The organism is Hymenobacter amundsenii, from assembly GCF_002204745.1.
Lineage (GTDB): Bacteria > Bacteroidota > Bacteroidia > Cytophagales > Hymenobacteraceae > Hymenobacter > Hymenobacter amundsenii.
On record NZ_NIRR01000012.1, the window covers coordinates 1 to 57,548 of the forward strand.

The 57,548-nt window shown below is 57.2% G+C and carries 53 protein-coding genes, 2 tRNA genes and 2 pseudogenes (1 of these 57 running past the window's edge); 35 read left to right on the forward strand and 22 right to left on the reverse strand.

Going from position 1 to position 57,548, the window contains the following annotated elements; genetic code table 11:
- From CDA63_RS20815 to CDA63_RS09095, 9 genes are all read left to right on the forward strand, one after another.
- Positions 1-286: hypothetical protein (locus CDA63_RS20815; RefSeq protein WP_165768248.1), on the forward strand; the 286-nt coding region annotated here is incomplete at its 5' end.
- A gap of 45 nt (positions 287-331) precedes the next feature.
- A complete protein-coding gene (gene xseB, locus CDA63_RS09060; protein ID WP_088464136.1) occupies positions 332-568 on the forward strand; it encodes an exodeoxyribonuclease VII small subunit in 237 nt (78 codons plus the stop codon).
- Between the two features lie 96 nt (positions 569-664).
- A complete protein-coding gene (locus tag CDA63_RS09065) occupies positions 665-1,027 on the forward strand; it encodes a hypothetical protein (RefSeq protein WP_088464137.1) in 363 nt (120 codons plus the stop codon).
- Positions 1,028-1,075: 48 nt separating this feature from the next.
- Positions 1,076-1,729, forward strand: a complete 654-nt coding sequence (locus CDA63_RS09070; RefSeq protein WP_126546792.1) for a hypothetical protein — start codon at positions 1,076-1,078, stop codon at positions 1,727-1,729.
- Between the two features lie 41 nt (positions 1,730-1,770).
- Positions 1,771-2,178 carry a hypothetical protein gene (locus CDA63_RS09075; protein WP_088464139.1) on the forward strand — a complete coding sequence of 136 codons (408 nt, stop codon included), beginning with the start codon at positions 1,771-1,773 and terminating at the stop codon, positions 2,176-2,178.
- Positions 2,179-2,193: 15 nt separating this feature from the next.
- Positions 2,194-2,982 carry a hypothetical protein gene (locus tag CDA63_RS20395; protein WP_126546793.1) on the forward strand — a complete coding sequence of 263 codons (789 nt, stop codon included), beginning with the start codon at positions 2,194-2,196 and terminating at the stop codon, positions 2,980-2,982.
- A gap of 58 nt (positions 2,983-3,040) precedes the next feature.
- A complete protein-coding gene (locus tag CDA63_RS09085; RefSeq protein ID WP_088464141.1) occupies positions 3,041-3,853 on the forward strand; it encodes a sensor histidine kinase in 813 nt (270 codons plus the stop codon).
- Positions 3,850-4,278 carry a response regulator gene (locus CDA63_RS09090; protein WP_088464142.1) on the forward strand — a complete coding sequence of 143 codons (429 nt, stop codon included), beginning with the start codon at positions 3,850-3,852 and terminating at the stop codon, positions 4,276-4,278. The genes CDA63_RS09085 and CDA63_RS09090 overlap by 4 nt, the downstream gene beginning before the upstream one ends.
- Before the next feature lie 69 nt (positions 4,279-4,347).
- Positions 4,348-5,751, forward strand: a complete 1,404-nt coding sequence (locus CDA63_RS09095) for a hypothetical protein (RefSeq protein WP_088464143.1) — start codon at positions 4,348-4,350, stop codon at positions 5,749-5,751.
- An 11-nt stretch (positions 5,752-5,762) separates the two neighbouring features.
- Here CDA63_RS09095 and CDA63_RS09100 read toward each other — a convergent pair whose 3' ends face one another.
- Positions 5,763-6,116, reverse strand: coding sequence for an MGMT family protein (locus CDA63_RS09100; protein WP_088464144.1), 354 nt, complete (start codon positions 6,114-6,116; stop codon positions 5,763-5,765).
- 211 nt (positions 6,117-6,327) lie between these two features.
- Between CDA63_RS09100 and CDA63_RS09105 the strand changes: the two genes are divergently transcribed.
- From CDA63_RS09105 to CDA63_RS20820, 4 genes are all read left to right on the forward strand, one after another.
- Entirely contained in the window at positions 6,328-7,464 is a 1,137-nt protein-coding gene (locus CDA63_RS09105; protein WP_088464145.1) for an efflux RND transporter periplasmic adaptor subunit, read from the forward strand.
- Between the two features lie 100 nt (positions 7,465-7,564).
- Positions 7,565-10,636, forward strand: a complete 3,072-nt coding sequence (locus CDA63_RS09110) for an efflux RND transporter permease subunit (RefSeq protein ID WP_088464146.1) — start codon at positions 7,565-7,567, stop codon at positions 10,634-10,636.
- Positions 10,637-10,821: 185 nt separating this feature from the next.
- Entirely contained in the window at positions 10,822-12,234 is a 1,413-nt protein-coding gene (locus CDA63_RS09115; RefSeq protein WP_206780454.1) for a TolC family protein, read from the forward strand.
- 259 nt (positions 12,235-12,493) lie between these two features.
- Positions 12,494-12,670 (forward strand): hypothetical protein, encoded by a 177-nt coding sequence (locus CDA63_RS20820; protein WP_165768249.1) that lies wholly within the window; start codon positions 12,494-12,496, stop codon positions 12,668-12,670.
- Between the two features lie 77 nt (positions 12,671-12,747).
- Here the strand turns inward: CDA63_RS20820 and CDA63_RS09120 are convergent, their stop codons facing one another.
- The 8 genes from CDA63_RS09120 to mltG form a co-directional block, all read right to left on the reverse strand.
- Positions 12,748-14,043, reverse strand: a complete 1,296-nt coding sequence (locus CDA63_RS09120) for a zinc dependent phospholipase C family protein (protein WP_088464148.1) — start codon at positions 14,041-14,043, stop codon at positions 12,748-12,750.
- A 475-nt stretch (positions 14,044-14,518) separates the two neighbouring features.
- The gene (locus tag CDA63_RS09125) at positions 14,519-15,769 is read right to left on the reverse strand and encodes a PAS domain-containing protein (RefSeq protein WP_088464149.1); all 1,251 of its coding nucleotides are present in this window, start codon (positions 15,767-15,769) and stop codon (positions 14,519-14,521) included.
- A 31-nt stretch (positions 15,770-15,800) separates the two neighbouring features.
- Entirely contained in the window at positions 15,801-16,160 is a 360-nt protein-coding gene (locus tag CDA63_RS09130; RefSeq protein ID WP_088464150.1) for a hypothetical protein, read from the reverse strand.
- Positions 16,161-16,370: 210 nt separating this feature from the next.
- Positions 16,371-16,455: transfer RNA gene (locus CDA63_RS09135), tRNA-Ser, on the reverse strand.
- 99 nt (positions 16,456-16,554) lie between these two features.
- Positions 16,555-16,641 (reverse strand) — tRNA-Ser (locus tag CDA63_RS09140).
- Positions 16,642-16,748: 107 nt separating this feature from the next.
- Entirely contained in the window at positions 16,749-17,750 is a 1,002-nt protein-coding gene (locus tag CDA63_RS09145) for a YihY/virulence factor BrkB family protein (RefSeq protein WP_088464151.1), read from the reverse strand.
- A gap of 181 nt (positions 17,751-17,931) precedes the next feature.
- Positions 17,932-18,417: an acyl-CoA thioesterase gene (locus CDA63_RS09150; RefSeq protein WP_088464152.1), complete on the reverse strand. Its 486-nt coding sequence runs from the start codon at positions 18,415-18,417 to the stop codon at positions 17,932-17,934.
- Between the two features lie 87 nt (positions 18,418-18,504).
- A complete protein-coding gene (gene mltG, locus CDA63_RS09155; RefSeq protein ID WP_088464153.1) occupies positions 18,505-19,584 on the reverse strand; it encodes an endolytic transglycosylase MltG in 1,080 nt (359 codons plus the stop codon).
- 441 nt (positions 19,585-20,025) lie between these two features.
- Here mltG and CDA63_RS09160 point away from each other — a divergent pair, with 441 nt between their 5' ends.
- Positions 20,026-20,658: an L-threonylcarbamoyladenylate synthase gene (locus CDA63_RS09160; RefSeq protein ID WP_088464154.1), complete on the forward strand. Its 633-nt coding sequence runs from the start codon at positions 20,026-20,028 to the stop codon at positions 20,656-20,658.
- An 83-nt stretch (positions 20,659-20,741) separates the two neighbouring features.
- Here CDA63_RS09160 and CDA63_RS09165 read toward each other — a convergent pair whose 3' ends face one another.
- Positions 20,742-21,653, reverse strand: coding sequence for a lysophospholipid acyltransferase family protein (locus tag CDA63_RS09165; RefSeq protein WP_088464155.1), 912 nt, complete (start codon positions 21,651-21,653; stop codon positions 20,742-20,744).
- Positions 21,653-22,528, reverse strand: coding sequence for a hypothetical protein (locus CDA63_RS09170; RefSeq protein ID WP_088464156.1), 876 nt, complete (start codon positions 22,526-22,528; stop codon positions 21,653-21,655). The genes CDA63_RS09165 and CDA63_RS09170 overlap by 1 nt, the downstream gene beginning before the upstream one ends.
- A 212-nt stretch (positions 22,529-22,740) precedes the next feature.
- On the opposite strand from CDA63_RS09170, the gene CDA63_RS09175 reads away from it, so the two are divergent.
- Positions 22,741-23,397 carry a WbqC family protein gene (locus CDA63_RS09175; protein ID WP_088464157.1) on the forward strand — a complete coding sequence of 219 codons (657 nt, stop codon included), beginning with the start codon at positions 22,741-22,743 and terminating at the stop codon, positions 23,395-23,397.
- Between the two features lie 120 nt (positions 23,398-23,517).
- Complete coding sequence (locus tag CDA63_RS09180; protein WP_088464158.1) at positions 23,518-26,142, forward strand: ATP-dependent Clp protease ATP-binding subunit; 2,625 nt, start codon at positions 23,518-23,520, stop codon at positions 26,140-26,142.
- 146 nt (positions 26,143-26,288) lie between these two features.
- On the opposite strand, the gene CDA63_RS09185 is transcribed toward CDA63_RS09180, so the two are convergent.
- Positions 26,289-26,717 carry a hypothetical protein gene (locus tag CDA63_RS09185; RefSeq protein ID WP_126546794.1) on the reverse strand — a complete coding sequence of 143 codons (429 nt, stop codon included), beginning with the start codon at positions 26,715-26,717 and terminating at the stop codon, positions 26,289-26,291.
- Positions 26,718-26,927: 210 nt separating this feature from the next.
- Between CDA63_RS09185 and CDA63_RS09190 the strand changes: the two genes are divergently transcribed.
- The 3 genes from CDA63_RS09190 (at position 26,928) to CDA63_RS09205 (ending at position 30,885) form a co-directional block, all read left to right on the forward strand.
- Positions 26,928-28,496 carry an acyl-CoA carboxylase subunit beta gene (locus tag CDA63_RS09190; RefSeq protein ID WP_088464160.1) on the forward strand — a complete coding sequence of 523 codons (1,569 nt, stop codon included), beginning with the start codon at positions 26,928-26,930 and terminating at the stop codon, positions 28,494-28,496.
- A 360-nt stretch (positions 28,497-28,856) separates the two neighbouring features.
- Complete coding sequence (locus tag CDA63_RS09200; RefSeq protein ID WP_088464162.1) at positions 28,857-29,927, forward strand: M42 family metallopeptidase; 1,071 nt, start codon at positions 28,857-28,859, stop codon at positions 29,925-29,927.
- 148 nt (positions 29,928-30,075) lie between these two features.
- Positions 30,076-30,885 (forward strand): ABC transporter substrate-binding protein, encoded by an 810-nt coding sequence (locus CDA63_RS09205; RefSeq protein ID WP_088464163.1) that lies wholly within the window; start codon positions 30,076-30,078, stop codon positions 30,883-30,885.
- Positions 30,886-30,982: 97 nt separating this feature from the next.
- On the opposite strand, the gene CDA63_RS09210 is transcribed toward CDA63_RS09205, so the two are convergent.
- Positions 30,983-32,194, reverse strand: a complete 1,212-nt coding sequence (locus tag CDA63_RS09210; protein ID WP_317044044.1) for a 3-phosphoshikimate 1-carboxyvinyltransferase — start codon at positions 32,192-32,194, stop codon at positions 30,983-30,985.
- Positions 32,195-32,357: 163 nt separating this feature from the next.
- Positions 32,358-33,404, reverse strand: a complete 1,047-nt coding sequence (gene aroB / locus CDA63_RS09215) for a 3-dehydroquinate synthase (RefSeq protein WP_088464165.1) — start codon at positions 33,402-33,404, stop codon at positions 32,358-32,360.
- A 206-nt stretch (positions 33,405-33,610) separates the two neighbouring features.
- Between aroB and CDA63_RS09220 the strand changes: the two genes are divergently transcribed.
- The 7 genes from CDA63_RS09220 (at position 33,611) to lysS (ending at position 42,301) form a co-directional block, all read left to right on the forward strand.
- Complete coding sequence (locus CDA63_RS09220; RefSeq protein ID WP_126546795.1) at positions 33,611-34,012, forward strand: hypothetical protein; 402 nt, start codon at positions 33,611-33,613, stop codon at positions 34,010-34,012.
- A gap of 238 nt (positions 34,013-34,250) precedes the next feature.
- Positions 34,251-35,438 (forward strand): proline dehydrogenase family protein, encoded by a 1,188-nt coding sequence (locus CDA63_RS09225; RefSeq protein WP_088464167.1) that lies wholly within the window; start codon positions 34,251-34,253, stop codon positions 35,436-35,438.
- A gap of 142 nt (positions 35,439-35,580) precedes the next feature.
- Complete coding sequence (locus tag CDA63_RS09230) at positions 35,581-35,949, forward strand: hypothetical protein (protein ID WP_088464168.1); 369 nt, start codon at positions 35,581-35,583, stop codon at positions 35,947-35,949.
- Positions 35,950-36,249: 300 nt separating this feature from the next.
- Entirely contained in the window at positions 36,250-36,801 is a 552-nt protein-coding gene (locus CDA63_RS09235; protein ID WP_088464218.1) for a hypothetical protein, read from the forward strand.
- Positions 36,802-37,119: 318 nt separating this feature from the next.
- Positions 37,120-39,267 (forward strand): carboxy terminal-processing peptidase, encoded by a 2,148-nt coding sequence (locus CDA63_RS09240; RefSeq protein ID WP_088464169.1) that lies wholly within the window; start codon positions 37,120-37,122, stop codon positions 39,265-39,267.
- Positions 39,268-39,503: 236 nt separating this feature from the next.
- Positions 39,504-40,544 (forward strand): hypothetical protein, encoded by a 1,041-nt coding sequence (locus tag CDA63_RS09245; RefSeq protein WP_242434619.1) that lies wholly within the window; start codon positions 39,504-39,506, stop codon positions 40,542-40,544.
- Positions 40,545-40,744: 200 nt separating this feature from the next.
- Complete coding sequence (lysS, locus tag CDA63_RS09250; RefSeq protein ID WP_088464171.1) at positions 40,745-42,301, forward strand: lysine--tRNA ligase; 1,557 nt, start codon at positions 40,745-40,747, stop codon at positions 42,299-42,301.
- A gap of 311 nt (positions 42,302-42,612) precedes the next feature.
- Here the strand turns inward: lysS and CDA63_RS09255 are convergent, their stop codons facing one another.
- Both CDA63_RS09255 and CDA63_RS21735 read right to left on the reverse strand, forming a co-directional pair.
- Entirely contained in the window at positions 42,613-42,993 is a 381-nt protein-coding gene (locus CDA63_RS09255) for a YtxH domain-containing protein (RefSeq protein WP_088464172.1), read from the reverse strand.
- 148 nt (positions 42,994-43,141) lie between these two features.
- Positions 43,142-43,576, reverse strand: a complete 435-nt coding sequence (locus CDA63_RS21735; RefSeq protein ID WP_088464173.1) for a CsbD family protein — start codon at positions 43,574-43,576, stop codon at positions 43,142-43,144.
- A 268-nt stretch (positions 43,577-43,844) separates the two neighbouring features.
- Between CDA63_RS21735 and CDA63_RS09265 the strand changes: the two genes are divergently transcribed.
- The 7 genes and pseudogenes from CDA63_RS09265 (at position 43,845) to CDA63_RS09295 (ending at position 52,905) form a co-directional block, all read left to right on the forward strand.
- Positions 43,845-44,030: a Kazal-type serine protease inhibitor domain-containing protein gene (locus CDA63_RS09265; RefSeq protein ID WP_242434624.1), complete on the forward strand. Its 186-nt coding sequence runs from the start codon at positions 43,845-43,847 to the stop codon at positions 44,028-44,030.
- A gap of 15 nt (positions 44,031-44,045) precedes the next feature.
- Positions 44,046-44,417, forward strand: coding sequence for a cupin domain-containing protein (locus tag CDA63_RS09270; protein WP_088464175.1), 372 nt, complete (start codon positions 44,046-44,048; stop codon positions 44,415-44,417).
- Positions 44,418-44,683: 266 nt separating this feature from the next.
- Positions 44,684-45,547, forward strand: coding sequence for a dienelactone hydrolase family protein (locus CDA63_RS09275; protein ID WP_088464176.1), 864 nt, complete (start codon positions 44,684-44,686; stop codon positions 45,545-45,547).
- A gap of 788 nt (positions 45,548-46,335) precedes the next feature.
- Positions 46,336-49,446: a SusC/RagA family TonB-linked outer membrane protein gene (locus CDA63_RS09280; RefSeq protein WP_242434620.1), complete on the forward strand. Its 3,111-nt coding sequence runs from the start codon at positions 46,336-46,338 to the stop codon at positions 49,444-49,446.
- Positions 49,447-49,478: 32 nt separating this feature from the next.
- Positions 49,479-51,026: a SusD/RagB family nutrient-binding outer membrane lipoprotein gene (locus tag CDA63_RS09285; RefSeq protein ID WP_088464178.1), complete on the forward strand. Its 1,548-nt coding sequence runs from the start codon at positions 49,479-49,481 to the stop codon at positions 51,024-51,026.
- Between the two features lie 87 nt (positions 51,027-51,113).
- A complete protein-coding gene (locus tag CDA63_RS09290) occupies positions 51,114-51,638 on the forward strand; it encodes a hypothetical protein (RefSeq protein ID WP_088464179.1) in 525 nt (174 codons plus the stop codon).
- Between the two features lie 460 nt (positions 51,639-52,098).
- Positions 52,099-52,905: pseudogene (locus CDA63_RS09295) on the forward strand (IS5 family transposase).
- Positions 52,906-52,917: 12 nt separating this feature from the next.
- Here CDA63_RS09295 and CDA63_RS21855 read toward each other — a convergent pair.
- The 3 genes and pseudogenes from CDA63_RS21855 to CDA63_RS21120 all read right to left on the reverse strand — a co-directional run.
- Positions 52,918-53,010 (reverse strand): annotated as a pseudogene (locus tag CDA63_RS21855) (transposase); the annotation flags it as partial.
- A gap of 32 nt (positions 53,011-53,042) precedes the next feature.
- A complete protein-coding gene (locus CDA63_RS20400) occupies positions 53,043-53,327 on the reverse strand; it encodes a hypothetical protein (RefSeq protein WP_126546796.1) in 285 nt (94 codons plus the stop codon).
- Between the two features lie 57 nt (positions 53,328-53,384).
- Positions 53,385-53,528, reverse strand: coding sequence for a hypothetical protein (locus CDA63_RS21120; protein ID WP_206780455.1), 144 nt, complete (start codon positions 53,526-53,528; stop codon positions 53,385-53,387).
- Positions 53,529-53,588: 60 nt separating this feature from the next.
- Here CDA63_RS21120 and CDA63_RS21125 point away from each other — a divergent pair, with 60 nt between their 5' ends.
- Positions 53,589-53,876, forward strand: a complete 288-nt coding sequence (locus CDA63_RS21125) for a transposase (RefSeq protein ID WP_126546797.1) — start codon at positions 53,589-53,591, stop codon at positions 53,874-53,876.
- A 65-nt stretch (positions 53,877-53,941) separates the two neighbouring features.
- Positions 53,942-54,265: a hypothetical protein gene (locus CDA63_RS21860; protein WP_088464182.1), complete on the forward strand. Its 324-nt coding sequence runs from the start codon at positions 53,942-53,944 to the stop codon at positions 54,263-54,265.
- A 167-nt stretch (positions 54,266-54,432) separates the two neighbouring features.
- On the opposite strand, the gene CDA63_RS09315 is transcribed toward CDA63_RS21860, so the two are convergent.
- The 3 genes from CDA63_RS09315 to porQ all read right to left on the reverse strand — a co-directional run.
- On the reverse strand, positions 54,433-55,161 hold the full coding sequence (locus tag CDA63_RS09315) for an SDR family NAD(P)-dependent oxidoreductase (protein ID WP_088464183.1): 729 nt from the start codon (positions 55,159-55,161) through the stop codon (positions 54,433-54,435).
- Between the two features lie 133 nt (positions 55,162-55,294).
- Positions 55,295-56,710 carry an ATP-dependent protease ATPase subunit HslU gene (gene hslU, locus CDA63_RS09320; protein ID WP_088464184.1) on the reverse strand — a complete coding sequence of 472 codons (1,416 nt, stop codon included), beginning with the start codon at positions 56,708-56,710 and terminating at the stop codon, positions 55,295-55,297.
- 126 nt (positions 56,711-56,836) lie between these two features.
- Positions 56,837-57,548, reverse strand: partial view of a type IX secretion system protein PorQ gene (porQ, locus tag CDA63_RS09325; protein ID WP_088464185.1) — the 3' portion only. 341 nt of this gene lie beyond the right edge of the window; the window shows 712 of its 1,053 coding nt (coding positions 342-1,053); its start codon lies off the right edge, out of view; the stop codon is at positions 56,837-56,839.

Below are 57,548 nucleotides of genomic sequence, written 5' to 3' on the forward strand. Positions count from 1 at the left end.
CGGCCGCACCCTGGCCCTGCGGTTCCGGCGCCTGCACCGCCGCCGCCGCGAGCAGCTGCTACGGCGGCGCCACGCCCTGCAACTGGCCGCGTTACGCCTGCTCCACTGCCAGCAACTACGGTTGGCCCAGTTGCCGGCCCCGCCCGCGCCCGGAACCGTGCGCCTGCTCACGCCCAAAGGCCAAGTGCTGACCGGCCCGCTCAAACCGGGCCAGGAGATACTGTTGCGCCTACCCGACGCGCTGGTGCCCGCCCGCGTGGGCGGCCAGCTGCCGTTGCTTCTGTAGGCTAAAGCGCCGCTTCGCTCCCTCCCTTTCTTCTGACTTACTGCCATGCCCCCCAAATCAACTGCCATTACGTACCGCCAGGCCATCGAGGAGCTCGAAACCATCCTGCGCGCCCTTGAGGCCGACACCGTTGACGTGGATGACCTCACGACCCGCGTGCAGCGCTCAGCCGAGCTTATTCGCCTCTGCAAACTCAAGCTCCGGTCGGCCGAACAGGCCATCGATCAGGTGTTTGAAAATCTCGACGACGACGACGATTCGGAGGACGACCTGGACGAGTAATAATTCCGGGCAGTTCTTCGGCCGGGGCTGGTTTTGGGTATAGCATTTGGCTTATATTTGGCTAAATTCTCTGCTTTCCCTACCCTAACCACACCTATGACCAACGACGACCTGCAACAAGCCAGCACCTGGACCCGCAACTACCGCAACCAGAACACCAGCGGCGTTAATGCCCACTGCCTGCCCGCCGAAACCCTGCAAAACCTACTTGGCCAGAGCGGCTGCGTGGGCGTGCGGGCTTACTACGGGCTCGATGACGCCGGCCAGCCCCAACTGGTGCTGGTAGGCTACGACGCCCAGGACAACGACCTGTTGGCCGGCCCGCCAGTAGCCGCCCGGAGCGCTATGATACAGGACGTAGAGCCGCAGGATGCCGCCTTGGAAACAACGCAACAGCTGGCCACCAATCTACCCATTTGCCCGCCTTGCTGCAGCGTAACCAACGCCCTCAATAGCTGATTCTTTAAGGCCCGCCCGATGCAATCCTGGTTTATCATGCTTTGTAAGATGATGGACTGGCTGGCGTACGGCAGCATGGTGGTTCCGTTCCTTATTGCCCACCGCCGTCGTCATAACCTTACGGGCGGGCTCCAGACGCTACGCTTCGTACCGCTATTTTTGCTCGGCATGTATGGCCTGATGCATATCGCCATCCGGCTCTGGCAGTATAGCCTGCCGGTGAACCATCTCAATACGGTGGGCGAAACGCTGCTTTATCTGAAAGTATACCACGACGAATTCGTTACCCGCCGCGTTAAGCGGTACATCCGGATTACCGCAGCATTTTTTCTGGCATTTGCCGCCTTAGATTCATTTTGGCTGGAGGGTTTTCGCCAGATAAATGCTTACACCAGCCTGTTGGAGAGCATTGTCATACTAGGTCTGGGGTTGTTGTTTTTTGAGCGGGTGCTGATCCGCAAACGTCAGACGTCATTTTTCGACATTCCCATGTTTGCGGCTACCATTGGCATCATGCTTTACCTATCCGGAACAATAGTGCTGTATCTGATATCGAATGATTTGATTGCCAAAAATGATGAGTACAGCAGCCGAATGTTATATTTAACCAGCTCCTGCCTGCTCCTGCTCATGAGTTTGCTGTTCTGCCGGGCCTTCCTGCTGGTACAGCCCGACGATGAACACAAACCAACCACTTCCTGAGAGCCGCTTCTCTTTCGCCTTCCTTTCCCTAACTTACCCTAATGCAACTCAACGACCCCGTTCCCGGCTTCAACCCCAACGCCGGTGCCCCCATCCCGCTCCCGGAAGCTAGGCAGTGGACGGCCAACTACCGCGACGAGCCGCTGACCGACGCCGAAAAAGGCGGCCGCAAACGCATTAACGCTTACTATTTCGGCAACGAGCTGCTGGACCGGATTCAGAGCCAACCGGGCTGCGTGGGGCTGCGGTTTTACATGGGAATCAGCAAATCAAAAGATGCGGATAGTAAAGACGAATCGCAGCTGCTGGTGGTAGGCGTGGACAAGGACGGGCGCGACATCGTGGCCCGCCTAGATATTGATGGCGCTTCGCTCTACGAGGATGGCATCGTGGGCGACGAATCTGCGAAATGCCCAGCCATGTGCGACGTATCAAGTCCGTTGTCTTAGTTGTCGTAGCGTAGTATGGCTGACTGGCAAAGTACTATGCATCTACTTCTCAGAGTAGGTGAAAGTGCCAGCCTTCTGTTATTAGCAATCATGTGGGGCCGAAGGACGAACCTGGGTTCGATCTTTCGGCCCTTATTTAGTTATCTGATAAGCGATGCTGCAATTTATATTATCGGTGCTTTTGCCAGAAAAGTACTACATAATAATATTTTTTGTTTTCATCTATCTACTCTTTGTGACGTTACGTGGCTGACGCTGGTATTTGTTCATTTAGCGTCTGACAAAACGAAAATCTGGTTGAAATTAGGCTGGCTGCTATTCCTCTTTAGTACAGTTGTCAGTGCACTATGGGTTGATGGGCTAACCGTCAACATGAATGTGCTTAGCCGAACGATGGGCAATAGTTTTCTGGTTTTTATGGCTTTCCGTCAGTTAGCTCAGATGGTCCACCGGGAATACTTACTCCCTCCAACCCAAAGCCCGGCCTTTATTTTCTGCGTCACCGTAACCATTTATTATTCTTCCTCGCTATTAGTATTTATTGGGCAGGATTTACCTCGTTATGGCTGGCTTAGCACTTCGGGAATTAATTTTAGTGAGAATTATATTACGAACATGGTTATCGGGTTCTATCCCTTTTTGCGGGCTATTCAATTCGGGCTGCTGCTCCATCTCATCACGCTGTTCCCGCTGGGCGTAGCGCCGCGCCGGGCGTTGCCGCGGTGGCTGCGGTTTCAACTGGGGTGGCGGCCGCCGAGCAAAACATGGCGCTACCGGGTGCTGCCGCCGCACTTGGTCGGTTAAATCCTTATTATCTTGACCCACTGAATTCGATTGGCCTAGTGCCGGCCCGTTATTTTTTATGCCCGACGCGCTACTTCCGCTTGTCCTCGTTACGCCCATCCTGCTCCTGTTGGCCCTGGGCATTGTGGGGTTCGTGGTCCGCTACCAGCGCCGCCTGATTCAGCAGCAGCAGCAAATGCAGGAGTTGCACGTGCAGAGTCAGCAGCAGGCCCTGGAGGCCGCCCTGCTGGCCCAGGAGGAGGAGCGCCGCCGCATTGCCGGCGACCTGCACGACGGCGTGGGCACCACCCTGGCCATTGTCAAGCTCCACCTCAACACTCTCAACCAGCCCGAGCTCACCCAGGAAGCCAGCCTGCTACTCGACCAGGCCATTAACGAGGTCCGGCGCATTTCGCGCAACCTGCTGCCGGCCGCCCTCCAAAAATTCGGGCTGCCCTTTGCCCTCGAAGCCCTGGCCCGCACCATTCCCGCCGACAGCCCCACCCAGGTCAGCATCGAGCAGCTCGGCACGCCCCGCCGCCTCGACCCCCAGTACGAACTGACCGTGTACCGGGTGGTGCAGGAGTTAATGGGCAACGGCCTGCGCCACGCCCACGCCAGCCAGATTATGCTCACCGTTTCCTTCAACCATGAAGACCTGGCCCTGCGCTACGTCGACAACGGCATCGGCTTCGACCCCACCCTGCCCGACCAGCCTCCGCTGCCGGGCGCCCGCACCGGCCTGGGCCTGACCAACCTGCGCAGCCGGGTGGGGGTGTTGCGCGGTACGTTCCAGCACGAGTCGGCCCCGGGCCAGGGCACCAAGGTGTGGATTTCGCTGCCGCTGCCCTATCTTGTTCCTATCCAGCCTTTCGTTTCCCCCTTGGCATGACCATACCTTCCATTCGCTTGGCCGTTGTTGATGACCATATCCTGTTTCGCAAGGGCTTGCGGGCCCTGATTAGTGGATTTCCCGGCATGGAAGTGCTGTTTGAGGCCGGCGACGGCCAGGAACTGCTCGAACACCTCGATAAAGGCATTATCCCCGACGTGATTCTGATGGACCTGCAGATGCCCGTGCTCGATGGGTTGCAAACCGTGCGCCTGCTCCGCACCCAGTACCCGCAGGTGCGCTCCATCATCATTTCTATGCACGATGAGCCCGAGCTGATTGATTCGTTGCGGGCCGAGGGCGCCCACGGCTACCTGCTCAAAAATGCCAGCCCCGAAGAAGTCCTCGGCGCTATCCGCCACGTCATCACCACTGGCCCCGCCGGCAACGTGGCCCCACCGCCGGTAACCTCCGGCTGGCTGTAACGAAGGCAGCCTTAGATAAGGTAGCCGGATGGTTTGTGCCTCGGCTTACCGTTTTAGCTTTATCAGCTTATGCGTTTTCTATACCTGTTTTGCGGTCTGACGTGGCTGCTAACCACGCCGGGCCACGGCCAGACCGTGACGTTCGGGTTGCCGCCCCTCACTGCGCCGCTGCCCAGCACGGCCTTTCACTTCGACCGGCTGGTAGATGCCCGTCCCGACCGTACCCGCCTGGGTAGCGTGCATCGGGGCGTGGGCAACAAGCTGGTATCGGCCGATTTCGGCCAGCCTTTGGAAGCGGAGCTGACGCCCTGGCTGCAACAGGCCTTGCCGGCAACAGCGGCCACCCGCCCGGTGGTGGTGCGCGTGCATACGCTGAGCGTGGGCGAAATCATCACGCCCACCTCGGAAACTGCCGCCGCCGAGCTGGTGATTGATTTTCTGGAGCCCGTTGGGGCCGATGCGTACCGGCTGGTGCTGAGCACGGGCGAGCTGGTAGAAAGCAACGGCATCGACGTTACCAAGCACCACCCGAAAAACCTACGCATCGCCCTCGAACAGAGCCTGCGGAAGCTGGCGGCCCAGCCGGCCGCTTCCGACGCGGCCCCTACGCTTAGCTGGACGCAGGTACTGGCCGGAGTTGATGGCGTGGCCCCCGAGCGTTATCCGGTGCAGCAGCAGCCGCTACGCCCGGGCGTGTACAAGTCGTTTGAGGAGTTTCGGGCCAACGCACCCACGTTGCAGGAAGGGCCGCTGGAAATCGTGAAAACGCCCCGCAAAGGCCGCGAGTGGGCCGGCACCAACAATGTGGAAGCCTACTACCTGTACCTCGACCCCAACCATCAGCGCCGACCGGTGCGCGATGCCTGGGGGCTGAGTGATGGCCAGACGGCTTACATCCGCTACCGTAACCGCTACTTCCCCCTGACGCCCGCTGGCCCCGACTACACGTTCACGGGCTTCCGAATTCCCGACCCCAACGAGCAGTTGGCCGGGGTAGCCCTGGGCGCGATGTTTGGGCTGGCCGGCGCGCTAGTGGCCGCCGCCACCTTGCCCAGCGGCACCCAGCCCCAGCGCTACGACCTGCACCTCACCTCCGGCCGGGTAGTAGCTACCGAGCGTCCCAACACCACTCCCGATGGCTTCGTGCGGGCCGATACCGCCGCCATTTACCTTTACCGTCGCCCCGACGCCCAATCCGGGCAGCCGGTGCGAGTGCAGCTAAACGGCCGGGAAGTGGGCCAGCTGACCGCCGGCAGCTACCTGGCGCTAAGCTGGACCGACCGGCAGCAGCAACTGCGCATCTGTGTTGGTTCGGAGCAGGAAACCTGCCGGGCTTTCGTACCCGATTTTACCACGGCTACTTACCTGGAATGCAGCCTGCCCAGTGCCATCAGTCCAGTCCCGAGCCTGACTCCGGTGGCAGAAAAGGAAGGCGTTTTCTACGTAAAGAAGTACCGTTCGCGCCTGCGGTAGGCCCCCTCCTGCTATTCCAGCTCGGTGGTGGGGTCCCAGAACCGGGTTTTAAAGTCCTGCACTTCATCTTCCACCACCACCACGCCCTCGGCTTCCAGCGCCTGCTGCATGGCCGTGGGCGTGGCGAAGTGCTGCCGGCCCGTGAGCTGCCCGTTGCGGTTGATGACGCGGTGGGCGGGCACGTACGCGGTGGCCGTGTGGGCGGCCATCATGGCCCAGCCCACCATGCGGGCACCGCGCCGCGAGCCCAGGTAATGGGCAATCGCCCCGTACGTCGTGACCCGGCCCGGCGGCACCAACCGCACGACTTCGTGCACTTCCTGGAAGAAATTTCGGTGGGCTTCGGTGGGGTTACGCGGTATCATATGGCAGGAAAGCGAGGTGGTGGAGTGGGTAATAGTAAAGGAACGTTATTCAAAGGATTCCATCCGGCGCAACCTGGGCCTTTTTTTAGTGTCTTACCCCCAATATCCCTTCCGGGGCGCGGCAACTATAAACCCGCAGCCAAGGTGGCGCGTTGTGTAGTTGCGACGGGCCGCCCCAGGCAAAGCCGCCCCGGTAACGCAACCGCTTTCCATGCAGACTCAGGAATACATTGAACCCGAAGTGGCCACTTCCCGCTCGGGTGGGGCAGGCCGTCGCATTTTGTGGCTGGTACTGGCTTTGGCCGTTATCGGCGGCTTGGTCTTCGCCAAAATGAAGTACTTCCCCTCTCCCGAAGCCAAAGGTGGCAAGGGCGGCGGCAAAAGCAAGGCTGGGGGTCCGCCCAAAGCCGGGCCAGCCTTACCGGTGGAAGTGTACGTGGTGGAGGCCACCAACCTTTCCGATGCTGTGGCCGCCACTGGCTCGATACTGGCCGAGGAGTCGGTGATTATTAAAAGCGAAGTAGCGGGCAAAATCACGAGCCTGAACCTGCGCGAGGGCCAGCCGGTGCGCAAGGGGCAGGTGCTGGTTAGCATCAACGCCGCCGACATCCAGGCCGCCCTGCGCAAGCAGGAATACAACATCCGCCTCTTCCGCGACGCGGAAAAGCGCCAGCGCACGTTGCTGGACAAGGAGTACATCAGCGCTCAGGAGTATGAGCAGGCCAACAACCAGCTGCTCACGGCCCAGGCCGACTTGGGCGCGCTACGGGCCACATTAGCCAAGTCTACCATCCGGGCCCCGTTCGATGGCGTGCTGGGCCTGAATACGGCCACCGTGGGCACCTACGTAAGTCCGGGTACCGAGATTACCACCCTCTCCAAGGTGCGGCCGGTGAAGATTGAGTTTACCGTGCCTGGCCGTTTCGCGCGCCTCGTAAACGTGCAGGACCCCATCACGATTACCGACGAATCGTCCAACAACAAGTACAAGGCGAAGGTCTATGCCCTCGACCCGCAGATTGACCCGGTGAGCCGCACCCAAACCGTGCGGGCCCGCTACCCCAACACCAACAATGAGCTGCGCCCAGGCGCTTTCGTGAAAGTGAACCTCGAACTCGGCCAGACGGAAGGGGCGCTGCAAGTGCCTACCGAAGCTGTGGTACCCGAAGCGGCCGGTTACAGCGTGTACCTCATCAAAAATGGTAAAATGGAGCCCCGCAAAATCAAAATCGGAATCCGCTCCAATAAGCTGATCCAGGTAACCGACGGCCTGGCCGTAGGCGACTCCGTGATTCGCACCGGCATTTTGCAGGTAAAACCGGGCGATGCCGTGCGCGTGACCAAATAATTTTCACGCAGTGTCTCGCGTGATAACGCAGTGTTCCGCAGCAAACGACCACCCCGAAACACTGCGTTATCCACCGCGAGACACTGCGTGAAATTCAGCCATGAGCCTTTCTAGCACTAGTATCAACCGCCCCGTGCTTGCCCTCGTGATGAGCTTGGTGATTGTCATTTTTGGCGTTATCGGGTTTCGCTACCTGAGTGTGCGCGAGTACCCCAGCGTTGATCCACCCATCATTAGCGTGTCGGCGTCCTATACCGGGGCTTCAGCCGACGTGATCCAGAGCCAGGTGACGGAGGTGCTCGAAGCGGCCATGAATGGCGTACCGGGCATCAAGAATCTCACCTCCAACTCCCGCGACGGCCGGGCCAGCATCCGGGCGGAGTTCGACCTCGATGCCGACCTGGAAACGGCCGCTAACGACGTGCGCGACAAGGTATCGGGGGTGCAGGGCCGCCTGCCGCGCGACATGGACCCGCCTACCGTGAGCAAGGCCAACGCCGACTCGCAGCCCGTGGTGCTGAGCTACCTGACTTCCGACCGCCGCAGCCTGCTCGAACTCACCGACTACGCCATTAACACGTTGCGCGAGCGACTCCAGACCATTCCGGGCGTATCGGAAATCCGGGTGTACGGGGAGCGGCGCTATTCCATGCGCCTCTGGCTTGATCCGGTGAAGCTGACGGCCCTGGGCGTGAGCCCGGTGGAAATTCAGCAGGCCCTGGCCCGCGAAAACGTGGAGCTTCCCAGCGGCACGGTGCAGGGCCAGGCCACCCAGCTCACGCTGCGCACCATGGGCCGCCTCACGACCGCCGAGGAGTTCAACAACCTCGTTATCCGGCGCGACGAATCCTCGCTGGTCCGCATGTCGGACGTGGGGTATGCCGAGCTGTACCCTGAGAACGACCAGACGATTTTCCGGGTAAATGGGGTGCCGGGCGTGGCGTTGGCCGTTATTCCGCAGCCCGGCTCGAACCAGATTGACATTGCCGACGAATTCAACAAGCGCGTGGCCCAGTTCGGCAAGGACCTGCCCGACGACCTCAAGATAGAGCCCGCCATCGACTACTCCATCTTCATCCGGCAGTCGATTGACGAAGTGGAGCACACCCTGATTGAGGCCTTCGTGCTGGTGGTGGTCATCATCTTCCTATTCCTGCGCGACTGGCGCTCCACGCTCATTCCTATCGTGGCTATTCCAGTGTCGCTGATCGGGATTTTCTTCGTGATGTATCTGCTAGATTTTTCCATCAACGTGCTCACGTTGCTGGGCGTGGTGCTGGCCATTGGCTTGGTGGTAGATGACGCTATTGTGGTGCTCGAAAACATTTATTCGCGCATCGAAGAAGGTGAAGAACCCCGGGAGGCCGCCATCAAAGGCTCCGAAGAAATTCTGCTGGCCGTCGTGAGTACCACGGTGGTGCTGGCGGCCGTATTCCTTCCGGTGGTGTTTCTGACGGGCATCACCGGGCGGCTGTTCCGCGAGTTTGGTATCGTAGTGGCCGGTTCGGTGCTGATTTCGGCCTTCGTTTCGCTCACGCTTACCCCCATGATGTGCTCCCAGCTGCTCCGGCGCGAGGAAACGCACAACTGGTTTTACCGCAAAACAGAGCCGTTTTTTGAACGCCTGATCAATGGCTACAAAAGCAGCCTCGAAAGCTTTCTGCGCAACCGCTGGCTGGCGTGGCTGGTAGTAGCCGGCACGGGCGTGGGCATTTGGTATTTCATGGGTGCCATTCCGGCCGAACTGGCCCCGGTAGAAGACCGCAGCCGTGTGAACGTAAATGCCACCGGCCCCGAGGGTGCTTCCTACGAGTTTATGGACCGGTACATGGACCAGCTAGCCACACGGTTGGTTGATTCGGCGGGCGCCGATATGAGCAGTATGTTCACGGTTACCTCGCCGGGCTGGTCGGGCGGAGCTAACTCGGGCATTGCCCGGGTGCTGCTGAAAGACCCCGAGAACCGCCCCCGCACCCAAGGGCAGGTGGCCGATGCGCTAAGCGCGGGCGTGAAAAACCTCACGGCGGCCCGCACCTCCGTTAGCCAAGACCAGAGTATTGGTTCGGGCGGGGGGGGCGGCCTGCCGGTGCAGTTCGTCATCCAGACTCAGAACTTTGAGAAGCTACGCACGGCCGTACCCAAGTTTCTGGAAGCTGCCCGTCTCGACCCCACCTTCCAGGTTGTGGATGTAGACCTCAAGTTCAACAAGCCCGAGCTTCGCGTGAACATCAACCGCGACAAGGCCCAGAGCTTAGGCGTATCGGTGCAGGATATTTCGCAGACCCTGCAGGCCGGCCTGAGCGGGCAGCGCTATGGCTACTTCATCAAGGATGGCAAGCAGTACCAGATTATCGGTCAGGTGGCCCGCGAAGACCGCAGCCAGCCCCTCGACGTGCGCTTGCTGTCGGTGAAGAGCCGCACCGGCGAGTTGGTGCAGCTCGACAACGTGATTACGCTCACCGAAAGCAGCACCCCACCCCAGCTCTTCCGCTTCAACCGTTATAATGCGGCCACCTTCTCGGCCGCTCTGGCCCCCGGCCAGACGTTGGGCGACGGCATTGCCGCCATGCGGGCCATTGCCGACAAAACCCTGGACGACACTTACTCCACTGAGCTGGCCGGCGCTTCCCGCGACTTCGAGGAGAGCTCCTCGTCGCTGCTGTTCGCTTTCGGCTTAGCCCTGGTGCTGATTTACCTGGTGCTGGCTGCGCAGTTCGAGAGCTTCCGCGACCCGTTTATCATCATGATAACCGTACCGCTAGCCCTGAGTGGAGCGCTACTGAGTCTGTGGTATTTCAACCAGACCTTGAACCTGTTCTCCCAGATTGGTATCATCATGCTCATTGGGCTGGTCACGAAGAACGGTATTCTCATCGTGGAGTTTGCCAACCAAAAAGTGGAGCAGGGCATGGACTATCACCGTGGCCTGATAGAAGGGGCCACAGCTCGCTTCCGCCCGATCCTGATGACGTCGCTATGCGCCATTCTGGGCATTCTGCCCATTGCCATTGCCACCGGCGCCGGCGCCCTGAGCCGCCGCGCCATGGGTATCGGCGTGGTGGGAGGGCTGTTTTTCGCCACCATCCTAACGCTGTACGTGGTACCGGTAATGTATTCTTACTTCGCCACCGCCAAGAAACACCAGTCGGCTGCCGAGCCGGTAGCAGCGTAAGCTGGCGGGCCGTTGCACATACTTCAGTGCGTAGCCCGGCTCTCAGGCCGGCTGGCTGCCAGTTCGTTCAGACCTGCAGACTACGTACCGAAGTCTGAGCCACGGCCAGTCCGCTGGCCCTCGCCTCCCTATTCTTTCGCCTTTTGCTTCCGCATAGTCTCTCCTGAATGTCACTCCGTCACTTTTTGCTTCTGCTGTTTCTGGCCGCGGCTTTTCCGGCACTAGCCCAGCAGCCGGTGTTGCCTTCGCGGCGCGAAACCACCGAAAAGCCCCAGAGCAAGCCCCAAATCGAGCGACCCGAAACCGTGGCTCCGGCTCCGCCCCTCACGCTGGCCGAAGCATTGCGGCTGGGCCTGGAAAACAACTATGCCATTCGGGTTTCGCGCCAGGATGAGCGGGTGGCCGAAAACAATGTGACCCGGGGCAACGCCGGGCAGTTGCCGGTAGTAAACGGCAATGTCGTGCGCAACTTCAACGTCAACAACGTGCGCCAGGAGTCGGCCGCCCGGCCCGAACCCAGCCTGGCCAGCGGGGCCAAATCGAACCAGTTCCAAAGCAACATAGCCGCCACCTGGACCATTTTCGACGGATTGGGCATGTTCATCGCCTACGACCGACTAGCAGCCCTGGAGCAAGGCCAGCGCCAGCTCACGCGAGCTACTATCGAGGAAACGGCAGCTTCCATCATGGATGCGTACTTCGTGGTAGTGCGCGAGTCGGGCAAGATCAACTCACTTGAGGAAGCCCTTAAAATTGGCCAGGCCCGCATCGACCTGACCCAGGCACGGGTGGATGTGGGCGTGAGTGCCAAAGTAGAAGTGCTCACGGCCCGGGTAGACTACAACGCCGACCGCTCGGCCCTAATTCAGCAGCAGGAAGCCCTGCAAACGGCCAAAATCAACCTCAACCGCCTGTTGGGACGCACCCCCGGCACCGACTTCCAACCCCAGGACTCGATTGTTGTGGCCCGCAACTTAGGCCGCAACGAGGTTATCGAGGCCATTGGCCGCCAGAACCCGCGTTTGCTGCTGGCCCGCACCAATACCGAAGTGGCCGACTACGACCGGCGGCTGGTGCGCGCTTCGCGCTACCCGCGGGTGGGCCTCACCAGCGGCTACGGCTACAACCGTAACATCAACAACGCGGCCTTCTTCGGCAGCCAGCTCGTGACTACCACCGGCCGCACGTTCGGCTTCAATTACGGCGTAGTAGCCAGCATCCCGATTTTCGACGGCTTTAACAGGAACCGTTTGGAGCAGAATGCCCGCATTGTGCAGGAGCAACGGCAACTGCAACTCGACCAGACCCGCCTGCAGCTCGATGCCGAGGCGGAGCAGGCTTACGCTCAGTACCAAAACCGGCTGGCCCTGCTGGAACTAGAGGAGTCTAATATTCTGCTGGCCCGCGAAAACGTGGCTATTGCCCTGGAGCGTTACCGCTTGGGGCTGCTTACGCCGCTGGTACTACGCGAGGCCCAACGCACTCAGCTGCAAGCCGAAAACCGTCTGCTAGACATTCGTTACCAAGCCAAACAGGCCGAAATCATCCTGCGTCGCCTGAGCAGCGGACTGGTGCAAGAGCCCACGAGCCAGCAGTAAACGTCTCTGAGACCACCGTTTTCCACGGCTGAACTTTGCCCGTGGAATGGCTAGCCCAAGTTGATCAGCCGACAACTACCTATCCAAGCAGGCAGCTCATCCAGACCGGGTAGCCGGAACCATGCAGGTGCTATTCGTCCGAGAAAACAAACGGTTCGAGGGGATTTGAGCAGGGTCAGGCGAAGAGTATGGCGGAAACAGGAGCCGTCCGCTAATTTCGTTGCGTTATCACCCCTGTGCCACACCTAACGCCCCTGGCATGCGTCCGCTCCTGCTCCTGACTTTGATTATTTTTGTGCTGCTGAACAGCCTGCCCATCAGCATGGAGGCCCGGCCCTTCAGCCAGACCCGGCCCACTATGCGGGCCAAGTCGAAGGGCCAGCACCGGCTGCACCGGCCCAATTACCGTACCTACCGGGCCTACCATTACTACTAATTCGCCTGATCCTTGGCTTAACCAAGCTTACCCGGCCCGCCCCTTAGCAGCTAGCTTGGGAGGCGGGTAGGTTGGTTTCAGGGCCTTTCGGCAACGGGGGCCGTGGCTTTCAGCGCCTGCAGGGCCTCGCGGGTTTTGCGGCGCTTGTCCTTTTCCTTCTCCTCCTCATCGAGCGGCGTTTTCTCAGGACCCTGGAAAAAAGCTAATAGATTCTGTTTTTGCGCTGCGGAAAGATTTTCGAATTTCTTATCGGCCAGCGTGCGCAGCCACTCGCCGTAGGTGGCGTCGGTGAGAGGATACTCGCCGGCGCGGGTGGGCTTGCCGGTGTCGAAGTCGGCGTTGGGTAGCGCGGGTGGAGCGGCTATTGTATCGCGGGGCTGGTCTTTCAGCAGCCGGCAATAATCCTTCATCACTTGGCGAAAACTGCTTTTAAATAGCGCCTGCGCCTCGGGCGTGGGCAGCTTGAAGGCAAAGGGCTTGAGCGGTCCAATTTTGGGCAAAATGCGGATGAAATACGACACAATGCGGGCCCCAAAACCGGGGTGTTCGTACTCGGTGCCGTACTTCTCCTCGTATTCGTGTTGGCTGTCCTTATATACGTATTCGCGGCGGCGGGCCTGAGGCACCTCCTTCCGGATTTCGCTTTTCTTGGATTGCCAAGCGGCGCGGCTGGCAATCGGAATCAGGTTGCGCACTGCGAACCGGAACGAGCCCACGGCCAGATCCACGTTCAGAATTACCTGTCCCAGTTCCAGGCCGTAGGTTTTCAAGAAGGCCCGCTCCAGCACCGGCTTGTTTACTTTGAAGCCGATGGAACGCTGGTAATCGGCGCTACGGTAGCGGCCCGAGGCAACCTGTACCACATCAAACGCAAATTCAAGCTGAGTGTGCTGCACCGGGGCCTCTTCGTAAGTGATACTGTTACCGAACTTGGCCTTCAGCTCGGGATACACGCTGGGCATGGCCTTGTTGGTACCGGCCGGGTGGCCGTTGATATCGGCCGCGTAGTGGGCCAGGGCCCCGAGGGCGAAGGCATACTCGTTGCGACTGTGCGCCTCGGCCAGCAGGTTACGCACGAAGTCGCCGCTGCGCACGTAGTGGGTGAGGTTGGTGAATAGCTCCGAGCCAAACGGGTAGTAGCCCATGTCCTGCAGAATGGAGCCCCCATAAGCATAGCTTTTAGCTTCAATAAACTCCTCCGCGGTAGCACCCGGATAGCGTGCTTTCAGCAGCGGCAGCATACACGGCTCCCAGGTAGAGTCGATGTTGGCCTGGTGAGTAAGCACGGAGTAGGCGGCCGCCGGGCGGCCGCTCAGCAGCCCCAAGAGCAGGGCCGCGCAGAAATACCATTTCAGCATAGGGCGAGAAAGCATGATCGGGCAGGATACTCGACCGTAGCTGCCTGCACTACGCGGCCACGGGAGCCGTGGTTGCCAGCTCGGTCTCGCCCCCACGGCCGGCAAAGTACGCCCGAATTTCAGGTCCGCCAACGGCTGTCGGTAATTCCTTGTTTATCAGAAGCTCAACAAATCATAACCGGAAATAAATGCCCAAAAATACCGGGCAAATGATACCCAAGCTAACTTATGCTGCCAGGGTTATTGACCGCATAGCGTCCGATTGATGCAGGGACAAGCCTTGCTTCCTACTTATCATTTAATCGCCTCAGACAAAACCTGGTGTTACCGTGCAACGCTAAGCGAGGATAGGCTCTGCTCCTACATCGGTGGTGTGTTCCATTGACTTCCAATGCTGAAATAAGCCTTCCTTTAGCTGCCCATTTCCTCGATGCTGAGCTGAAGAGGAGCTAGGAATCGGAGTGTTCGACAGATGGGGCTAAGGAAAACCCTAAGCTCCCTTTTCCCGCCGCAGCTCCTGCACTTCCCGCTCCAAGTCTAGCGTCCGAAACATCACCTTGGCTTCGAGGTCGGTGTAAGCACGTTCCAACTGCTCCTGCAAGAGCTTTTGTTCCGTAACATCGGTGTTGGTGCCGCACCAGCGCACCACTTGGCCGTCTTCATTGCGCACGGGTAAAGCACGGCTCAGAAACCAGCGATATTCACCGTCGTAGCGCCGAAGCGGAAATGTAGCCTCCCAGTCGCGGCCTTCCGCAACGGCTTGCTTGAACCCCTTAGTAATGGGCTCCACGTAATCAGAATGATGCACGGCCTGCCATCCCCAGCCCTGCATTTGTTCGAGTTGGGTCCCGGTGAAATCGAACCAGCGCTGGTTGTACCAGAAGATGGACCCTGTTTCGTCGGCCATCCAGGCCAGCTGCGGAATGACGTTGGCCAGGGTCACAAAATCTTGTTCCCGCTTGCGTAGGGCCAGCTCCTGCATTTTCTGATCGTGGATGTCAGTGCAGGTGCCGAACCATTTCACGATTTCGCCGGCTTCATCGCGCACTGGTAAGGCCTGGCCCAGGAACCAACGGTAACCATCCTCGTGGTCTTTAAAACGGTATTCTATTTCGTAGAAATCACCGGTTTCCAGTGAGTGGCCCCACCGCTGCCGGGCTCGCTGCCGGTCGTCGGGGTGGAGCAGGTTGTTCCACATGTCTGCGCCGACACTATCGGCCAGGGTGTAGCCCGTAAAATCGATCCAGCGCTGGTTGAAGTAAGTATGATAGCCGGTAGAGTCGGTGGTCCAGACCAATTGCGGAATCAGTTCGGACAGAACGTTAAAATCGGTGGCTGGGTCCAGGTCGGTGCTCTTTCCAGCGCGTAACGCCTCCAGGTCGAACACACTCACAATCCACTGTTGTACGCCGTAGTCATCGTACTGGGGGTAGCCCAGGCAGCGCATCAGGCGGTAGTCGCCATCGTGGCGGCGGAAGCGAAATTCAAGCTGGTAGGGCTGCTCCAGTTCCAAGGCCCGCCCCCACTGCTCGGCGGTGCGGGCATAGTCGTCGGGGTGAGTCAGGGCAAGCCACTGGGCACTGAGTTGGCTTATGGAGAGGCCACTGAATTCGAGCAATTGTGGACTGGCGAAAGCAATACTGCCCTGCGCGTCGGTAATCGTTACCATGCCGAACGGTGCATCGGCGGTAGGCAGAACGGAGTGTTGGGCAGCTGAATCGGAGGAATTGACGGAGGCCATGAGCAAACGAACAAAAGAGCGGAACGAAGGACTACGGCTGGGTAAGCTGCATTTCCATACCCGATTGGAAGTACAGGTTTAGTTGGCTTTCAGAACCAGTACGCGAACGACGCAACCGCGTTACGAGGGCCCGGGTTTGCCCTTGGCCTAACGCCAATTCAAGGTAAGGGCGGTTAAGCAGCGTATCACGCTGCACCAGCCACTGCCCCTGGTCCTGCAGATCGGGTCCCTGTACCTGTACCCGGCCGGGCTCCAGGGCCAAGCGCTCAGCGAGAGCCAGCACGCTACCCGGGTCGGTCTGGTTAAGCACCCGGCTCGCTACCTGCCACACCCCCGTCAGAAACTCGTCGGGGAGCTGCTGCAGATTCACGTCGAATAAAGCGTCGGACATAAAGGTGGAAAAAAGTATAGGCGCCGCCCTAGCAAATCTAAGACCGCTAAGGCCTCAAAGACAATTAAAAATAAAAATAATTCAGCGCCGGATATCCAACCAACCTGAATCACAGAGGAAAGCCTTAATAGCAGAAAAGCTCCCTAGCTTGTGCTGGGGAGCTTCTTAAGCAATTTACCGCCAAGCATGACGGAGCTAAAATAATTACTGCAGAGGAGGAGGGATTCGAACCCCCGGAGGTTTAACCCTCAACGGTTTTCAAGACCGTCGCAATCGACCACTCTGCCACTCCTCTGTAAGGCAATCAGAAGTTAAGCACTAAAAGTTAAAAACGTCGACAAAGCCCCTAAACGGGAGTCTTTAGCGGCATTTTCAACTTTTAATTCAAAAACAGTAGAGAAGGGGGGATTCGAACCCCCGATACCGTTGCCGGTATAACGGTTTTCGAAACCGTCGCATTCGACCACTCTGCCACCTCTCTATAAGGTCCCAACGGTGTGCTTTGGGATGGCAAAAGTAAAGACGATTTGGAAATGAACAAGGTGTCGGACGAAAAAAAACTCACACCCGTTGTTTATCGCCTCACAATCAGGCACTAACTATTTTGGTGGGTTTGTCGGTAGCCGGCCGGCGCGTGCGGCTTAAGAAGCCTAGGCGCTTGAAGCCCCCTGTCACGGCGTCGATGCTCACATTCACTTCAAAGCCCAGAATCAGGGTCATACATACGAAATCGAGCCAGACCATGAAGCCCACCAGCGTGCCCACCGAGCCGTAAAAATGGTTGTAGCTGTCGAATATCTTGACGTAGAGTATGAACAGAAACGACACCAGGAAAATGAGCAGCGTGGCCACAACAGCTCCCACCGACACGAAGGGCCATTTATCGTGCACGGGCGGCACGTAGTAGTAAATCAGGCTGGTGGTGAGCAGGAACAGAAATACCACCGAGCCGTAGCGCAGGATGGCCGTTAGCTGGTCGGTCATGCCTTCGGGCACTATCTCCTGGTACACTAATGCATCAATAATATAGGTGCCAAAGAAAATACCCGTTACGGCAATCAGCAGCACTGAAGAGAGCACCACGGTGAGCAGCGTGGCAATAACGCGCTTACGGATATAAGTGCGCTTTTTGAAGTTTGGGTACTTCTTCTCAAAGGCGTCGAGCAGGGCCATGATGCCGTTGGAGCTGAGCACCAGGGCCGTAGCAAAACCAAACGAGAGCAGTCCGCCGTGCTGGATGGTCACCACGTCTTCAATGGTACCCGAAATGGCCCGGTACATTTCCCGCGGAATCAGGTCGGAGAGAAACTGCAGAATGTCTACGTCGAGGTTGGGTACCGGAATCCAGGGGATGAGGGTGAACAGGAAGATGATAGTAGGAAAAATGGCGATGGTGAAGTTGAAGGCCATGTAGCTGGCCCGTTTGGCAATACCATCGAGCTTGATTTCCTGCAGCAACTGCACCACCACATCATACACCGAGGCGCGGCCGTGGGCAAAGCGCAGCCGCTTCAGCCACACAATGAACCGCCGGTACGAGCGGCGGCGGCGCACATCGGGTAAATGATACCGGCGGACGGGGAATTTCACCTTTTAGCGTTTATAAGTGGAGACGTGTATAAGTTAGAAAGTTACGGATTGGTTGGGAACCATCCAGCCGTCCTGACGAAGAAAGGACCCGGTAAAAAGCCAGCCAGTGCCCTCCTACCAAGTCCTTTCTTCGTCACGACAGCCAATAATTACCCGCCCTGACCTCCAAACCCGGCTTTTTTTAACTCAGAAACGCGGCCGGGGCCGGGGCATCGGTGGGGGAGTTGGGCGGGGTGAGCGGGCCAGCGGTTTCGTCGTCGCTAAAATAAGGGGCCAGCCGGGCAGCAATATCGGCCGGGATGGGCACAGGGCGGCCGGTTTTCATGCTCACGAATACCATCAGGGTGTGGCCCTCGGTGAGTAGCACCTGGTCCTCATTGTAGATTTCGTACTCGAACAGAATCCGGCTCCCTTCGGCGGGTTGGCGCAACAGCAGGCGCACGGTCAGCAGGTCGTCGTAGCGGGCGGGGCGGCGGAAGCGGGTCCGGATTTCGCCCACCGGCATACCTACGCCCTCGGCCTCCAGGGCCTTGTAGCTAATGCCTAACTGCCGGAATGCCTCGGTGCGGCTCACCTCAAAATAAGCCGCGTAATTGCCGTGGTACACGTAGCCCATCTGGTCGGTTTCGGCGTACCGAACGCGGATTTTGGTGTCGGAAGAGTACATATTCTGGTTTTTGGTGGGTGGTTTCTGGTTTTAGGATTCTGTTCAAATTCACGGGTAGCCAAAAACCACCCACTAAAAACCAAGAATCTACTTCATGATTCCGGCCCGGCTCAGGGCAGCTTGGTAGCGACGGGCGTTTACAAGGTGCTCTTGCTCGTTGCGGGCGAAGGCGTGGTAGCCGCTGAAATCGTCCTTGGCGCAGAAGTAGAGGTACTGGTGGCTTTCGGGGTTAAGCACAGCGTCGATGCTGGCGATGCTAGGCAGGTTGATGGGGCCAGGCGGCAGGCCGCCGTACTTATAGGTGTTGTAGGGCGAGTCCTTGGCCAAGTGTACGTTAAGTACCCGCTTGATGGTAAAATCATGGTTGGCATACACCACCGTGGGGTCGGCTTGGAGCTTCATACCACGCTGGAGGCGGTTTAGATACACGCCCGCCACCCGGGGCCGCTCGTCGGCGTGCTGCTGCTGCTCGGCCTCCACAATGCTGGCCAGCGTGCTTACTTCGGCCCGGCTCAGGCCCAACTCCTTGCGCTTAGCATCGCGGGCGGGCGTCCAGAATTTGTCGTACTCCTTCTTCATGCGCTGCATGAGGTTCTCGGCCGACGTGTTCCAAGCCAGCTCGTAGGTGTTCGGGATGAACATCGTCAGGATGCTGGTCGTGTCGAAACCAAGGCTTTTGGTATACTGGGGCGACGTCAGCAGGCTGTCGAACTGGCCGGGACGGGCGTCGACGGTAGCGGCCAGCTTGCGGGCCAGATCTTCGCGCAGCCGGATGTTCTGGAACGTCAGGCGTAGCGGCAACCGGTTGCTGCCGGTGCGCAGGTCGTTGATGAGCTGGCGGTTGGTGTAACCATCCTTGAGCTCGTAGCGGCCGGGCTTTACCAGCTGTTCGTACTTCAGCAGGCGGGCCACGAAGTGCAGGCTGAGCTTGTCCACAACCACGCCACTGGCGTCAATCGAGTCGAGCACGGCTTTGGCCGACTCGCCCCGGCGCACCGTCACGTAGGTGGCCCGGCCCTTGGTTTCGATGTTGGGCGTGAAGAAAACCTGGTAGAAGTAATAGGAGAACGTGATGAGCACGAGCCCGAAAATGCTGGTCATGTAAGCGAAGCGCTTACGGCTGCGGTCAGCTTTGGCCTTGTACTCTTCGATGCGGGATGTAGCCATTTGATAGGATGGATGAACACAACGGAAACCTGGGTACCCCAGGAGCAGGCAGCCTGCCCCACTAAATTGGGCCCTTCGGGGCCGACAAAAGTACGTGGTTTCCGCGGCCGGGCCTACGCTTTGGCTTTTGACGGACGCGCGGGCGTTACGGGTTGGTCATCAGGCATTTCTTCCGCCATTCGGACACTGCTCCTCGACCTTGCGGGCGGCTATGGCCGGCTTTCAGGGTGGCGGCCAGCATCGGGAGCAACGCCTCCTCCCCTATCCCCCATGGCCATTAAGCCTTTCAGGGCAGTGCACCCTCAGTAATTAGTGAGTTTGGCAACCCCAACGGAGTTTTTACCGAAAACAGTAGCACCTTGTACGCCGTGCGTGTACCTTGACGCCTCCCGGCCCAGCTGGTGCCGGGCCTGTTTTGCTCACTCAACCCTATTTCTGCCTATGTCTGCCACCCTGCTCCGCATCCACCCCGATAATCCACCTCTCAACCGCATTCAGCAGGCCGTGGAAATCATCCGTAAAGGCGGCGTTATCATCTACCCCACCGATACAGTATATGGCATTGGGTGCGACATTCACAATGCCAAAGCGGTGGAGCGGGTATGCCGCATTAAAGGCCTCAACCCCGAGAAAGCCAACCTTAGCTTTATCTGTCACGATTTGTCGCATATCAGCGACTATGCCCACGGCATCACTACGCCCATCTATAAAGTGCTGAAGCGGGCCTTGCCTGGGCCGTTTACGTTTCTGTTTGAAGCCAGCTCGAAAGCTCCCCGCCAAGGCGGCAAGCAGCGCAAAACCGTGGGCATTCGCATCCCCGACAGCCCTATTATTCTGCAGTTAGTGCGGGAGTTGGGTAACCCCATTATGAGTACCTCGGTCCGTGAAGACGAAAACACGCTGGACGAATACGTGACAGATCCCGACTTAATTTTCGAGAAATACCGCGCTATGGTCGACCTAGTCATCGACGGCGGTTTCGGCAACAACGTCCCCAGCACCATCATCGACTGCACTAACGATGACTTCGAGTTGATTCGCCAGGGTGCCGGCGACATCGAGCAGTATCTGTAGCGTTGAGACGTGAGTACAAAGAAGTGAGAGGTGAGATTTCGTGCCGATGTCCTGAATTGGGTAACGGCAGGAAGTCTCACCTCTCACTTCTTTGTACTCACGTCTCTTTTATGTTTCCAGCGGCGGTGGCTCCAGAGGTAGTCGGTGGGGCTAGCCTGGATGTCGCGCTCTAACTGGCGGGCAAATAATTCGGTGAGTTGATGCTCTTCGGGCGGAAGACGGGTCTGGCCGTCGTGGAGTTCGGTGAACGTAATGTGGTAGTGCCCCCGCCGGACCCGCTTAATGCCCACGTACACGGCTGCACACTGCAACTGGGCGGCTAGCTTATCGGCGCCGGTATAGAAGGGCGTATCCTGGTGCATGAAATCGGTCCAGTAAGGATAATCTTCGGGGCCGGCCGCCTGGTCGGAAAGCAAACTCAGGGTGCGGCCCTGCCCGCGGTGGCGCAGCAAGTCGCGCAACGTGCTGAGCATGGGCACTAGGTGGGCCCCCAGCCGATTGCGCAGCCGCAGCATAAACTCCTCGAAAAACGGATTGGTGAGGGGTTTATACACGCCCCCGGCCCGGCCCGGATACTCCAGCGCCGCCGCCGACAGAATCCATTCCCAGTTGCCAGCGTGCGAACCCAGGGTGAGCACCTGTTTATTCAGCGGAAAGAAGCGACCCAGCACTTCGGGGTTGGTAAATGTCACCCGCCGCCTTAGCTCGGCGGCTGAAATCGTGCGCAGCTTCAGAATCTCCACAATCACCTGCGCGAAATGCCAGTAGAAGCCAAGCGCAATCCGCCGAATGTCGGCCGCCGATTTATTAGGGAAGGAGTTGCGCAGATTTTCCAGCACCACCCGCCGCCGGTAGCGTACCACGTAAGCCATGAGCACGAATAGCTGGAAAGCCAGCACATAAAGCAAGGTCAGTGGTAGCTTGGCAATGACCGTTAGTAGCCAGCCCAAGGGGCGGTAATACCACGAGTAGGTGGCGGAGCGAGGCTGGCTCATTAGCGGGGCATCACGGCCCCGGCGGGCGCGTAGTTGGCAGGGTCGCGGCGCACGGCAGCCGTTTGGGAAATCAGGAGGCGGTTTTTTACGTCGCGCACCTCCACCGTCAGTTGGTAGTCGCCGGCTGGCACTTTGCTTACATCCAGCTCGCCAGTGAGTACCGTTGGGCGGCCTTCGGCACCCTGGACCAGGCCTTTGCCGCTAGCCGCGTTGGATTTGCTGGTTGTGGGCGTCAGCCGATACGTTACCGTCAGGGGCTGGCCCACGGTGGCATTGTACAGTTCGGCATAGAAAAATAGCTTGTCCTGGCCCCGGGCATACAGTCCGCCGGGGGTGCGGGTTAGGCTAAGGCCCTGGCGCATGAAGTTGTTGCCCTCAATGGCCGAGCGGCTGGCGGGCCGGCTCAGCACCACCACATCACTGGCCGCTACCTGCTTGGTTTGGTTGGCCACTACCAGCGGCTTTTCGACAATAAGCGTAGAGGCGGCCCGGTACTGGTCGCGCAACTGGCCCCGGAGCACATACTGGCCGTCGGGCAGGTTCAGGCGTTTCTGGAAGCTGATGGGGTTTTTGATGGCCGCCGTGGTATCGCGCAACACTGGCGGACGGAGCGTAATGGTTTCCTGGTAGGCAGCCGTGCCATCGGGCCGGATAGCTTCCAGCGTTACGACTGCCCCAGCCTGAAACATTTTGGGTCCCCGCCGTTGGTAGGTCAGGCGCTGGGTGGAGGCCGTGACGTACACCTCCACAATGCCGCCCTCAATGGCCACATCCTCGTTGCGGAAGCGAGCTACGTCGAGCAGCAACTGCGCTGAAGCCGAGAAGCCAGCCAGTAGCAGCAGAAATAGGAGAATTAGTCGGGAGCGTCCGTGCATTATGTCAGTTTGGCGGTATAAAGTACCGGTTGGCAGTTTATTTGAAAGGGCCATTGCCCAAGCCGGCCGCAAAATTGCGACTTTTCCGGGAGCCCGCTTTTAAGCTGATAGCTATTACGCTTCGTTTTAGGTTACAGCCCGATAGTAGTATACGTTCCACCTCACATCAGAAAGCTAACAGCCAGTAATTGGTAGTCAACAGCCCAAAAGTAGTGTCCGACCTCCTATTTGAAACCCAGTACCACCCCCCCATTGCCTTCTTCGCCGAGCTGGCCCACGCCGACGCGCTCTGGCTCGAAACCCACGACCACTACCGCAAGCAAACTTACCGCAACCGCTGCCTCATTCTCACGGCCCAGGGCATTAAACCGCTCACGGTGCCCGTAATTGATGGCAACCGCAGCGAGAAGGTCCTCAGCTCACTTATCGAAATCGACTACCGCCAAAACTGGCGCCACCAGCACTGGCGCACATTGCAAACCGCCTATGGCGGCACGCCGTATTTCGAGTATTACGCCGATTACCTACACGATATCTACCAGCAGAAGCCCGCGCTCCTCTTCGAGCTGAACTTGGCGCTGTTGCGCTTCTACTGCCGCTGCCTGCGCCTGCGGCAGCCGATTCACCTTACCAGCGGCTACCACACCGGCGAAGAAGTTGGAAGCGGCGCACCGGGACAACCAGCTACTCCAGCACCGCTCGACCGGCGCGACTGGCTGACGCCCAAGGCAACGACCGATGAGCCCGGACCTGACAGGACGTCGGTGCCGGCTTATGGGCAGCGGTTTGGTAAAGATTTTGTATCCGGACTCAGCATCTTAGACCTGCTGTTCATGCAGGGTCCGGCCGCCGGCAGTTTTCTCACGTAGTGCATACTAGCCGCCCCGAACCAACGCCCGACTCAAGCTGTTTCAGTTTATATCGGCCAAACCCGTTCCGTTAGCCCTTTTTGCGGTCGGGGTTTCCTTTTTCTTTTCTACCTTATCTGCATGGAAGCTAAATTCTCAAACAGAGTCAAGGAGGTCATCTCCCTGAGCCGGGAAGAGGCCATCCGGCTGGGGCACGACTATATCGGTACCGAACACCTCTTGCTGGGCATGATCCGCGAGGGCGAGGGTACGGCGGTTGGTCTGCTCAAAAAGCTGGGGGTTTCCGTCGAGGAGCTCAAATATGCGCTGGAACAGGCCACCCGTAACACGGCCACCCAGGGTACCAGCATCACCGGCTCTATCCCCCTGACCAAACAGACCGAAAAAGTCCTCAAGATCACGTATCTGGAGGCCAAAATCTTCAAAAGCGAAATTATCGGCACCGAGCACCTGCTCCTCTCGATTTTGCGCGATGAAGACAACATTTCGTCCCAAATTCTGAGCAAATTCAACGTGAACTACGAATCTGTGCGCGATTCGCTCGATTACCACGGTAACACGGCGAACAACCCAACCAACGGCCCCGAGGCTGACGACGACGACAACGACCGCCTCTTCGGAGGTGGCGGTGCCGGCCGCGGCAGCGCGGGTGCCACGCCTAAAAAGGGCAACGATAAATCGCGCACCCCAGTGCTCGACAACTTCGGCCGCGACCTCACCAAAATGGCCGAGGACGACAAACTCGACCCCATCGTGGGCCGCGAGAAGGAAATTGAGCGCGTAGCTCAGATTCTGAGCCGCCGCAAGAAGAACAACCCCATTCTCATCGGTGAGCCCGGCGTTGGTAAAACAGCCATTGCCGAGGGCCTAGCCCTGCGCATCATTCAGAAGAAGGTGTCGCGGGTGCTGTTCGGTAAGCGCGTAGTAACGCTCGACCTGGCTTCGCTGGTGGCTGGTACCAAGTACCGCGGCCAGTTCGAGGAGCGCATGAAGGCCGTGATGAACGAGCTGGAGAAGTCGCCCGACGTAATTCTGTTCATTGACGAGCTGCACACGATTGTGGGTGCTGGCGGGGCTTCGGGCTCACTCGACGCCTCCAACATGTTCAAGCCGGCCTTGGCCCGCGGCGAAATTCAATGCATCGGTGCTACGACGCTCGACGAGTACCGCCAGTACATTGAGAAGGACGGCGCTCTGGCCCGTCGTTTCCAGATGGTGATGGTGGACCCCACTACGCCTGAGGAAACGATTGAAATCCTGAACAACATCAAGGACAAGTACCAGGACCACCACCACGTCGTGTACACCGACAAGGCCATTGAGGCCTGCGTAAAGCTGTCGGACCGCTACATGAGTGACCGGTTCCTGCCCGACAAGGCCATCGACATTCTCGATGAGGCCGGTGCTCGTGTGCACATCAACAACATCGTGGTGCCCGAGGATATTCTCAAGCTTGAAGAGCAGATTGAGAACATCAAGGGCGAGAAGAACCGCGTGGTGAAAAGCCAGAAGTACGAGGAAGCTGCCAAGCTCCGCGACACGGAAAAGAAGCTTATTGATCAACTCGAATCGGCCAAAAAGGACTGGGAAGAGGAGACCAAGAAGAAGCGCTACACCGTGAAGGAGGAGAACGTGGCCGAGGTGATTGCCATGATGACCGGCATTCCCGTTTCGCGCGTGGCTCAGAAAGAAAGCTCCAAGCTCCTGAATATGGGCGAAGAGCTGAAGGGCAAAGTGATTGGCCAAGACAAGGCCATTCAGCAACTCGTGAAAGCCATCCAGCGGACCCGGGTAGGCCTTAAGGACCCCAAGAAGCCGATTGGTTCCTTTGTGTTCCTCGGCCCAACTGGTGTAGGTAAAACGGAGCTGGCCAAGGTGCTGGCTTCCTACCTCTTCGACAAGGAAGATTCGCTCGTGCGGATTGACATGTCGGAGTACATGGAGAAATTCAGCATCTCGCGCCTGGTAGGCGCACCTCCCGGCTACGTGGGCTACGAAGAGGGCGGCCAGCTGACGGAGAAAATCCGCCGCAAGCCGTACTCCGTGATTCTGCTCGACGAAATCGAGAAGGCCCACCCCGACGTGTATAACATTCTGCTTCAGGTGCTGGACGATGGCATTCTCACCGACGGCCTCGGCCGCAAGGTGGACTTCCGCAACACCATCATCATCATGACCTCTAACATTGGGGCGCGTGACCTGCAAGACTTCGGTGCTGGCATCGGTTTCGGTACCAAGGCCCGCCAGGAGAACATGGACGAGCTGACGAAGGGCACCATTACCAACGCCCTGAAGAAGACCTTCTCGCCCGAGTTCCTTAACCGTTTGGACGACGTGGTAGTATTCAACTCGCTGGACAAGTCGGATATCCACAAGATCATCGACATCAGCCTGAGCAAATTGCTGAGCCGCATTCAGACGCTGGGTTACAAGGTGGAACTGACCGAAGCCGCTAAGGATTTCGTGGCCGAGAAAGGCTACGACCCTAAGTACGGCGCGCGTCCGCTCAACCGGGCCATCCAGAAGTACATTGAAGACCCGATTGCCGAGGAAATCCTGAAGGCCGAAGTGGCCCAGGGCGACACTATCACCGCCGACTTCACTGAAGGCGCGGAGGAACTGGTCTTCTCGGTCAGCAAGGGCGATGGAGTGGCAATACCCATGGCCAGCGACGAGCGGCCTGAAGAAGCCCCGGAAGAAGCTCCCGACGACGAGCCTACCGACTCGAAGAAGAAGGGCGAGTAAGTATATTCGATTAATAATAAGAACGCCGGCCTCCACTGTGGGGGCCGGCCGTTCTTCGTTTATATTTCCGGTTGTTCAGCGTTACTATCGTTGTGCCTCCGGTAACTAGGGGAGTGTGCCAACGCTAGCAATTTGCTTCCTGCATCTTACTGCAACAGGAAAATCTGATAGCTGTACCCTGTACCGGGAGATAGTTGAGCAGCATATTTTACTTGCTGACCGGTTTCCTCCAGCAGCTTGAATTTCTGACCATCCAACGTCAGCTCATTCGTTATTCGGTTGATGCTGTATGCCTGGGTAACGGTCTGGGATTCGCCCTGACTGCATTTGATTGCGCCCCGGTCAATGAGTACAGTACCATCCGCCCTGAACCGGAATGTGTCGTCCTGCTCACAGCTTTGCACGGGGTAAAAGATAACATTGGCCGGATTGGTAGACGTGTTTTTATCCTGCATTCCCCGTTTCCAGGTTTTGGTGAGCAACACCTCCTGACTCTGGGGAGCCGAAGTGGTTTTCTCGCAGCCTGCGAAAACGAGCAAGGTCGACGCTGCCAGCAGCAAAAGCGGTGTTTTCATTATTACCTTCTGATTTAACTGAGTGCATTTTTCCTCAAGGTAATGACCTGCGGCAACTCCCACAACATTGGCCGATGACTTCGCCCCTGCCCAATGCAACGTCTTCGGAGCCACCAGCTGCGCCCGAATCTTGGGTGCGGCTTTTCTGGCCTTGGGCCTTATCTTTGGCTACTTAACCCTGATTACACCATTCGACTACCCCCACCCCGCATGTCCGACCCGCACGTTGACGCCCAACTAAGCCCACTCGAAGTTCTTGACCGCAAAAACCAGGAAGCCCTGCTCGGCGGCGGCCAGGCCCGCATCGATGCCCAGCACAAAAAGGGCAAGCTCACCGCCCGCGAGCGGATTGACCTGCTGTTCGACGAGGGTTCGTTCGAGGAAATCGGCAAATTCGTGATGCACCGCTCCAAGGACTTCGGCCTTGATAAGGAGTACTACCTCGGCGACGGTGTGGTGACGGGCTACGGCACCGTGCAGGGCCGGCTGGTGTACGCCTTCTCCCAGGATTTCACGGTATTTGGCGGTTCGCTAAGCGAAACCCACGCCGAGAAAATCGTGAAGATCATGGACCTCTCCATGAAGAATGGCGCGCCCGTTATCGGCCTTAACGACTCGGGCGGCGCCCGGATTCAGGAGGGAGTTGTGAGCCTGGGCGGTTACGCCGACATCTTCTACAAGAATACGCTGGCCTCGGGCGTGGTGCCCCAGTTGTCGGCCATTATGGGTCCCTGCGCGGGCGGCGCGGTGTATTCGCCCGCCATCACCGACTTCATCCTGATGGTAGAGGACACGAGCTACATGTTCGTGACCGGCCCCAATGTGGTGAAAACCGTGACCCACGAAACTGTGACGAGCGAGGAGCTGGGTGGCGCCAGCACCCATTCGGCCAAAAGCGGCGTGACGCATTTCAGCTGCGCCAACGAGGTAGCCTGCATCACCCACCTCAAGCAGCTGCTGAGCTACATGCCTCAGAACTGCGAGGAAACTGCTCCCATGCTGCCCTACGAAGCTGGCCAGGACGAAAACCGCGCCGTTCTCGACACCATCATCCCCGAAAACCCCAACCAGCCCTACGACATGCGGGAGGTGATTGAGGGCCTGATTGACGCTAACTCGTTTCTGGAAGTACACCAGAATTTCGCCGAAAACATAGTGGTCGGCTTTGCCCGGCTCGGCGGCCGCAGCATCGGCATTGTGGGCAACCAGCCGGCCGTGCTGGCCGGCGTGCTCGACATCAATGCCAGCACCAAGGCTGCCCGGTTCGTGCGCTTCTGCGACTCGTTCAACATTCCGCTGCTGGTGCTCGAAGACGTACCCGGCTTTCTGCCCGGCACCGACCAGGAGTGGCGCGGCATTATCACCAACGGCGCCAAGCTGCTCTACGCCTTTTGCGAAGCCACTGTGCCGCGTATCACCGTTATCACCCGCAAAGCCTACGGTGGGGCGTATGATGTAATGAACTCCAAGCACATCGGGGCCGACATGAACTACGCCTGGCCCACAGCCGAAATTGCGGTAATGGGCGCCAAGGGCGCGGCCGAAATCATCTTCAAGCGCGAAATTGCCGCCGCCGAAGATCCTGCCGCCAAGCTCCAGGAAAAGGTCGACGAATATCAGCAAAAATTCGCCACCCCCTACCGCGCCGCCCACCGCGGCTTTGTGGACGAGGTGATTCTACCTTCCCAGACCCGCCAGAAGCTGATTCGGGCCTTTAAGATGCTGGAAAACAAAGTGGACACCCTGCCCCGCAAGAAGCACGGCAACATTCCGCTGTAGCATAGTCTACGGAATCGATTTATGAACCCGGCAAGCCCTTACTTTGCGCCTCTCATTTTTTTATCTATTGGGTTAATGCTTTTGCTTGTTGCGCCACTTTTCACTAGCCGATTCCTGTTCAGTCTTATTCCTGACTTTATCCTAGCAATCTTTCAGTACAAAACAGCAGAGGCGAATCCTTTTTTAAGAGCAGTTCCATTTCACGTTCGTGCCATTGGAATTGCAACTATGCTGGGAGCACCTATCTCGTTGTTCAATTTAACGGCTGCCTTGGTCGTTGTGAATCTTATCGTCGTAGCTATATCATTCAGAATGTTAGTAGTATTTTTCAAAGCTCTGTAACTCTGAATCTCATTACACATGCGCCCCGAATCATTCGACTTCCTCCAGAAATACCTCAACAACCCCTCTCCCACTGGCTTCGAGAAGGAGGGCCAGCTCTTGTGGCTCGAATACCTTAAGCCCTACATCGACGAATATTTCGTGGATACCTACGGCACGGTGGTGGGCGTTATCAACCCCGAGGCCGAATACAAGGTGGTGATTGAAGCCCACGCCGACGAAATTAGCTACTTCGTCAACTTCATTACGGAGTCGGGGTTCCTTTACCTGCGCAAAAACGGTGGCTCCGACCCGTTGGTGGCCCCAAGCAAGCGTGTGAACATCCACACCAAGAAGGGCATCGTGAAAGCGGTGTTCGGCTGGCCCGCCATTCACACCCGCAAAACAGACCAGGACAAGGCCCCAACCATCGAAACGGTGTTCCTCGACTGTGGTGCTTCAACCAAGGAAGAAGTCGAGGAGATGGGCATTCACGTGGGCTCGGTCGTGACATTCGAGGACGAGTTCATGGTGCTCAACGACAAGTTCTACGTGGGTCGGGCGCTCGACAACCGCATCGGCGGCTTCATGATTGCCGAAGTAGCCCGCCGCCTCCACGAGGAAGGCAAAAAGCTACCGTTCGGCCTGTACGTGGTGAATTCGGTGCAGGAGGAAATCGGCCTGCGGGGTGCCGAAATGATTGCCCACCGCATCAAGCCCGACGTGGCCATCGTGACCGATGTGACCCACGACACCCAGTCGCCGATGTACGAGAAGAAAACCTCGGGCGACCTGTTTTGCGGCAAAGGCCCGGTAATTACCTATGGCCCGGCCGTGCAGAACAACCTGCGCGACCTCATCATTGAAGCAGCTCAAAGCGCCGAAATCCCCTTCCAGCGCGCGGCAGCTACCCGCGCCACCGGCACCGATACCGACGCCTTTGCTTATTCCAACGCCGGAGTAGCCGCCGCGCTCATTTCGCTGCCCCTCAAGTATATGCACACCACCGTGGAAACCGTACATCAGGACGACGTGCAAAACGTTATCAACCTGATTTACGAGTCGCTGCTCCGCATCGAGGATAAACACGATTTCCGTTACTTCAGCTAACCACAGATTACGCCGATTTTTCGCTGATTAGGTTGATTCTTTCAGCCTGATAGATAGGGAGCCGTCCGGTGCGGGCGGCTCCTTTGCGTTGCGGTTGGCACGTTGTTACTGCCCGACTCTTTTATCCTCCAGCTCGACATTCAGCCTCATGGAACTGCCGCCTGTCTTTCCGCCGCTAACCGTTACCGACCAGTTGGGCCGGCAGGTGGCAGTGCCTTTTCCGCCGCGACGTATTGTGTCGCTGGTACCCTCGCAAACCGAGTTGCTGTTTGATTTGGGGCTGGGCGAACGGGTAGTGGGCGTAACTAAATTCTGCATCCACCCCGCTGAGGCCCGGCAATCGGCCACCGTAGTTGGGGGCACCAAGAACTTCGACTTCGAAAAGATTGATACACTCCGGCCCGACCTTATCCTCGGCAATAAGGAGGAGAACTATAAAGAGGGCATCGAGCAGCTCGCAGCCCGCTACCCAGTCTGGCTCAGCGACATCAGCAACTTACCCGAGGCCCTGGATATGATTCGGCGCGTGGGCCTGATCACGGGCCGCAAAGAAGCAGGCGACTCGCTGACCGCCGACATTGCCGCATCCTTCGCTGCCCTTATGGCGCCGGCCACCGAGCTGGTTCCAGCCGCCTACTTCATCTGGCGCAAGCCTTACATGGTAGCCGCTACAGGTACGTTTATCGATGATATGCTGGCCCGGGCCGGCTTCCGCAACGTGTTCAGCCATCTGGGCCGCTACCCCGAAGTAACACCCGAACAGCTCCGCCAAGCCGCTCCTCACCAGATTCTGCTTTCGTCGGAGCCCTACCCGTTCGGCCCGAAACATGTAGCCGAGTTCCAGGAGATATGCTCGACGGCCCGCATCCGCATTGTGGATGGGGAGCTTTTCAGCTGGTACGGCAGCCGGTTGCGCTTGTCGGCGGCCTACTTTAAATCACTGATTGGCGCTGATTGATGGTGATTTCGCTGAAGGTAATGGCTGAGCTGTGGCACGGCTACCTTGAAGCTGTTTACAGAGTCAAGAGAATGTCATGCTTGATTCCGGATACTTTCTAAACAGCTTCCTCTTCAACTCCCTCAATCGCGAATCCTACTTTCCCCAACTCCTGCCAGAACTGTGGGTAGGACTTGCGCACTACTTGTGGCGCTTGGATGGTAAGTGGCCCGAGCATCGCCAGCGGGGCGAAGGCCATTGCCATACGGTGGTCGTGGTAGGTGGCCACGGTCTGGTTTTCCACCTGGAAGTTCTCTGCCGTGACCTCAAATCGGCCCTCTCCCCTATCCGTCAGGGCGCCGCCGAACTTGGCTAGTTCGGTTTGCAGGGCCACAATACGGTCGGTTTCCTTGATGCGCAGGCTGTCGAGGCCCGTGAAAGTGGCCGGCACGCCGAGGGCAGCGGCCACTACAGCTACCGTTTGGGCTAGGTCGGGGCAGTCGGTGAAGTCTTGAGTAAGCTGGGTGACAGGCTTTGTTTTGGTCAGGCGCAGGGTTTCATCGGCCAAAAACTCGGTATGGACGCCCAGTTGGGCCATAATGCCCACAATGGCTTGGTCGCCCTGCCAGGAGTAGCGGCGCAGGGTGGGCAGTGTGAGGTGGGAGCCCTCGGGTGCCAACGCCACCAGTGCGTACCAGTAGCTGGCCGCCGACCAGTCGCCCTCCACGGTGTAATCGGTGGGCTGGTAGGCCTGAGGGCGTACTTCCAGCACTTCACCCAAATCCCGACAGACGGCCCCAAAGTGTTGCATCAGCGCCTGCGTCATGCGGATATAGGGTCGCGAGCCGACTTTACCCGTCAGCCAGATGCGCAGGCCCTGGGGAAGCGTGGGCCCGATCATCAGCAGGGCCGAAATATACTGGCTGCTGATGTCGCCGCGCACAGTCAGCTCCCGGAAATCGGCCTCCTCATCCGGGGCCGGCTGGGGGGTGAGGCCACCCAATTGCAGGGGCGGGTAACCGCTTTCTCCCAGGTACTCGATGCGGGCGCCCAACGCACGCAGCGCGTCTACGAGTACTGCAATGGGCCGCTCCCGCATGCGGGCGGTGCCGGTGAGTTCGGCTTGGCGGCCCGTCATGGCCAGGTAGGCCGTCAGGAAGCGCATCACCGTGCCGGCATCCTCGGCGTCGAAAACCGGAGCGGCTGGGTTTTGCAGCAAGCGCTGCATGAGTTGGGTGTCGTTGGCGTCGGACAGGTTGCGGAGGGTACCGCCGCCAGCCAGCGCCTGCATGATGAGGGCGCGGTTGCTCTCACTTTTGGAAGCCGGCACCTGCGCCAGCGCCCGCAATGGGCTACCTGACCAGGCCAGAGAAATAGAGGAGTCGATAACAGCAGCACAATATAGAGCGAAGCACCGCTCCGCTCCCGGTGAAAATAAACTCGAAATGTCCTGAAAAATAATAGGCTGCAGCTAATACAGTAACCGCCTCCCGTTAGCCCGGTAGCCGGTGGTAGTAACGCAACGCTTGGTCAATTTCATCGAGCGTCACGGCTTGGTCGTACACGCCGTGGCCAATGCCTTCGAGTAGCGTGCAGTTGATAACCGCGCCGGTATTCTTTTTGTCTTGGCGGGCGTAGTCGGCAATGGCCTCCGTTTCCAAAAATACAAATTGTATTTTTTCGAAAACAGAGAATAAAAAAGTCTCGATCCGGTCCAGCTCCAGCGCGCTCAGCAGTCCCTTGTGGTGGCTCAGCCAAGCTTCGCACACCATACCCGCGGCCACGGCTTCGCCGTGCAACACCTCGCGGCCTGGTTGCTGAAGCAGGTAGCTTTCCAGGGCGTGGCCCACGGTATGGCCGAAGTTGAGCAGTTTGCGCAGACCAGTTTCCAGCGGGTCCTGGGCCACAATGCGCTGCTTAAGTGCCACCGACTCTTCGATAATGGGCGTCCAGTCATCTACCATAATGCCTATAGAGCGGTTGCGGACGAAGGCATCGGCATCAGCAATCAGCCAGTGCTTTACCACCTCGGCGTAGCCCGATTTAAGCTGGCGCAGATCAAGGGTTTGCAGGAACCGCGGATCAATGAATACGCCCGCTGCCTCCTGAAATACGCCCAATTGATTCTTAAAGCCCATGAAATCGACGCCGGTTTTGCCGCCCACGCTGGCATCAACCTGGGCCAGCAAGGTAGTAGGCACCTGCACGAACCGCACGCCGCGCTTGTACACGGCGGCCGCGAAGCCCCCCAGGTCTGTCACCACGCCGCCGCCTAGGTTCACGACTACCGCGTGTCGGTCGGCCCGGTGCTCGGTCAGTTCGGCCCATAAGGTTTCACAGCTGGCCAAGGTTTTATACTCCTCCCCATCCGGAATTTCTACCACCCGGTAGCCCGCCGGCAAGTACGGTTCAAGCAAAGGCAAGCACTTGGTAACCGTATTGGCATCCACGACCACCACCACCTGCCCAACCGCAGGGGATGCCAGCAACCGGGCTAGTTCGGGCAGCACGTTGGGGCCCACCCATATTTGATTATCCAAGAAAATATGATTTTTAGTTGTTGAAGAAAAATCGGTGTTGTTAATCAAACAAAAATAACTTGCTTTGATGCAACTATATCAGTTTGATACTACTCCTACCACTGCAAATTACACGCTATAGCATCATGTTTACTTCCCTCCGTCCGGTTTCTTTATTTGCCCTCTTACTCGGTGCTTGGGTATCAGTATCCTGTAGCCGCGATGCTATGCCTACACTAGAGCAAGGATTGCTAGGGCGTTGGGAATGGCAGCAAACGGCCACCAGCAACAAAATCGCGCTTACGCCGGCCAACACCGGCCATCACATGGCCGTCCATTTCGACCAACGCGGCCGGGCTCGCTTTTATCAGGATGATAAGCTGGTTAGCGCCGCGGCCTTCACATTGCGCCGCGACGGCATGGGTTTTCATGAGCCGGTTCGCCACATTATTACGTACCGGGGCTACCAGGTTACCCAGTATTATTCGGTTATTGGCAACCAGCTACAGCTGCAGGATACTGATGGTCGGGTAGCTACCCACAGCTACATTAGGGTAGTGAGCGGCCCAAAGAATACGCTTGGCTCTGCTGACCCATCGTTGCGGCTGCTGCACGCGTCAAACCCCTGAACTGCCTGTTTGCTCCGCAAATTTCTTACACCCGCCACTTTCTTACCGAAAGTGGCGGGCTTTTTTTTGCACTGGTGGTTGCCACATCCTGCTCCACTTTTCACTCGTCTCCTTCGTATACCCTGCCCACTGCTCTGGCCGATCAAAGCTGGTGCAACTCTGTGCCAATAAACAGGGTTTACCGGCTATCTTTACTCCCTGTTGGCCGATCCCACCCAGCTGCCTTCACTATCTGCCCATGCCCCACCCCCAAGCCCCCCCCATTTCCTTCGAGGATACGGCTGTAGCCTTCGCGTCCAGATCAAATGGCGAGTTGCGAAAAATGTACGCCCTGTTTGCCGCCATGAACAACTCTTCGCTGGTTAAGGCTGGCGGCGGGCTGATGAAAAAGGCCCTCAAGTGGCATCTGCCCGGCACTAAGTTTCTCATCAAGAAATCTATTTTTGAGCACTTCTGCGGGGGCGAAACCATTCAGGAGTGCCTGCCGGTTATTCAGGAGTTGGGCCGCTTCAACATCGGCACCATTCTCGACTACTCGGTAGAGGGGGAAGGCAACGACCAGAGCTTCGACGATACAACCACCGAAATTCTGGCCACCCTCGACTTAGCGCACCGCTCGAAGCATATTCCATTCTCGGTATTCAAGGTAACCGGAGTAGGAGTAGTTGCCACACTGGAGAAGATTCAGGCCGGCCACGAGCTGAGCGAGGCCGAACAGAGCAGCTTCGACCGAACTGTAAAGCGCGTTAATGCTATTTGTGCCCGGGCCCACCAGTACGGAGTTCGAGTATTCTTCGACGCCGAGGAAAGCTGGTTTCAGGACACCATCGATGACTTGGCCTACCAGATGATGCAACGCTACAACCGCGAATCAGCCATCGTCTGGAATACGTACCAGCTCTACCGCCACGACCGCCTGCTTGCTCTGGAAGCCGCTGCCGACGCGGCAGTAGCTGGTGGCTACCACCTTGGGGCCAAGCTGGTGCGCGGCGCGTACATGGAGAAGGAAGCGCGCACAGCCAGCCAGCAGGGCCGCCCCAACCCCATCAACCCCACAAAGGCGGCAACCGATGCTCTCTACAATGAGGCCCTGACTTACTGCGTAGAGCACGTCGACCACATCAGTGTTTGCGCTGGTACGCACAATGAGGCCAGTTCCCTACTCCTTACCCACCTTATGCAGTCGCATGGCCTACGGCCCAGCGACCCGCGAATATGGTTCGCCCAGCTCTATGGCATGAGCGACAACTTAAGCTACAACTTGGCCAATGCCGACTACAACACGGCCAAATACGTGCCTTACGGACCAGTAGAGGCCGTAATGCCTTACCTGTTGCGACGCGCCGACGAGAACACAGCCATTGCTGGCCAAACCAGCCGCGAGTTCCGATTGATTCAGCAGGAAATGACCCGCCGCCGGATGTAATAGCTTACGCGCAATTCAGCCGTGCGCCCAAACGGCACAGTTTTTGGCGAGTCGATGCCCGTCGCTGCGGATTTTACCTACCGCGCGACGGGCATTTTTGCTATATTCCCCCTTCTTTCTCCTCATTCCCCCTCCCTCATCCATGATCAGTCGAGTACGTAAGCACCTGATCCGTTTTTCCCGCACGCAGATAGGTACCACCAGCTACCTCAACTTGGTTCAGGAAGCTGAATTGGGTCTCAACTTAGACATCACCCACGAGAAATCCCGGCTGAATGAAATCCTGACCGAAATTTCGGAACAGGAGCACGAAGCAGGCCGACCTATACTCGGGGCGCTGGTGAAGGTGAAAGGATCGAAGGGGCAGGGAGATAATTTCTACAAGCTGTGTGAACGGTTGGGGATGGGCGAATGGCGCACCTTGAAACAAGAGGAAGACTTTTTGAAGGATCTGCGCCAACAATGCCGTGATTTTTGGCAGGATGACAAGAATTTTGAAAAATTTCTCTAAGGCAAAAAACGGGTTATCAGGATGATGATGGGAGATTAGGACTGCTAGAAAGGTTACGTGCATTTTTTTGGCGCAACCCCGCTTTTGTGGCTGCGTTAAGCACTTTTGAAACCCCGCTGTACTCTCTTCTACAATTTTCCAGCGGAGAATTTTTTATTTCCTTCCAACCTAATCTCCCACTCCATGAACAACGATTCGATCAACCCAACCAATTCCGGTACCGGTTCAGGTGCAAACTACGGCACCGGCAACGCTGGCACTGGCTCCGGCATGGGTGCTAATACAACTTCAAGCGGCAATATGGGTAACTCCAGCACTGGCGACTCGTCTGTTGGTGGCAGCAGCTACACTGCTGGTTCGTTCAGCGACCGTGCAAGCGCCGAAGGTGCTTACCAGTCGCTTGCCGCCCGTGGCTACCACAAAGACGATGTAAACCTAGTAATGTCGGAAGATGCCCGTAAGCGTCACTTCGGTGATGACACGGTAGAAACCGAACTTGGTGATAAGGCCATGGAAGGTGCTGGCGTTGGTTCGGCCATTGGCGGTACTGCTGGTGCTATCATCGGTGCCATTGCTGCTATCGGTACCTCAGTAGCTCTGCCCGGTCTGGGCCTTGTAATTGCTGGTCCTATCGCCGCCGCTTTGGCTGGTGCTGGTGCCGGTGGCCTGACGGGTGGCCTAGTAGGCGCCTTGGTAGGTTCGGGTATTCCTGAAGAGCACGCCGCTGAATACGAAAGCGACGTGAAGGACGGCAACATCGTTATGGGCGTACGTCCCCGCAACGAAGAGGATGCTCGTTACTTCGAAGAGGAGTTCCGTCGTCATAACGGTGACAAAGTTCGTCGTTATTAATAAATACGGTTGGCTTTCGCCTTCCTGATTAAAGAGGCTCTCCCCGGTTCGGGGGGAGCCTCTTTTTTCTGCCCTCTTGGCTGGTTCACCGCCTTTTCATTTTTGGGCACTTATTTGCTGAATCACTATATTCACGGATGAGCATGGCGCAGGCTATGTAACTCTGTCCGAGGGTTAACCATCCTACCGTCAAAAACCATTAGCGCCCGGGGCACTTATTCAGTTGACCCTAACGTTAAATAGGCGTCACCGCTTCAGCATTGGTTTCGACAGTAGTGGCACTCAGCCCGACATTTCCTCATTTCACCCGTTTTGTTCATGTCTTCCCCCCGACTCAAAATAAGCCTATATGCCTCGGTGTTACTGGCCATTTTCGTGCTGGCTTCTTATAAGCTTTATCAGCGCAATGATGGTCAGCCGCCCCAAAAGGACGAAGTACTGATCAAGGCGATGGTGCAGGGCCTGACCCAGGCTCACTACCAGCCCGAGCGTTTGGACGATGCTTTTTCCAAGCGCGTATTCGACTTATACCTGAAGCGCCTCGATGGCAGCAAGAAGTTTCTGCTGGCTACCGATGTGCAGCAGTTACGTAAGTACCAGAACGATATCGATAACGAGGTACTGCGCGGTACGCACGAGTACCTCGACTTGAGCACTACGCTTATGGCCCAGCGCGTGAAAGACGTGCAGGGGCTTTATCGTGACATTTTGTCGAAGCCTTTTGACTTCTCGGTAGCGGAAACCTTCGAGACCGAAGCCGATAAGGTAACCTTCGCCGCCACGGCTGCAGCGCAACGCGAAGAGTGGCGCAAGTTTCTGAAGTATCAGACCATGGTCCGGCTTTCGGAGATGATGGATGAGCAGGCCAAGAAGAAGGACAAGCCGCTGGCTTCAACGACGGCAAAGCCTTCGGAGGCTACTATTTCGGAGCCTATGCGGACACCCGAGCAGATGGAAGCCGAAGCCCGTAAGCGGGTATTGAAGTATTTTGATGACTACTTCAAGGACTTGGCGCAGACGGATACCAACGACCGGTTGGCTGTTTATGCCAACGCCATTGCCAATACTTACGACCCCCACACGGAGTATTTCGCTCCCCGCGATAAAGACAACTTCGATATTGCTATGACCGGCCGCTTTGAAGGCATTGGAGCCACGCTGCAGGAAAAAGATGGTAATATCAAGGTAGCTGACATTGTACCTGGCTCGGCCTCCTACCGGCAGGGCGATTTGAAAGCCGGCGACATTATCCTGCGTGTGGCGCAAGGAGCGGAGGAGCCTGTGTCCGTAGAAGGCTGGCGGCTTGACAAGGCCATCACCCTGATCCGGGGCCGCAAGAACACCGAAGTACGCCTCACGGTGCGTAAGCCCGATAACAGCACGAAGGTCATTCCTATTGTCCGCGATGTAGTCGTGATTGAAGAAACGTACGCCCAATCGGCTACCATTGATGACAATGGCACCAAGCTCGGCTACATTAAGCTGCCCAACTTCTACGCCGATTTCAACGACAATGGCGGCCGCAGTTCCGCTGCCGACGTGAAGAAGGAATTGGAGAAGCTCAAGGCAGAAAACGTAAAAGGCGTTGTGCTCGACCTGCGCTTCAATGGCGGTGGTTCGCTCCAGGACGCCGTGGAAATGGCTGGACTATTTATCGACAGCGGTCCGGTAGTGCAGGTACGTGGTGGCCAAGGCTCTGCTACCATTCTCAACGACCGTGACCCACGCGTGCAGTACGGCGGCCCGCTGATTGTGCTCGTAAATAAATACAGCGCTTCGGCTTCCGAGATTCTGGCAGCTGCCATCCAGGATTATAAGCGCGGTGTGATTATGGGTTCGGCTAGCACTTACGGCAAGGGCACTGTGCAGCGCATCTTCGACCTCGACGACGCTATGCCGGCGGAGTTCAACAGCATCAAGCCTTTTGGCTCGCTCAAGCTCACGACCCAGAAGTTCTACCGTATCAACGGCGGCTCAACTCAGTTTAAAGGTGTCGTGCCCGATATTATTCTTCCCGACGCTTATAGCTACCTCGACCAGGGAGAGAAAGAAAGTGACTACCCGTTGAGCTGGGACGAAATCACGCCGGCTCGCTACCGGGCCTGGGGCGCTGCCCCATCTATCGACAAGTTGCGCCAAGCCAGCCTGAGCCGAGTGAATGCCAGCCCAAGCTTCAGCCAGCTTTCTGATATGGTGAAGCGGATGGTAAAGCGCAAGGACGATACCAAGGTATCGTTGCAATTGGCTAACTACCGCGCCGAGCAGCAACTGGCCAAAACCGAAGCCGATAAGTACGAGGCCATCCAGAACGCTGCTCAGCCCATGACCATCGCCCCTCTGGCGTTCGACTTACGTCAGGTTGCGACTGATACCATCAAGGTTAACCGGGCTTCCCGCTTTGTGAAACCACTCAAGAAGGATATCACCCTGCGTGAAGCTGTAGCAGTTCTTCAGGACCAAATCTAGCCTTCTGGTAAGGATTCCTATTTTCTAAAAAGCCTTCCGTATTTCGATACGGAAGGCTTCTTTTTGCCCTGAACTGACGGACCAGTTACGTTAGTAAATTTGATTGCAAAAATTCGTTATACATACAAGTAATAACCATCGTCAAAGATCTTTATATCAATGATTTGTTATCTTGTTTCATTGACAATATAATTAGCAATTCAGAACTTATAATTTAGTATATTGGTTTATAAATCATGACGACGACAGACATGGAGACTCCGATTATTCCCCTCGTGACCGAGGAGCAGAAGCAGGCTGAGGAAACCTGGCGCAAATCGATTCCGGCCCAGGTATTTCTCAACCACTTCTTCGCCATCAATTACCACATACAACAGGCCGATGATGCGATGGGTGGCTTGCAGCACCTGCCCTACTTCCGGGCCCACCAGGCCGAGTTGGCTGAAACTGACTTGCCAGCCCTTACCAAGCTGCTCCATGCCTGCTGGAGCACCGAATATGCGTTGCGAGCCACAGCAGAGCTGGGCGACGAGGATTATTTGCGCAACGCCCTGCACTGGACCTTTCCCCAGGCTTACCACACCATTACGGCTGGTTTGCAGGCTTTCCTATACACAACTGGTGTGCGCGGAAACAACCCAGCTCTGATCCGGCGGGAAGTAGGACGGCTCGTGGTGCGCAATGCCTACCCGCGGCCCGTATCGTTTTATGCGGCCGGAGCGCACGGCGACTTCAGCATCCATCGGCTGCCGCTAGCCGGTTACAAAGCCGGGTTGCAGATTGCCGGGAAGGAAATTGATGCCCAAGCCCAGATCGGGCAGTTTCTGCGCACTACCCGCACCATTAAGGCGAAGGCGACCCGCCTGCAGGTGCAAGCCAACCCGAATACTGCACTCCGCAGTCAGAAAACCGGTAAAGTGCTTGATAAGTGGACGGCGGCCCACTGGCAGGAGATTACTTGGCGGTTAGGCTACACCACCATTTTCGATTTGCTGGGCCGGCTACGCATTTCCCAGACCAGTCGGGAAATCGAGCGGTTCGTGGAGGCCGATATCGACTTTACCCTCTTTCACCAGTCGCTGCTCAATATTGTGGGCTACCTCAACGGTATTCATGAAACATACGTGGCCAAGGCTATGGGCTTGGAGCGCTACCAGCAATTAGTGGCTGAGCTGCCCCGCCATTTACAGAACTCCTTTGTGGAGGAGCGCCTTCGCACCCGGGTAGCCCCACAGCTGAATACCCAAGAAACGCCAGTGTTACGCATGGCCGCTTAGTGCCCGTAGCACACTGCTCACCTTACTCTTTATATAAGTAAGCGCCGGCCTTTTAGGCCGGCGTTTTCTGTTTGTGGCCTGGCTGCTTTGGGTAGTCACCAAATGGTGGGATGGGGCAGCGTTAGGTTACGCGGATGGGCTGCGCTATTTTTGCGGCTTGACTTTGTTCGGCCCCTGTTGGGGCCGCTACCCCCTGCCCTATGCAACACCTCAGCGAACAGGAGATTATCCGTCGGAATAAACTGGAAGAGCTTCATAAACTCGGTATCGACCCCTATCCTTCCGAGCTGTTCGACGTGAACTTCTACGCCCAGGAGATTCTCGATAACTACCACCCCGAGCTTAACAACTTCCAGGAAGTGAGCTTGGCTGGTCGCCTGATGTCGATGCGGGTGAAGGGCAAGGCCTCGTTCGCGGAGCTCCAGGATGCTTCGGGCCGCATCCAGCTTTATATTAACCGCGACGAAATCTGCCCTGGCGAAGACAAGGAGCTATATAATACGGTGTTCAAGAAGCTGCTCGATCTGGGCGACTTTATCGGCGTAACCGGCCGCGTATTCAAAACGATGGTGGGTGAAACCTCCGTGCACGTTACGGGCCTGACGGTGCTCAGCAAGAGCCTGCGCCCCTTGCCCGTAGTGAAAGAGCGCACCGATGAGGCTACCGGCGAGAAGATAACATACGATGCCTTCACCGACCCCGAGCAGCGCTACCGCCAGCGTTACGTAGACTTAGTGGTAAACCCACACGTGCGGGAGGCATTCATCAAGCGCACCCAATTGGTACAGGCCATGCGCAATTACCTCAACGATAAGGGCTACCTGGAAGTGGAAACGCCGATTCTGCAGCCACTGTACGGTGGCGCAGCGGCCCGGCCCTTCAAAACGCACCACAACACGCTGGACATGACGCTGTACCTGCGCATTGCCAACGAGCTATACCTAAAGCGCCTCATTGTGGGCGGGTTCGATGGGGTGTATGAATTCAGTAAGGACTTCCGCAACGAGGGCATGAGCCGGTTTCACAACCCCGAGTTCACCCAGATGGAGCTTTACGTAGCCTACAAAGACTACTACTGGATGATGGATCTGGTGGAAGAAATGGTAGAGCGCGTGGCAATGGCCCTGCACGGCAAAACCGAAGTGCAGGTCGGCAACAACCTCATCAACTTCCAGCGCCCCTGGAAGCGCTATACCATGGCCGAGTCCATCGAGCACTTCACTGGCTTCAACATTGAGGGCAAGAGCGAGGACGAGCTGCGCGCCGCCGCCAAAGACCTGAAGGTAGGCCTCGACCCCAGCATGGGCAAAGCCAAAATCATCGACGAAATTTTTGGTGAGCATGTGGAGCCCAAGCTTATCCAGCCCACCTTCATCACCGACTACCCGGTGGAGATGTCGCCGCTGGCCAAGAAGCACCGCAGCAAGCCCGGCCTTGTGGAGCGATTCGAAGCTATTTGCAACGGCAAAGAAATTTGCAACGCCTTTTCCGAGCTTAACGACCCCATCGACCAACGCGCCCGCTTCGAGGAGCAGCTGGAGCTCGGCAAGCGCGGCGACACCGAGGCCATGGTGCTCGATGAGGACTTCCTACGGGCTTTGGAGTACGGGATGCCGCCAACGGCCGGCCTCGGCATTGGCATCGACCGGCTGAGCATGATCATGACCAATTCCAACTCTATTCAGGACGTGCTCTTCTTCCCGCAAATGAAGCCAGAGAATACGAAGTCTGAAAACGCCCCGCATCCAGAGAACTAGCCGGCGCATCAGCCCTGTCGCGCACCAGCTTAGCTGATGCCTGGAAAACTTTGGGCCTAGAAATGAGAAAGCCTCCCGCCGATAAAGGCGGGAGGCTTTCTTTTTCAGATGGCTAACCATTCCGAGCAACAGCTAAACCAGAAATGTGCGATGGACAACGTACGATTTTACTGAATGGTTGGCTAACCAGTTCCAATCAGAAGCTCTACGGTCGGCAATTTTGCTAGCCCAACGGCGCTACTCTTCTTTTAAGCCGCCTGTATATGAGCCTACGCAATAACAGTTGGCAGGGTTACACGAAGCGAAAACGACTACGACTTGTAATGCCCGGGCGCGTGGCGTGAGTCGCTGCCAGCGCCGTCGTAGTCGGAATCAGATCCGGGCATTAGTCCCGACTCGGAGGGCTGCGGACCGGTGGATGACCTGCTGAGTGAACCGAGCAAATCGTCGGCGGCCGAGCGGTCGGTGCGGTGTTGCTCCGAATCGGCCGGGTTGCCCCCTCTGATCTGGTCGAGCTTGGCTTTACCCTCTTTCAGTAACCGAGCTAGGTCTTTGTTGAGTTTGGTGGCTCCCTGCTTGATATCGGCTCGGGCTTCGTCGCCGGTTTCGGGGGCCAATAGCAGGCCCACTATGATGCCGGCAGTGGCGCCGGCGAGCAGCGACAGAATGACTTTTCCGTTGGTGTCTTGCATAACAGTAGTTTTTTACGGGCAAAAAAAGACCGAGCGGCGGCAGGCACACCACGGTAAACATATACTAACGGCGGAGCCTTACCGAGGGTTAAGCAAAAAGCCCCCGCTCTTACAAAGAACGGGGGCTTCAATAATTAAAACCGACGACTTACAGGTCGTTGAGCATCTTTACGATTTCGCCCTTGGCTTTGCCAAGCTTGTTTTGCAAACGGCCGATAAGTTCGTCGCCCTGGCCTTCGGTGTACTGGAGGTCGTCATCGGTCAGCTGAGCATACTGCTGCTTCAGCTTGCCTTTGGCAGCATCCCACTCACCTTTGATTTTGAGGCTGGCGCCTGAGCCAGTCAGGCCCATATCTTCGAGCTTTTCGATGTAGCCTTTGAACTTAGAGTCGAGGTCTTCTCCGTACTTGGAAAGCTGCTCGCCCAACTGGCCGCTGTACTTAGTAGCGGCACTGCCGATTTTATCGCGGGTAGCTTTGCCTTTTTCGGGGGCCATCAGCAAACCGGCAATGATACCAGCACCGGCACCAGCCAAAGCAGCGAGGAGAATTTTACCGGAGTTGTCTTCTTCGTAATGCGACATGATTCTTGGGGAGAGAAAGTTGGAAATAGAGATGCAGAGAGTATCGGTAGTTTGGGCAGAAAGTTGTTGGTCTCGTCCGCACACCAGATACGGCTCACTATACGAAGCCACGCGGCCGGGGTTTTATGACGGCGCAAAAATTAGCGAACAAAAATATTCCATAGCCACTCCCCCACAACCTGAGCCTGCAGGTGATTACCTTTGTGTTATGTCTCGATATCCTGCTGCTTTTTTCCTTTCGTTGGTTCTGGTGGCCTGCCAACCCGAAATGTCCCCAACTGCCCCGGCCAGTGCCACATGCATCGATGCCAGCAAAATCAGGCCTAACGCGGTATGTACAATGCAGTACGACCCCGTATGCGGCTGCGACGGCAAAACGTACGGCAATGCTTGCCAGGCCACCAACGCCGGCGTAACCAGTTACACGCAGGGCGAGTGTCCTACTGCCAAATAACTTTTCGCTTCTCTTATGTCCGAAAAACGCTATTTCCGCCAGCAAATACCTTTCGTAGTGCCCACCACCGATGGCAAGCTCATTGAGGAGCACATTGGCCAAGCTAGTACCGGCACCAACCAATACAGCGTGGCGCACATGGTAGCACCGCCCCAATGGAGCGAACCTCACCAACGGCCCGAGTTTGATGAAGTGACCATTATCGTACGCGGCCGCAAGCAGTTTGAAATTGATGGCGACGTGGTAGAGCTGAGTGCCGGCGAATCGTTGCTGATCAAGGCCGGGGCACGGGTACGTTACTCCAACCCTTTCGATGCCGAGTGTGAGTACTGGTCGATCTGCGTACCGGCTTTCAGCCCGGCTACGGTGCATCGGGAGGAAGAGTAAAAACTACTTATTAAAGACGAATGCGGCGGGCCGGGAGGTTCGCCGCACTCATTTTGGGCGTAATCGGCGGTGCAACTCTGGGGTGCGGCTAGTGAAGCATGTGGGCGGTGAGCCTCTCAGATGAGAGATTAGTGAGTTGTTGAGGCAGTACTCTAAGCACCCGATCCTATTGTCCAATCTGCCGCTTCTATTATTGCTTAGGCCGATCTGTACATCCCCGAAGCAGATTGATTATCTTAACCTTCCCATCGTTCTTTCGATTCCTTATGGACCAGCGCATTATCAACCTCTTCGACGAGTACACGCACGCCCCGCTAAGCCGCCGCAACTTCCTAGACCGCCTCCAACAATTGGCCGGCAGCACGGCACTGGCGGCCGCAGCACTAGCTATACTGGAACCGGGTTATGCCCGGGCCGCCACCGTGGAAACCGATACGAGTAAGCTGACGGAAGAAACCGTGACTTGGCCCGGCGCCGCAGACGTAACGATGCAAGGTTACTTGGTGCAGCCGAAAGGCCATAAGAAGCGCGGGGCAGTCGTCGTTATTCACGAAAACCGCGGCCTCACCCCTCATATAAAGGATGTAACACGGCGCGTGGCCCAGGCTGGTTACTTGGCGCTGGGCGTGGATGCACTCTCGGTTTTCGGCGGTACGCCAACGGATGAAGACAAAGGCCGGGAACTGATTGGAAAGCTCGACAAGTCGCAGACGCTAACCAACTACCTCAATGCCCTCACTTATCTGCGCCAACGCCCCGATTGCAATGGCCGCACGGGTTGCGTAGGTTTCTGCTGGGGCGGCGCCATGGCCAACAACCTCGCTACCCACGACCCTCAATTAAATGCCGCGGTGGCTTATTATGGTACGCAGCCCGCCACCGAGGAAGCAGCCAACATCAAGGCCCACCTGCTACTGCACTATGCCGGCCTCGATGAGCGAGTGAATGCCGGAAAGGATGTTTGGGCAGCCGCTTTGACCGCCGCTGGTGTGCCCCACGAGCTTTATGTGTACGAGGGCGTGAACCACGCCTTCAATAACGATACTTCGCCGGCCCGCTACAACGCCGAAGCCGCCAAATTAGCTTGGGAACGAACCTTACAGCTGTTTAAAAAGCAAGTAAAAGGCTGATACCACGTTGACTGGTAACCAGTAGGAGTTGCTTTGGATCGGATTGCCAAGGCTTGTTTACTGTGGCCACGCCACTCATTTTTAGATAAGTCAGACAATCAGTGGCTGGTTATTAATGATAAAACAGACTCATCGACTTCAGTTCAACTACCTAACCACAAGAATTTTAGCGGCAGCATAAATAGCCATCTACCAGCCAAAATACGACATACATTTGGTGATAGGTAACGCCCAAGCATACAGGCATACAGGCATACAGGGTGGGCATATATCCAATGATGAAGGCGAACCAATATCTGTTGGGCACTTTATAAACCACCGCGTTTTCTTTATTTCGCTGCAGTCCAATAATATGTATTTATTCGATATTATGAAGTGATTTTATACACCAGTATAGCTCTTCGGATTGGCACGAATAGGTCTGGTGACATAAGGCAATTGTTAAGCTGATATTCACCGAAGTATTGGATTGCTATTTTGATCACACTTTTCATCTTCTACAGCCTTTTATTCTATCCTATAGCCTTATACTTGATACTAATGATTATATTGTCAACGCTAACGCGACAGACGGCAACAGATGTTGCTGGCGTCTGAACAGATAACAGCGTCGAAGTAGAGCGGAATTTATTGACTGTTTGTTTGGCAAATAGTCTGCTTCGTCTTTACATTTAGCACGATGATAGCCTGTGCTGTAGCAGAGTACCCTCCATTTTTTTTCTCTTCTTTTCATGAAAAAAGCGCTACTTATTGCCTTTCCACTGGTTGCGTTCTCCGCAATCCAGGTGATGGCACAAACTCGAGCCATTTCCGGACGGGTCACCGACCGTACTTCCGGTGAGGGACTACCCGGGGTTACCGTGTTGCTCAAAGGAACCAGCAATGGCGTGTCTACCAATTCCGACGGCACTTTCACCCTTACTGTTCCGGCAACCGGTGGTACGCTGGTATTCAGCTCTATTGGATTCGCTACGGTGGAGCGGCCTATCGGAACCGAAAACCAGGTCAATGTTGGTCTGGCCAATGACTCCAAGCAGCTGAGCGAGGTTGTAGTTACGGCTCTGGGTATCGAGCGAGATACTCGTTCGTTGGGTTACGCCACCCAAGAGATCAAAGCCGATCAGCTGTCGCAGAAGTCGGAGCCTAACGTGGTGAACGCCCTGCAGGGCAAGGTTTCCGGTGTAAACATTACCTCGGCTAGCGGCATGCCCGGGGCCTCGACCAACATCAACATCCGGGGTATAACGTCGATCAGTGGCAACAACCAGCCGCTGTTCGTAGTCGATGGTATTCCGATCAGTAACGACCTCGACCGGACCTCGAACACGCTCTTCGGTGCCCAGCAGGCCAACCGAGCCCTCGATATCGATCCGGAGAACGTCGCCAGTATCAACATCCTGAAAGGCCCGGCTGCTGCCGCCCTCTATGGCTCGCGTGCTTCGTCGGGTGCTATCATCATCACCACAAAGTCGGGACGCAACGTAAACCGCAAGCTGGAAGTAGCCGTTACATCGAGCTACTCGCTGCAGCAGGTTTACGGCCTCCCCGATTTCCAGAATGATTACGGCCAGGGCTCCGCGGGCATCAACCCGCTGACCAATGGCAACATCAACACGGGTACGACGCTCTCGTGGGGCCCGCGCTTCGGCACTACCCCCACCCTGTTCAATGGCCTGCTTTACCGCGATGTTGACGGCAACACCCAGCAGCTCGACTACCGCGCCTATCCTAATAACATCCAGGACTTTTTCCGGACGGGCCATATTCTGCAGAACGGCGTTAACATCGCCGGTGGCAACGCTGACCAGAGCGTTTCGCTCAACGTCAACAACACCGCTCAGCAGGGCATCACGGAGTTCTCTAAGCTGAACCGGACCAGCGTACAGCTGGCTGGCAACACCAAACTGCTCAACAAGCTGAAGGCCGGTGGTTCGGTGAACTTCATTCAGACCAACCAGGTGGGCCCGCAGCAGGGCAACGGCGGTTCGCCTTTCGGCCGTCTGGGAGCGGTGCCCCGTAGCTACGACCTGCAGGGTCTGCCCTATATCAGCCCAACTGGCCGCAGTATCTTTATTGGTACCGGCGAGAACCCACGTTGGAGCTTAGAGCGTAACTCGACCTCGTCGAACGTTACTCGCTTCGTGAATGTGGCCAACCTGAGCTACGAAATAACGCCTTGGCTGAACGTGGCATACCGCGCTGGCTTGGACACGTACACCGACCGGCGGAAGCAGATTTACGACATCGGCTCCCAACGGTCCTCTTCGGGCCAGGTAATTGACCAGACGCTGTACCGCAGCGAAATCAACGGTGACCTGTTGGTAACGCTGAAAAAGGACAACATCTTCACCGAAGGATTCAACGCCAACCTGCTGCTGGGCCAGAACGTCAACCAGCGTAAAGTGCAGGAAGTGTTTGCCCAGGGTGATAACCTGACGCTGCCCAACTTCTATAACCTCAACAACGCGACGACGTTCTCTAACGGCACGGGCGAATTCTCCTCCAAGCGCCGCCTTTTGGGTTACTACGGGCAGTTGTCGTTGTCTTACAACAACTATCTGTTCCTGGAACTGACGGGCCGGGCCGACCAGTCGTCGACGCTACCGGTTGCTAACAACACGTTCTTCTATCCCTCGGCGACGGCCAGCTTCGTCTTCACCGACGCCTTCAAGATTGCTAACGACTATTTCTCGTACGGCAAGATCCGGGGCAACATCGCCCAAGTTGGTCGCGACGCCAATGTTTACTCGCTCAACACCGTCTACACGGTAGCCGCCCAGGGTAACAACGTTGCCAGCTTCAACTTCCCCTTCACTGCCAACTCCAACACTTACGCTGGTTTCGGCATTGGCAACACACTGGGTGGCGGTACCGACTTGACGCCCGAATTCACCCGCTCGTATGAGGCCGGGGTTGACCTGGGCTTCTTCAACAACCGGGTTAGCTTCAACGGTACGTACTTCAAAACCGTCAGCAAAGACCAGATCCTGAACGTATCCACGGCCCCTTCGTCCGGCTTTACCTCCCGCCTGACTAATGTTGGACGCCTCGACAACCAAGGTTTTGAGGGCTTGCTGGACATCACGGCCGTTCGGTCGAGCAACTTCAGCTGGAACGTTATTGCCAACTTTACCCGCCTGCGCAACAAGGTGGTGGAAATCTCCGAAGGCGTAACCGAGTCGTCGATTGGCGGCAACGCCTTCATCGGCACGACTCCTTCCTACAAGGTGGGCTTCCCCTTCGGCGTTATCCGGGGCAACAAGAAGCCGCGGGTAACCGATGCCAACAGCCCGTTCTTCGGCCAGTATATCATCAACCCAACGACGGGCCTGTTCGCTCCAGAGCTCAACAACGAAGTAATCGCCGACCCGAACCCCGAATGGCAGGGTGGTATCACCAACCGCTTCAGCTACAAAGGCATCACGGCTTCGTTCTTGGTTGACGCTGTGTACGGTGGCGACATCGTTTCCTTCTCGGTAGCCAGCTACAAAGGTGCCGGTGCCCTGGAGGAAACCGGCAAAGACCGCGAAGCGCCCCGCGTTATTCCGGGCGCTATTGCCAACGCCGACGGTAGCTATCGGGCCAACACCATTCAGGTAGATGCTCAGTCGTATTGGAGCAGCTTTGGTTTCCAGAGCGACCTGAACGTGTACGATGCCACGGTTTATCGCCTGCGCGAAGTATCGCTCGGTTACACCTTGCCTAAGACACTGCTTGAGCGCACGCCATTTGGACAGGCCACCATCTCGCTTTCGGGCCGTAACCTGTTCTACTACGCCCCTAATTCCCCAATCGACCCCGAGACCAACACTCAGGGCGCCGGCAACATTCGTGGTCTGGAACTCCAGAGCTCACCTAATGCCCGCAACTACGGAATTAACCTGCGCTTCACTTTGTAATACAGCTTTAACTAGCTCTTCAACTTCAACATATGAAATACCAGCAATATTTAGGTTTTGCGCTGGCAGGAGTAGTAGCCCTCGGCACCGTCGGCTGCAAGGACTTCCTCGACGTCAACGCCAATCCCAACAACCCGGAAACGGTTCCGCCCTCGGTGCTGCTGACAGCCACTGCCATTCAGACGGGTTTCAGCAACGGCAACGAAATCAACCGGATTACGTCGCTACTGGTGCAGCACATAGCTGGCGCCGGCAACCAAGCCGCCGCCCAGGATGTTTATAACATCCGGGGAGGCCTCGACAACCAGTGGCAGGGCGAACTCTACGCCGGCTCGCTGGAAGATGCCCAGAAGCTGATCGAGATTTCGACCCGCCTCAACAGCCCGGCCTACGCCGGCATCGGCAAGTTGCTCAAGGCGTACAATTTTGCCATGACCACCGACCTATGGGGAGATATTCCTTACTCGCAGGCGCTGATGGGCCTCGACCAGTTGAAGCCGCGCTTCGACAAGCAGGAGGACATTTACAAAGGAGCCGACGGTATTCAGAGCCTCGACGCCTTGGTAAAAGAAGGCTTGGCTGACCTACTGAAAACCAGCGACTTGATGCCTTCGGCTGCTGATGATCCGATTTATCGGGGCGACCTGGTAAAATGGGCCCAGATGGGCAACACGCTACGCCTGAAACTGGCTAACACCATGAGCCGCCGGGAGCCTGCATTGGCCGCTACCATCATCAACGAGGTGGTTAATGCTAAGAGCGCAATCCTGACCAATGCCAACGATTTCGAGGTGCCCTTCGGCGGGGCAGTAGGTAACCGTAACCCCATCTTCGATTTCGGGGATGCTACGTTCGGTCAGCGGCCGCTCGACCTGTTCCTGAGCCAGCGCCTGCTCGACAGCATGCGGGTGAAGAACGATCCGCGCCTGCCGGTCTACTTCACGACCACGCCAACACCGACTGCTACAGTTAACACCACTGGTACTTTAACGACGCTGCCTGGCGCTACGGCCGGCACGTTCCTCACCTTTACTGGTTTCCAGAACGGTGCCAACGTTGCAACACCCGTCAGCGCCAACCGCTCGCGCTACAACACTTACATCGCCGGCGCAAGTGGTGCTGGTCCGATCCGGTTGCTGACAAACGTTCAGCGCCTGTTCATCATGGCCGAATCGGCACTCGTGCTCAAAACGGCAACCGATGGTGGTACAGTTCAGAGCCTCTATCAGGCGGCCATCCGGGCTTCGATGGTTAAGGCTGGTATCAGCGATGCAGCCGTAACGACGTACTTCACCAACAACCCTTCAGTAGCAATCCTGAGCGGTTCCGATACCCGCAAGCTGAATCAGATCATGACTCAGAAGTGGATTTCGTGGGTGGGCAACGGTTACGAGGCCTACAACGACTACCGTCGCACGGGCTACCCGCGCCTGACGTTGGCACTGAATGCCCAAGGTGATGATCCTAACGTGCTTCCAAAGCGCTTTGTGTATCCAGCTTCCGAACTGTCGGGTAACGCTACCAATGCGCCCAACCCCGCACCCGGTACTACGGTACCCGTATGGTGGGACATTGACTAACCGTCCCTACTGGATTCACCTCTCACTCTGTTCCTCATGAAAAGATATTTCATTCAACTTTGCACCTTAGCATTTCTTTCTGCCGGTTTGTTTTCCTGCGAGAAAGACTTTGGTAATAACCTCGGCCCGTTGGAAGACAGCGTAGCTGATATCCCAGTTACGGTTACTAACGCTGAGTTTTTCGAGCGTTACCCGGGGGTAACTACTTCGGTAGCGGCTGGTGGCAACATCAATATTCAGTTGGCTATTCCGGCCGATAAGGGTAAGATCAAGCAGATTACCAAGGTAGCAACCGGTACGGCGACGTCGCTCAACTTCACGAACCTGAACTCGACCGCTGCTTCGACCTCGTACAACACGGCTCCGATTCCGGGCAATGGGTCAAACACAATTACGTTCACGACCACGCTGAAAGACTACCTCCCTTACCGCGTGCGAGTAGGCACTTCGGCTGGTCCGATCGGCCCCAAAGCCGGTACACCGGCCGTGGATACCATTCCAGTGCCCAGCACGACGGCCGTACCAACGGATATTGGCTTCTACTTCCGCATAGAGCTGGAGGACGGGACCATTCTGATTCCCATGCCGGTCCGGGTTCGGGTGATTCCGTAGTACTCGCATATCTACTACCTAAAAAGGCTCTTGGCATCATGCCGGGAGCCTTTTTCATTGTTCCGCCTGCTGTCGGTCAGCCGAATCTGATGCGAACAGCAGTCAACGCTTATGCCATTGTTCAGGAGTTACAGTACACATCTCCAATGGAACAAGTAAAGACGCCCCCGATATGGGGTAAGTACATGGCTGAATGCAATGGAGTAGGAAAACCCACAACCACCCGCTGGCTCTTGGATAAGCTACAAGTTCAGTTGGCTGATTTTGACTGGCAGTTTGTTTCTTGGAGAGAAAAATTATACTCGTCAGGAAGTGGTTTGCGAATCGAGGATATGATATTTCCGGGTCAATAAGGACACTAGGTCGTGCTCGAACTCGGGGTGTCGAGAGAAGAAGTGCAACACCGCTGTGCGAAACTGGCTCTTAGAACCTGTTATGCACTGGTAGCGTAATTTGGGGTATGACACAGCAAGGCGGGTACCCCAGCGACGTATCGGATGCGGAATGGACGTTTGTAGCGCCCTACTTGGCCCTGGTGCGCGAAGACGCGCCGCAACGAGAACACGCGCTACGCGACGTGTTTAATGCCCTGCGCTAGCTGGTCAAAACCGGCTGCGGCTGGCGCTACCTCCCCAACGACTTGCCACCCTGGCCGGCAGTCTATCAGCAGTGGGCCCGCTGGCGCGATAATCGGTGTTTCGAGCACATGATGGCCGATTTAGGCGAACTGGCACGCGTGCTGGCCGGACGCGAGGCCGAGCCTACCGCCGTCATTTTGAACAGTCACACGGTGCAGAGCACGCCCGAAAGCGGGGCCCGTGCCGGTTACGACGGGGCCAAGCGGCGCAAAGGCAGCAAGGTGCACGTGGCCGTCGACACGCTGGGCCACCTGCTGGCTGCCGTCGTTACGCCGGCCAACGAAGCCGACCGCGGGCAGGTCGACGCACTCTGCCAGCGGGTGTAGCAGGTCACGGGCCAAAAGGTAGAGGTGGCGTATGTAGATCAGGGCTACACGGGCGAAGACGCCGCGTACGCCGCAGCCGTGCATGACATTGACTTACAGGTCATTGCCAAGCCAGCAGGGCAGACCGGCTTTGTGCTGCTGCCCCGCCGTTGGGTCGTCGAGCGCAGCTTCGGCTGGGCCGCTCGTTTCCGACGCCTGGCCCGCGACTACGAACGCCTGGCCCTAACCATGCAGCAATCTCACTCCCTGGCCTTCGCTACGCTCTTGCTGGCAAAAGGCGTTTTTCGAGCCACTAATCCATAACAGGCTCTTAGTGCGGTGGAAAGTGGTGTTAATGATCTTCTGGCGCAGATACTTCCATAGGCGCTCGATCAAGTTCATATTGGGCGAGTAGGGTGGTAGAAACACCTGTACGAGCGGCTTATCCGTCAGCCAGGCCGTTAGTGCCTTGTTTTTGTAGAGCATGCGTTGTCGCAGATCACGTAGATCGTGGCCGTCGTGGGATGGGCGGCCAGCAGCTGCTCGTAGAGGCGGCGCGTGCTCTGCGCTTGGACTCGAGGCGTTTCATCGAGTAGCACCTGCATAGGCTGGTAGGCATTGACAGCTGCGTTCAGATTCACCCGCTCACGCCCGCTGACCGTGAGCAGGGTCTGGTTGACTTGCCGGCACAGGTGGGCGAGCTGCGCACTGCTCAGCAGACCCCAGTAGCCGGGCTGCTCGTACACCAGGTACTTATCCAGCCCCAGCGCCGCGAAGGCGGCCGCATAGCGGTAGACAGTGGCCTAGTCCAAGCCCAGGTCTTCCGCCACGATAACCTGCGAGCGGCCTCTGTCGAGCAGGAGCAACACCGTGACCTTGACGTAGCTCACGTCATCACGGCTCTGCTTCTGCAGCTGGCGCAAGTGCTGGCGTTGGTCATCGGTCAACTCTACTTGTGGTACTCCCCAAAGTTTGGACAGTTTGTGGCGGCTATCTTAGTCAACACCATGAACCCAAAACGTACCCGTCGTCGCTTCACTGTCGAGTTTAAGGCAGAAGTGGCCTTGGCCGCCCTGACTGAGCGGCAGCCGCTAGCCGAACTGGCCGCCCGCTACCAGCTATCGGTGCCTCAAATTAGTCGCTGGAAGCTGCAGTTGCGCCAGCAGGCGGCGCAGGTCTTCACCGACGCGGCAGCTGTACTGGCCGCCCCACCCGGCATAGAACCATTATATGCCGCTATCGGACGGATGGAGATGGAAAACCAACTGCTAAAAAAAACGCTACCCACATGGTAGTGGCCCAACAACGCGCCCTGGTGCAGGACAGTTAGGCGGGCACGGTGCAGGCCCGCTGCCAAGCCATGGGCCTGGCTCGCAGCAGCTATTATTATCAGCCCCAGGGCGAAACGGCCCTAAATCTGACTTTGATGCGCTTGCTGGACGGGGAATTCACGCGCCACAATTTCAAATGTGTACTCGGCCTACGTGACCACCTGCGCCTGCTGGGTTACCCGGTCAACGAAAAGCGGGTACGCCGCCTCGTACGGCTCATGGGCCAGGAGCCGGTCTACCCCAAACCGCGCCTGTCCGTGCCGGGCCAGGGCGTTACGCGCTATCCATACCTATTGCGTGAACGAGTACTGAGCGCCCTCGATTCCCCAGCGTATCCTGCATCCGCAGAGTGAAATCAACACCAATCCGAACGTGCCGAAGCCCATCCCCGGCCTGTACGAGAAGACTCCGGTGAATAAGTAATTGTTCTTCCAAGAGTAATTAAAAAGCGTTTCTGAATCTTCGGCAGCGCTTTTTTTGTGCGGTATATGAGCTAATTGATGACCAGCCAAGCCGCGCTCTACAGGGCGTCAATGCGCAGCACCACCTCCTCTGCTTTGTTGGGAGGGCTTTGCAACCACGCCAGAATTTTTTCGGCGGCTTCCGGAGGCTCTACCAACTGCCCGTCTTGGTAGAAGCCGGCGAAGCGGGCAGCCTCGCTGAAGTTGTGGGCATCGGCCGAGCGGATGTGCTCCTGCATGGGCGTGTTGAGAATACCCGGGGCGAGGCTGCGGATACGGATGCCAGTATTGCGCAAATCCTGCTCCTTTTGGGCGGTGCGCGAGAGGGCGTCGAGGGCGGCTTTGGAGGCCGAGTAGGCTCCCCAGCCATCAACGGCCCGCTGGGCGGCCCCACTGCTGATATTGAGAATGGTGCGCGGGATGGTCCGGCCTTGATAAGCACTCAGAAACGTATTCATGAGCATGGCCGGGGCAATCAGGTTGACATCGAAAACGAACTCGAAGTGCTCGTTCTGGTGCTCGCCTATGTAGCCGATGTCGCCTAGTACAGCCGCGTTGTTGATGAGCGTGAGGCTGGCGGCATCGGGAAAGCGGGCAAAAACTTTGTGCAGGTTGTTCTGCACGGCCTGCAGGTCGGAGAGGTCGAGGGGCTGGTGGTGGTAATGCGCGTGTTGGATGGTAGCGTGGCGGCAGACCCCGATAACGGTGGCATCAGGCTGTTGCAAAATGGCTTCGGCCAACGCTTTACCCAGTCCGCGACTGGAGCCGGTAATGATGTAGTAGTGCATAAGCGCCGAAATGGTGAGGTAGTGAAATGGCGAGTGCCGTTCAACGCACCCAGCCTCCCCGCTAGTTACGCGGAGACCCGGGCCGACGTTGAACGGCACGCACTATTTCACTGGTGCCAGCCCTAAAGCTTCCTTACAGAATATACTGGCTCAGGTCGCGGTTGCGGACCATGTCGGTGAGGCGTTCCTCGACCAAGGCGCGGTCGATGAGGATATGGGCGTTGGGGCCGATTTTGTCGGGTACGTCGAACAGAATATCGTTGAGCAGGCGGCTCATGACGGTATGCAGGCGGCGGGCCCCGATGTTTTCAACTTCGCTATTCACCTCGAACGCAATTTCGGCCAAGCGCTTCAGGGCGTCGTCGTCGAAGGTCAACTCCACTTCTTCGGCCTTCAGCAGTGCCTCGTACTGCTTAGTGAGGGCATTTTTGGGGTCTTTGAGAATCTGGTAGAAGTCGTCCTTGGTTAGGCTTTGCAGCTCGACGCGGATAGGAAAGCGGCCCTGGAGCTCAGGAATGAGGTCAGAGGGCTTGGAAACATGGAAGGCGCCGGCAGCAATGAACAGGATGTGGTCGGTGTTGACAATGCCGTACTTGGTGCTCACGGCCGAACCCTCCACGATGGGTAGCAGGTCGCGCTGTACGCCTTCGCGGCTTACGTCGGGGCCGCCGCCGCCCTTACCGCTGCGGCTGGCAACTTTGTCAATTTCATCAATGAAAATGATGCCGCCGTTTTCAGCGAGCCGGATAGCTTCGTCCTTTACCTCATCCATGTCGATGAGCTTGGCCGCTTCCTCATCCAGCAGCAGCTTGCGGGCCTCGGCCACGGTTACTTTGCGCTTGCGGGTTTTCTTGGGCATTATCGAGCCCAGCATGTCTTGGATGCCGGCCATACTGGCTTCGTCCATGCCGCCGGGCGCACCACCCAGCACGCTTATGCCGCCCCCGCCCTGCTGGACCTGAATCTCGATTTTGCGGTCGTCCATTTCGCCGTTGCGGATTTTCTCGCGGAACCGCTCCCGGGTCCGCTCGTTCAGTTCCTGGTCGGAGTCGGGTACGTCGCCGGGGGCGGTAGTGGGGAAACCCAGGGCCGGCTTGGCCGAGGTGCCGGGCGCGGCCGTCACGGGCGGAATCAGGATATCGAGGATAAGCTCTTCTACTACCTGTGCGGCCTTCACTTTCACTTCTTCCTGGCGGCGAGTTTTCACCATACTCACCGACTGCTCCACCAAATCGCGCACCATGCTCTCCACATCGCGGCCCACGTAGCCCACTTCGGTGAATTTGGAAGCTTCGACTTTGGTGAATGGGGCCCCGGAGATGCCAGCCAGACGGCGGGCAATTTCGGTTTTGCCCACGCCTGTCGAGCCAATCATTAGAATGTTGTTGGGCACGATTTCGTCGCGCATCTCGGGTGCGGCGCGCAGGCGACGCCAGCGGTTGCGCAGGGCAATAGCCACGTGGCGCTTCGCCTCGTGCTGGCCAATGATGTACTTATCGAGCTCGGCCACAATCTGGGCCGGGGTGAGAAAATCCGCGGAATCAAGCATGAAATGGGATGTAGTAAATGTAGTAGGGTGCCTAGTGTGAGAATAGATAACTGCTCAATAGGTTTACCGGCTATATGGATTAAAACAGCCGCATTTTTCGCATTCGGCACATTTTTGAGCTTAGCATCAGGGCTGTTTTTTGAACAGCGAATCGAGGTTGCGGGCCACAGTGAAGTAATTGGCCCCGCCCGAGGCGTGGTAGCCGGCGTGGGTGTAATCGAGCTGGAACTGGCTGAGGCGCAGCATGACGCCGAACGAGAAGCCTGCCCCGCCGGCCGCGTTGTCGAGGCGCAGTTCGCGGCGCTGCAGGTGGTTGTATCCCACGCGCACGTTGAGGTTTTTACTCAGCAGTAACTCCCCTCCTACCACGAAATGCCGAGCAATTTTATCGCCCAGCTTCTTTTCAGGTGTGGTTTCGTTGCCATTTTCATCGAGCTGGCCCCGCTGGTTGGGGTCGAGGTACACGATATCGAGCTGCTGGAGGTGATGGGCGGCCAGCGAGAAACGGAACGGCAGGTGCTCGGGCTTGATGGACGTACCCAGCTCCACATCAAGCGGCATGGCCTCGCGCCCGGCACCGTCGTAGGGCTTGATTTGAACGCCAGCGTTGCGCACCACCAAGCCCACCGTGAAATCCTGGGTGGGATGCTTGAATAGGCCACCTACGTCGGCCAGGGCAGCGTAGGAGTGGTTGCCGGCAATACCCGAGCCGGCGAGCTTAAGCGTACCACCCAGCGTGAATACGCCGCTGGTATACGAATCGGACAAACTCAAGGCGTACTCGTTCACCGAAAACTGGCCCAGCGAATTGCCAGCCGGGTCATACTGCTCGAAGTCG

Excerpts from the sequence above, each read along its gene's own strand:
- xseB (WP_088464136.1), top strand. The coding sequence starts at position 332 with ATGCCCCCCAAATCAACTGCCATTACGTACCGCCAGGCCATCGAGGAG.
- CDA63_RS09065 (WP_088464137.1), top strand. The coding sequence starts at position 665 with ATGACCAACGACGACCTGCAACAAGCCAGCACCTGGACCCGCAACTAC.
- CDA63_RS09070 (WP_126546792.1), top strand. The coding sequence starts at position 1,076 with ATGATGGACTGGCTGGCGTACGGCAGCATGGTGGTTCCGTTCCTTATT.
- CDA63_RS09075 (WP_088464139.1), top strand. The coding sequence starts at position 1,771 with ATGCAACTCAACGACCCCGTTCCCGGCTTCAACCCCAACGCCGGTGCC.
- CDA63_RS20395 (WP_126546793.1), top strand. The coding sequence starts at position 2,194 with ATGGCTGACTGGCAAAGTACTATGCATCTACTTCTCAGAGTAGGTGAA.
- CDA63_RS09085 (WP_088464141.1), top strand. The coding sequence starts at position 3,041 with ATGCCCGACGCGCTACTTCCGCTTGTCCTCGTTACGCCCATCCTGCTC.
- CDA63_RS09090 (WP_088464142.1), top strand. The coding sequence starts at position 3,850 with ATGACCATACCTTCCATTCGCTTGGCCGTTGTTGATGACCATATCCTG.
- CDA63_RS09095 (WP_088464143.1), top strand. The coding sequence starts at position 4,348 with ATGCGTTTTCTATACCTGTTTTGCGGTCTGACGTGGCTGCTAACCACG.
- CDA63_RS09100 (WP_088464144.1), bottom strand. The coding sequence starts at position 6,116 with ATGATACCGCGTAACCCCACCGAAGCCCACCGAAATTTCTTCCAGGAA.
- CDA63_RS09105 (WP_088464145.1), top strand. The coding sequence starts at position 6,328 with ATGCAGACTCAGGAATACATTGAACCCGAAGTGGCCACTTCCCGCTCG.
- CDA63_RS09110 (WP_088464146.1), top strand. The coding sequence starts at position 7,565 with ATGAGCCTTTCTAGCACTAGTATCAACCGCCCCGTGCTTGCCCTCGTG.
- CDA63_RS20820 (WP_165768249.1), top strand. The coding sequence starts at position 12,494 with ATGCGTCCGCTCCTGCTCCTGACTTTGATTATTTTTGTGCTGCTGAAC.
- CDA63_RS09120 (WP_088464148.1), bottom strand. The coding sequence starts at position 14,043 with ATGCTTTCTCGCCCTATGCTGAAATGGTATTTCTGCGCGGCCCTGCTC.
- CDA63_RS09125 (WP_088464149.1), bottom strand. The coding sequence starts at position 15,769 with ATGGCCTCCGTCAATTCCTCCGATTCAGCTGCCCAACACTCCGTTCTG.
- CDA63_RS09130 (WP_088464150.1), bottom strand. The coding sequence starts at position 16,160 with ATGTCCGACGCTTTATTCGACGTGAATCTGCAGCAGCTCCCCGACGAG.
- CDA63_RS09150 (WP_088464152.1), bottom strand. The coding sequence starts at position 18,417 with ATGTACTCTTCCGACACCAAAATCCGCGTTCGGTACGCCGAAACCGAC.
- mltG (WP_088464153.1), bottom strand. The coding sequence starts at position 19,584 with ATGGCTACATCCCGCATCGAAGAGTACAAGGCCAAAGCTGACCGCAGC.
- CDA63_RS09160 (WP_088464154.1), top strand. The coding sequence starts at position 20,026 with ATGTCTGCCACCCTGCTCCGCATCCACCCCGATAATCCACCTCTCAAC.
- CDA63_RS09165 (WP_088464155.1), bottom strand. The coding sequence starts at position 21,653 with ATGAGCCAGCCTCGCTCCGCCACCTACTCGTGGTATTACCGCCCCTTG.
- CDA63_RS09170 (WP_088464156.1), bottom strand. The coding sequence starts at position 22,528 with ATGCACGGACGCTCCCGACTAATTCTCCTATTTCTGCTGCTACTGGCT.
- CDA63_RS09180 (WP_088464158.1), top strand. The coding sequence starts at position 23,518 with ATGGAAGCTAAATTCTCAAACAGAGTCAAGGAGGTCATCTCCCTGAGC.
- CDA63_RS09185 (WP_126546794.1), bottom strand. The coding sequence starts at position 26,717 with ATGAAAACACCGCTTTTGCTGCTGGCAGCGTCGACCTTGCTCGTTTTC.
- CDA63_RS09190 (WP_088464160.1), top strand. The coding sequence starts at position 26,928 with ATGTCCGACCCGCACGTTGACGCCCAACTAAGCCCACTCGAAGTTCTT.
- CDA63_RS09200 (WP_088464162.1), top strand. The coding sequence starts at position 28,857 with ATGCGCCCCGAATCATTCGACTTCCTCCAGAAATACCTCAACAACCCC.
- CDA63_RS09205 (WP_088464163.1), top strand. The coding sequence starts at position 30,076 with ATGGAACTGCCGCCTGTCTTTCCGCCGCTAACCGTTACCGACCAGTTG.
- CDA63_RS09220 (WP_126546795.1), top strand. The coding sequence starts at position 33,611 with ATGCCTACACTAGAGCAAGGATTGCTAGGGCGTTGGGAATGGCAGCAA.
- CDA63_RS09225 (WP_088464167.1), top strand. The coding sequence starts at position 34,251 with ATGCCCCACCCCCAAGCCCCCCCCATTTCCTTCGAGGATACGGCTGTA.
- CDA63_RS09230 (WP_088464168.1), top strand. The coding sequence starts at position 35,581 with ATGATCAGTCGAGTACGTAAGCACCTGATCCGTTTTTCCCGCACGCAG.
- CDA63_RS09235 (WP_088464218.1), top strand. The coding sequence starts at position 36,250 with ATGGGTAACTCCAGCACTGGCGACTCGTCTGTTGGTGGCAGCAGCTAC.
- CDA63_RS09240 (WP_088464169.1), top strand. The coding sequence starts at position 37,120 with ATGTCTTCCCCCCGACTCAAAATAAGCCTATATGCCTCGGTGTTACTG.
- CDA63_RS09245 (WP_242434619.1), top strand. The coding sequence starts at position 39,504 with ATGACGACGACAGACATGGAGACTCCGATTATTCCCCTCGTGACCGAG.
- lysS (WP_088464171.1), top strand. The coding sequence starts at position 40,745 with ATGCAACACCTCAGCGAACAGGAGATTATCCGTCGGAATAAACTGGAA.
- CDA63_RS09255 (WP_088464172.1), bottom strand. The coding sequence starts at position 42,993 with ATGCAAGACACCAACGGAAAAGTCATTCTGTCGCTGCTCGCCGGCGCC.
- CDA63_RS21735 (WP_088464173.1), bottom strand. The coding sequence starts at position 43,576 with ATGTCGCATTACGAAGAAGACAACTCCGGTAAAATTCTCCTCGCTGCT.
- CDA63_RS09265 (WP_242434624.1), top strand. The coding sequence starts at position 43,845 with ATGTCCCCAACTGCCCCGGCCAGTGCCACATGCATCGATGCCAGCAAA.
- CDA63_RS09270 (WP_088464175.1), top strand. The coding sequence starts at position 44,046 with ATGTCCGAAAAACGCTATTTCCGCCAGCAAATACCTTTCGTAGTGCCC.
- CDA63_RS09275 (WP_088464176.1), top strand. The coding sequence starts at position 44,684 with ATGGACCAGCGCATTATCAACCTCTTCGACGAGTACACGCACGCCCCG.
- CDA63_RS09280 (WP_242434620.1), top strand. The coding sequence starts at position 46,336 with ATGGCACAAACTCGAGCCATTTCCGGACGGGTCACCGACCGTACTTCC.
- CDA63_RS09285 (WP_088464178.1), top strand. The coding sequence starts at position 49,479 with ATGAAATACCAGCAATATTTAGGTTTTGCGCTGGCAGGAGTAGTAGCC.
- CDA63_RS21125 (WP_126546797.1), top strand. The coding sequence starts at position 53,589 with ATGAACCCAAAACGTACCCGTCGTCGCTTCACTGTCGAGTTTAAGGCA.
- CDA63_RS21860 (WP_088464182.1), top strand. The coding sequence starts at position 53,942 with ATGGGCCTGGCTCGCAGCAGCTATTATTATCAGCCCCAGGGCGAAACG.
- CDA63_RS09315 (WP_088464183.1), bottom strand. The coding sequence starts at position 55,161 with ATGCACTACTACATCATTACCGGCTCCAGTCGCGGACTGGGTAAAGCG.
- hslU (WP_088464184.1), bottom strand. The coding sequence starts at position 56,710 with ATGCTTGATTCCGCGGATTTTCTCACCCCGGCCCAGATTGTGGCCGAG.